50 protein-coding genes and 1 pseudogene (2 of these 51 cut by a window edge) are annotated in these 56,937 nt (G+C 61.8%); 30 read left to right on the forward strand and 21 right to left on the reverse strand.

Annotated features, from left to right (window positions below; all coding sequences use genetic code 11):
- Positions 1-28, forward strand: the 3' end of a protein-coding gene (gene bluB / locus ACPYOJ_RS03040; protein ID WP_481414931.1) for a 5,6-dimethylbenzimidazole synthase. 656 nt of this gene lie to the left of the window's left edge; the window shows 28 of its 684 coding nt (coding positions 657-684); its start codon lies off the left edge, out of view; its stop codon occupies positions 26-28.
- Between the two features lie 6 nt (positions 29-34).
- On the opposite strand, the gene ACPYOJ_RS03045 is transcribed toward bluB, so the two are convergent.
- Together ACPYOJ_RS03045 and ACPYOJ_RS03050 are read right to left on the reverse strand one after the other, a co-directional pair.
- Positions 35-1,099 carry a DUF2865 domain-containing protein gene (locus ACPYOJ_RS03045; RefSeq protein WP_481414932.1) on the reverse strand — a complete coding sequence of 355 codons (1,065 nt, stop codon included), beginning with the start codon at positions 1,097-1,099 and terminating at the stop codon, positions 35-37.
- Positions 1,100-1,223: 124 nt separating this feature from the next.
- Positions 1,224-3,536, reverse strand: coding sequence for an NADP-dependent malic enzyme (locus tag ACPYOJ_RS03050; RefSeq protein ID WP_481414933.1), 2,313 nt, complete (start codon positions 3,534-3,536; stop codon positions 1,224-1,226).
- Between the two features lie 170 nt (positions 3,537-3,706).
- On the opposite strand from ACPYOJ_RS03050, the gene ACPYOJ_RS03055 reads away from it, so the two are divergent.
- The gene (locus tag ACPYOJ_RS03055; RefSeq protein ID WP_481414934.1) at positions 3,707-4,564 is read left to right on the forward strand and encodes a UDP-2,3-diacylglucosamine diphosphatase; all 858 of its coding nucleotides are present in this window, start codon (positions 3,707-3,709) and stop codon (positions 4,562-4,564) included.
- 143 nt (positions 4,565-4,707) lie between these two features.
- On the forward strand, positions 4,708-5,928 hold the full coding sequence (locus ACPYOJ_RS03060; protein ID WP_481414935.1) for an MFS transporter: 1,221 nt from the start codon (positions 4,708-4,710) through the stop codon (positions 5,926-5,928).
- Here ACPYOJ_RS03060 and dgcA read toward each other — a convergent pair.
- A complete protein-coding gene (gene dgcA / locus ACPYOJ_RS03065; protein ID WP_481414936.1) occupies positions 5,880-6,863 on the reverse strand; it encodes an N-acetyl-D-Glu racemase DgcA in 984 nt (327 codons plus the stop codon). The genes ACPYOJ_RS03060 and dgcA overlap by 49 nt on opposite strands.
- A gap of 100 nt (positions 6,864-6,963) precedes the next feature.
- On the opposite strand from dgcA, the gene ACPYOJ_RS03070 reads away from it, so the two are divergent.
- From ACPYOJ_RS03070 to ACPYOJ_RS03085, 4 genes are read left to right on the forward strand one after another with little or no spacing between them, the layout of a single operon-like run.
- Positions 6,964-8,130: an MlaE family lipid ABC transporter permease subunit gene (locus ACPYOJ_RS03070; RefSeq protein WP_481415000.1), complete on the forward strand. Its 1,167-nt coding sequence runs from the start codon at positions 6,964-6,966 to the stop codon at positions 8,128-8,130.
- Between the two features lie 9 nt (positions 8,131-8,139).
- Positions 8,140-8,988, forward strand: coding sequence for an ABC transporter ATP-binding protein (locus tag ACPYOJ_RS03075; RefSeq protein WP_168831101.1), 849 nt, complete (start codon positions 8,140-8,142; stop codon positions 8,986-8,988).
- Between the two features lie 3 nt (positions 8,989-8,991).
- Positions 8,992-10,362 carry an MlaD family protein gene (locus tag ACPYOJ_RS03080; RefSeq protein WP_481414937.1) on the forward strand — a complete coding sequence of 457 codons (1,371 nt, stop codon included), beginning with the start codon at positions 8,992-8,994 and terminating at the stop codon, positions 10,360-10,362.
- 29 nt (positions 10,363-10,391) lie between these two features.
- Positions 10,392-11,006 (forward strand): ABC-type transport auxiliary lipoprotein family protein, encoded by a 615-nt coding sequence (locus tag ACPYOJ_RS03085; RefSeq protein WP_168831103.1) that lies wholly within the window; start codon positions 10,392-10,394, stop codon positions 11,004-11,006.
- A 128-nt stretch (positions 11,007-11,134) separates the two neighbouring features.
- Here the strand turns inward: ACPYOJ_RS03085 and ACPYOJ_RS03090 are convergent.
- Positions 11,135-11,955: pseudogene (locus tag ACPYOJ_RS03090) on the reverse strand (alpha/beta fold hydrolase).
- 141 nt (positions 11,956-12,096) lie between these two features.
- On the opposite strand from ACPYOJ_RS03090, the gene ACPYOJ_RS03095 reads away from it, so the two are divergent.
- On the forward strand, positions 12,097-13,089 hold the full coding sequence (locus tag ACPYOJ_RS03095; protein ID WP_481414938.1) for a L,D-transpeptidase family protein: 993 nt from the start codon (positions 12,097-12,099) through the stop codon (positions 13,087-13,089).
- On the opposite strand, the gene ACPYOJ_RS03100 is transcribed toward ACPYOJ_RS03095, so the two are convergent.
- On the reverse strand, positions 13,077-14,177 hold the full coding sequence (locus tag ACPYOJ_RS03100) for an AraC family transcriptional regulator (RefSeq protein ID WP_481414939.1): 1,101 nt from the start codon (positions 14,175-14,177) through the stop codon (positions 13,077-13,079). The genes ACPYOJ_RS03095 and ACPYOJ_RS03100 overlap by 13 nt on opposite strands.
- Before the next feature lie 75 nt (positions 14,178-14,252).
- Here ACPYOJ_RS03100 and ACPYOJ_RS03105 point away from each other — a divergent pair, with 75 nt between their 5' ends.
- Complete coding sequence (locus tag ACPYOJ_RS03105) at positions 14,253-15,047, forward strand: class I SAM-dependent methyltransferase (protein WP_481414940.1); 795 nt, start codon at positions 14,253-14,255, stop codon at positions 15,045-15,047.
- A gap of 110 nt (positions 15,048-15,157) precedes the next feature.
- Here ACPYOJ_RS03105 and ACPYOJ_RS03110 read toward each other — a convergent pair whose 3' ends face one another.
- Positions 15,158-21,352 (reverse strand): apolipoprotein A-IV repeat region-like domain-containing protein, encoded by a 6,195-nt coding sequence (locus tag ACPYOJ_RS03110; protein WP_481414941.1) that lies wholly within the window; start codon positions 21,350-21,352, stop codon positions 15,158-15,160.
- A gap of 464 nt (positions 21,353-21,816) precedes the next feature.
- Between ACPYOJ_RS03110 and ACPYOJ_RS03115 the strand changes: the two genes are divergently transcribed.
- Entirely contained in the window at positions 21,817-22,185 is a 369-nt protein-coding gene (locus ACPYOJ_RS03115) for an Hpt domain-containing protein (protein WP_481414942.1), read from the forward strand.
- Positions 22,186-22,399: 214 nt separating this feature from the next.
- Complete coding sequence (locus ACPYOJ_RS03120; RefSeq protein ID WP_168831108.1) at positions 22,400-22,720, forward strand: 2Fe-2S iron-sulfur cluster-binding protein; 321 nt, start codon at positions 22,400-22,402, stop codon at positions 22,718-22,720.
- Positions 22,721-23,003: 283 nt separating this feature from the next.
- Here the strand turns inward: ACPYOJ_RS03120 and ACPYOJ_RS03125 are convergent, their stop codons facing one another.
- A complete protein-coding gene (locus tag ACPYOJ_RS03125; RefSeq protein ID WP_481414943.1) occupies positions 23,004-23,630 on the reverse strand; it encodes a DUF922 domain-containing Zn-dependent protease in 627 nt (208 codons plus the stop codon).
- 99 nt (positions 23,631-23,729) lie between these two features.
- Here ACPYOJ_RS03125 and folP point away from each other — a divergent pair, with 99 nt between their 5' ends.
- From folP to folK, 3 genes are read left to right on the forward strand one after another with little or no spacing between them, the layout of a single operon-like run.
- A complete protein-coding gene (gene folP / locus ACPYOJ_RS03130; protein ID WP_481414944.1) occupies positions 23,730-24,593 on the forward strand; it encodes a dihydropteroate synthase in 864 nt (287 codons plus the stop codon).
- A complete protein-coding gene (gene folB / locus ACPYOJ_RS03135) occupies positions 24,594-24,968 on the forward strand; it encodes a dihydroneopterin aldolase (protein ID WP_168831111.1) in 375 nt (124 codons plus the stop codon).
- A 1-nt stretch (position 24,969) separates the two neighbouring features.
- Positions 24,970-25,473, forward strand: a complete 504-nt coding sequence (gene folK / locus ACPYOJ_RS03140) for a 2-amino-4-hydroxy-6-hydroxymethyldihydropteridine diphosphokinase (RefSeq protein WP_481414945.1) — start codon at positions 24,970-24,972, stop codon at positions 25,471-25,473.
- Between the two features lie 52 nt (positions 25,474-25,525).
- On the opposite strand, the gene ACPYOJ_RS03145 is transcribed toward folK, so the two are convergent.
- The 4 genes from ACPYOJ_RS03145 to ACPYOJ_RS03160 all read right to left on the reverse strand — a co-directional run bounded on the left by ACPYOJ_RS03145 (position 25,526) and on the right by ACPYOJ_RS03160 (position 29,404).
- A complete protein-coding gene (locus tag ACPYOJ_RS03145) occupies positions 25,526-26,077 on the reverse strand; it encodes a hypothetical protein (protein WP_481414946.1) in 552 nt (183 codons plus the stop codon).
- A gap of 211 nt (positions 26,078-26,288) precedes the next feature.
- Entirely contained in the window at positions 26,289-27,371 is a 1,083-nt protein-coding gene (locus ACPYOJ_RS03150; protein WP_168831113.1) for a YcjF family protein, read from the reverse strand.
- A complete protein-coding gene (locus ACPYOJ_RS03155; RefSeq protein ID WP_481414947.1) occupies positions 27,368-28,843 on the reverse strand; it encodes a YcjX family GTP-binding protein in 1,476 nt (491 codons plus the stop codon). The genes ACPYOJ_RS03150 and ACPYOJ_RS03155 overlap by 4 nt, the downstream gene beginning before the upstream one ends.
- Before the next feature lie 66 nt (positions 28,844-28,909).
- A complete protein-coding gene (locus ACPYOJ_RS03160) occupies positions 28,910-29,404 on the reverse strand; it encodes a SixA phosphatase family protein (RefSeq protein WP_168831115.1) in 495 nt (164 codons plus the stop codon).
- Between the two features lie 276 nt (positions 29,405-29,680).
- Here ACPYOJ_RS03160 and dksA point away from each other — a divergent pair, with 276 nt between their 5' ends.
- A complete protein-coding gene (dksA, locus tag ACPYOJ_RS03165; protein WP_168831116.1) occupies positions 29,681-30,100 on the forward strand; it encodes an RNA polymerase-binding protein DksA in 420 nt (139 codons plus the stop codon).
- A 68-nt stretch (positions 30,101-30,168) separates the two neighbouring features.
- Here the strand turns inward: dksA and ACPYOJ_RS03170 are convergent, their stop codons facing one another.
- Positions 30,169-31,200, reverse strand: a complete 1,032-nt coding sequence (locus ACPYOJ_RS03170) for a flagellar biosynthetic protein FliO (RefSeq protein WP_481414948.1) — start codon at positions 31,198-31,200, stop codon at positions 30,169-30,171.
- Between the two features lie 277 nt (positions 31,201-31,477).
- Between ACPYOJ_RS03170 and cckA the strand changes: the two genes are divergently transcribed.
- Positions 31,478-34,084: a cell cycle histidine kinase CckA gene (cckA, locus tag ACPYOJ_RS03175; RefSeq protein WP_481414949.1), complete on the forward strand. Its 2,607-nt coding sequence runs from the start codon at positions 31,478-31,480 to the stop codon at positions 34,082-34,084.
- A 27-nt stretch (positions 34,085-34,111) separates the two neighbouring features.
- Here the strand turns inward: cckA and ACPYOJ_RS03180 are convergent, their stop codons facing one another.
- Both ACPYOJ_RS03180 and ACPYOJ_RS03185 read right to left on the reverse strand, forming a co-directional pair.
- Positions 34,112-35,038, reverse strand: a complete 927-nt coding sequence (locus ACPYOJ_RS03180) for a pseudouridine-5'-phosphate glycosidase (protein ID WP_481414950.1) — start codon at positions 35,036-35,038, stop codon at positions 34,112-34,114.
- A gap of 30 nt (positions 35,039-35,068) precedes the next feature.
- Positions 35,069-36,013 carry a carbohydrate kinase family protein gene (locus ACPYOJ_RS03185; RefSeq protein ID WP_481414951.1) on the reverse strand — a complete coding sequence of 315 codons (945 nt, stop codon included), beginning with the start codon at positions 36,011-36,013 and terminating at the stop codon, positions 35,069-35,071.
- A gap of 232 nt (positions 36,014-36,245) precedes the next feature.
- Between ACPYOJ_RS03185 and recA the strand changes: the two genes are divergently transcribed.
- The 3 genes from recA (at position 36,246) to ACPYOJ_RS03200 (ending at position 40,663) form a co-directional block, all read left to right on the forward strand.
- Positions 36,246-37,334: a recombinase RecA gene (gene recA, locus ACPYOJ_RS03190; RefSeq protein ID WP_168831121.1), complete on the forward strand. Its 1,089-nt coding sequence runs from the start codon at positions 36,246-36,248 to the stop codon at positions 37,332-37,334.
- Positions 37,335-37,489: 155 nt separating this feature from the next.
- Complete coding sequence (gene alaS, locus ACPYOJ_RS03195; RefSeq protein WP_481414952.1) at positions 37,490-40,150, forward strand: alanine--tRNA ligase; 2,661 nt, start codon at positions 37,490-37,492, stop codon at positions 40,148-40,150.
- A 24-nt stretch (positions 40,151-40,174) separates the two neighbouring features.
- Positions 40,175-40,663, forward strand: coding sequence for an STM3941 family protein (locus tag ACPYOJ_RS03200; protein ID WP_481414953.1), 489 nt, complete (start codon positions 40,175-40,177; stop codon positions 40,661-40,663).
- Between the two features lie 41 nt (positions 40,664-40,704).
- Here ACPYOJ_RS03200 and ACPYOJ_RS03205 read toward each other — a convergent pair whose 3' ends face one another.
- From ACPYOJ_RS03205 to ACPYOJ_RS03215, 3 genes are all read right to left on the reverse strand, one after another.
- A complete protein-coding gene (locus ACPYOJ_RS03205; protein ID WP_481414954.1) occupies positions 40,705-41,331 on the reverse strand; it encodes a glutathione S-transferase family protein in 627 nt (208 codons plus the stop codon).
- Between the two features lie 88 nt (positions 41,332-41,419).
- Positions 41,420-41,863, reverse strand: coding sequence for an N-acetyltransferase family protein (locus ACPYOJ_RS03210; protein ID WP_481414955.1), 444 nt, complete (start codon positions 41,861-41,863; stop codon positions 41,420-41,422).
- Positions 41,864-41,939: 76 nt separating this feature from the next.
- Positions 41,940-43,151, reverse strand: coding sequence for an NADP-dependent isocitrate dehydrogenase (locus ACPYOJ_RS03215; RefSeq protein ID WP_481414956.1), 1,212 nt, complete (start codon positions 43,149-43,151; stop codon positions 41,940-41,942).
- Positions 43,152-43,341: 190 nt separating this feature from the next.
- Here ACPYOJ_RS03215 and ACPYOJ_RS03220 point away from each other — a divergent pair, with 190 nt between their 5' ends.
- From ACPYOJ_RS03220 to ACPYOJ_RS03265, 10 genes are all read left to right on the forward strand, one after another.
- Entirely contained in the window at positions 43,342-43,857 is a 516-nt protein-coding gene (locus tag ACPYOJ_RS03220; protein ID WP_481414957.1) for a hypothetical protein, read from the forward strand.
- Positions 43,858-43,945: 88 nt separating this feature from the next.
- Positions 43,946-45,922: an FUSC family protein gene (locus ACPYOJ_RS03225; protein ID WP_481414958.1), complete on the forward strand. Its 1,977-nt coding sequence runs from the start codon at positions 43,946-43,948 to the stop codon at positions 45,920-45,922.
- Between the two features lie 57 nt (positions 45,923-45,979).
- Complete coding sequence (locus ACPYOJ_RS03230; RefSeq protein ID WP_481414959.1) at positions 45,980-46,810, forward strand: RNA methyltransferase; 831 nt, start codon at positions 45,980-45,982, stop codon at positions 46,808-46,810.
- On the forward strand, positions 46,791-47,594 hold the full coding sequence (murI, locus tag ACPYOJ_RS03235; protein ID WP_481414960.1) for a glutamate racemase: 804 nt from the start codon (positions 46,791-46,793) through the stop codon (positions 47,592-47,594). Before ACPYOJ_RS03230 ends, murI begins: the two co-directional genes overlap by 20 nt.
- A 79-nt stretch (positions 47,595-47,673) precedes the next feature.
- Positions 47,674-48,000 (forward strand): MmcQ/YjbR family DNA-binding protein, encoded by a 327-nt coding sequence (locus tag ACPYOJ_RS03240; protein ID WP_481414961.1) that lies wholly within the window; start codon positions 47,674-47,676, stop codon positions 47,998-48,000.
- Positions 48,001-48,137: 137 nt separating this feature from the next.
- Entirely contained in the window at positions 48,138-49,652 is a 1,515-nt protein-coding gene (locus tag ACPYOJ_RS03245; RefSeq protein WP_481414962.1) for a helicase HerA domain-containing protein, read from the forward strand.
- A gap of 226 nt (positions 49,653-49,878) precedes the next feature.
- Positions 49,879-50,496: a 30S ribosomal protein S4 gene (gene rpsD / locus ACPYOJ_RS03250; protein ID WP_168831134.1), complete on the forward strand. Its 618-nt coding sequence runs from the start codon at positions 49,879-49,881 to the stop codon at positions 50,494-50,496.
- A gap of 69 nt (positions 50,497-50,565) precedes the next feature.
- Positions 50,566-51,495 (forward strand): glutaminase, encoded by a 930-nt coding sequence (locus ACPYOJ_RS03255; RefSeq protein WP_481414963.1) that lies wholly within the window; start codon positions 50,566-50,568, stop codon positions 51,493-51,495.
- Between the two features lie 59 nt (positions 51,496-51,554).
- On the forward strand, positions 51,555-52,436 hold the full coding sequence (gene ttcA, locus ACPYOJ_RS03260) for a tRNA 2-thiocytidine(32) synthetase TtcA (RefSeq protein ID WP_481414964.1): 882 nt from the start codon (positions 51,555-51,557) through the stop codon (positions 52,434-52,436).
- Positions 52,437-52,466: 30 nt separating this feature from the next.
- On the forward strand, positions 52,467-53,291 hold the full coding sequence (locus ACPYOJ_RS03265) for an inositol monophosphatase family protein (RefSeq protein ID WP_481414965.1): 825 nt from the start codon (positions 52,467-52,469) through the stop codon (positions 53,289-53,291).
- A gap of 32 nt (positions 53,292-53,323) precedes the next feature.
- Here ACPYOJ_RS03265 and ACPYOJ_RS03270 read toward each other — a convergent pair whose 3' ends face one another.
- The 4 genes from ACPYOJ_RS03270 to ACPYOJ_RS03285 form a co-directional block, all read right to left on the reverse strand.
- On the reverse strand, positions 53,324-54,604 hold the full coding sequence (locus ACPYOJ_RS03270) for a multidrug effflux MFS transporter (RefSeq protein ID WP_481414966.1): 1,281 nt from the start codon (positions 54,602-54,604) through the stop codon (positions 53,324-53,326).
- Positions 54,605-54,637: 33 nt separating this feature from the next.
- Positions 54,638-55,843, reverse strand: a complete 1,206-nt coding sequence (locus tag ACPYOJ_RS03275; RefSeq protein WP_481415001.1) for a multidrug effflux MFS transporter — start codon at positions 55,841-55,843, stop codon at positions 54,638-54,640.
- A 140-nt stretch (positions 55,844-55,983) separates the two neighbouring features.
- Positions 55,984-56,319, reverse strand: coding sequence for a Grx4 family monothiol glutaredoxin (gene grxD, locus ACPYOJ_RS03280; protein WP_481414967.1), 336 nt, complete (start codon positions 56,317-56,319; stop codon positions 55,984-55,986).
- Between the two features lie 147 nt (positions 56,320-56,466).
- Positions 56,467-56,691: a hypothetical protein gene (locus ACPYOJ_RS03285; protein WP_481414968.1), complete on the reverse strand. Its 225-nt coding sequence runs from the start codon at positions 56,689-56,691 to the stop codon at positions 56,467-56,469.
- A gap of 156 nt (positions 56,692-56,847) precedes the next feature.
- On the opposite strand from ACPYOJ_RS03285, the gene ACPYOJ_RS03290 reads away from it, so the two are divergent.
- Positions 56,848-56,937, forward strand: partial view of a hypothetical protein gene (locus tag ACPYOJ_RS03290; protein ID WP_481414969.1) — the beginning only. It continues 1,062 nt past the right edge of the window; 90 of the gene's 1,152 nt are visible here — the first part of the coding sequence; its start codon is at positions 56,848-56,850; the stop codon falls past the right edge of the window.

Consider the following 56,937-nt stretch of genomic DNA (forward strand, 5'->3'; position numbering starts at 1 on the left):
CTTCTCCGACCGGTGGGGCAACCGCTAGCGCCCGTCAGTTCTGTTGCGGCTGCGCGCCGGATGTTGCGGGCCTCTTGAGGTCGATCGCACCCTGATCGCCAGCCAGGAACTGCGGACCGACCTGACGGACCTTGTTGTTTGCGGGATCATAGGGGCGATCCGGCACCGAGGGTTGCGGCGCCGGTTCCGGGGTCGCGGCGGCGGTCGCCGGCGGCTTCGACCGGATAGTCGTGATCGAGCCTTTCTGCGGCGGCTCGCTGATCGCCTGGTTCTTGCGGATGTTGTCGTAGTAGGCTGACAGATTGCAAGAGCAGGTCGACTTTTCGCCGGGGGCGCGCTTCTTGTAGGCGAAGGCATTCGGCATGGCGCTGTAAGGCGCACCGGTCGACGCCGAGATCATGTTGGCGGCGTCGGGGTTCGCGATGTCCTGGTAGAAGAGTTCGGTTTCAATGCCCGGGCACATTTTCGAGCATGTCGCAGCGTCGCGTCCAAAATCGACCGAGGTTGCGTTCGTGGTGATCGGGAAAAAGCCGCCGTCGCAGGTGCGCACGCACATGGTGGTGACTTGCGCCATCGGCTCGCCGCGCGGCACGCCGAGCGGGATGAACGTGTCGCTGCGCATTGTCTGCTCTTCGGGGCTCGGCGCGGGGGCATAGGCTTGATCGTCGGGCCAATATTCCTCGACCTCATTGCAGCCATTGTCTTCAAGCGCCGCCATCAGCTCCCGGCGTCCGCGATCGTCCACGCCTTCCCGTTCGCGCAGGTCGTTGCTGCGGTCCTGCAGATACTGGATGTTGTCGACCATGCGCGCTTCGGATTGCTCCAATTCGCTGCAGTAGTCCGCATTCTCGCCGCCGATCACCACCATGCTGTCGACAGAGCAGCCGTACCTGCGCATGTCTTCGCGGACATCGCGCAGTTCGAGATTCTGCTCGGCAATTGCGCTGGCGTAGTGGTGGTTGAGCTCGGGGCTGTTGGTCGTGATTTCCGGCAGATTGGCGAGGCGGGCGCGCAGGTCCTGGCAGATCGCATTCGTCTGCGCGGCCGCGGGAGCTGCGAGGGTAAATAGAAGCGCAAGGGTCAGGTTTCGACGTTTCACGGTATCATCCCGCTAGCAAGCCAGGCCGGTACGCGGCGGAGCATTCGCCGCGTATGCCTTTCTAGCCTGTTTCCGTTAACAGGCTAGCGACGGATTCTAACGCATTTTCCCGTTTGGCAGCAACTTATGCGGGCTGCGAAGCCTCAACGACCGCAAGAGCCGCCATGTTCACGACGCCGCGCGAGGTGACCGAAGTCGACAGGATATGCGCAGGCTGCGCGGTTCCAAGCAGAATCGGGCCGACATGAAGCGCATCCATCATCGTGCGGACGATGCCGAGCGAAATGTTGGCGGCATCGAGATTCGGGAAGAGCAGGAGATTGGCTTCGCCGGTCAGGGCGCTATTCGGCATGGCGCGCTTGCGCAGTGTTTCCGATAGCGCCGAGCCGCCCTGCATTTCACCGTCGACCTCGAGTTCGGGGGCACGCTTGCGCACGAGCTGCAGGGCGTCGCGCATCTTTCGGGCGCTCTCGGAGTCGCGGGAGCCGAAATTCGAATGACAGATCAGCGCGGCCTTCGGCGTTATGCCGAAGCGGCGAACTTCCTCGGCCGCGAGAAGGGCGATCTCGGCGATCTCATCATGCGTCGGATTGTATTTCACGAAAGTATCGGCGAAGAAAACCGGTCCTTTCTGGGTGATCAGCAGGCTGAGGCCGGCAAAGGTGCAGACGCCCGGCCGCCTGCCGATGATCTGGCCTACGTCCTTGAGGTGGCGGTCGAACCGGCCTTCGACGCCGCAGATGAGGGCATCGGCCTCGCCGCGCTTCACCGACAAGGCGCCGATGACGGTGGTGTTGGTGCGCACGATGGTGCGGGCGGCCTCCGGATTGATGCCCGCACGACCGACGAGGGCGAAGTAGTCGTCGACGTAGTCGCGGTAACGGGGGTCGTCTTCGGGGTTTACCACGGCGAAATCGACATTCGGGCGAATGCGGATGCCGAAGCGCTTCAGGCGCGCCTCGATAACCGATGGACGGCCGATCAGGATCGGCTCGCCGATCTTTTCTTCCAGCAGTACCTGGGCCGCACGCAGGACGCGCTCGTCTTCGCCTTCCGCGAAAATGACGCGCTTCTTGTCGGCAGTCTTGGCGCTCGTGAAGATCGGCTTCATGACGAAGCCCGAGCGCCAGACGAAGCGGTTCAGCTGATCGAGATAGGCGTCGAAATCGGCGATCGGCCGCGATGCAACGCCGGTCTCGGCGGCCGCCTTGGCGACAGCCGGAGCGATGCGCAGGATGAGACGCGGATCGAAGGGCGAGGGGATGAGGTAATCAGGACCGAAGACCGGCGTCTCGCCGGAATAGGCGCGGGCGGCGACGTCCGATACTTCCTCGCGGGCAAGCCCGGCAATCGCCTTGACGGCGGCCATCTTCATCTGTTCGTTGATGGCCGTGGCGCCACAATCGAGCGCGCCGCGGAAGATGTAGGGGAAGCAGAGGACGTTGTTCACCTGGTTCGGGAAGTCGGACCGGCCGGTGCAGATCATCGCGTCGGGGCGGGCCGCACGCGCAAGCTCCGGCATGATCTCGGGCGTCGGGTTGGCGAGCGCCATGATGAGTGGCTTCTCGGCCATCTGCGCGAGCAGTTCCGGTTTCAAGACGCCGGCTGCAGAAAGGCCAAGGAAGACGTCGGCGCCGCCGATGCTGTCGGCGAGCACGCGCTTGTCGGTCTTTTGGGCATAGACCTCCTTCCACTCGTCCATCAGCACGTTGCGGCCGTCATAGACCAGTCCCTCGATGTCGTGGACCCAGATGTTCTTCTTCTTGGCACCGAGCTCGACGAGAAGATTGAGGCAGGCGAGCGCCGCGGCACCCGCGCCCGAGGTGACGATCTTGACATCCCCGATCTTCTTGCCGGCCAGTTCCAGACCGTTCAGGACCGCGGCCGCAACGATGATCGCGGTGCCGTGCTGGTCGTCATGGAAGACGGGAATATTCATCTTCTCGCGAAGCTGGCGCTCGACCTCGAAGCATTCCGGCGCCTTGATGTCCTCGAGGTTGATGCCGCCGAAGGTCGGTTCGAGCGAGGATACGGTGGAAACCATCTGGTCGACGGTGGACGCGTCGATTTCGATGTCGAACACGTCGATGCCGGCAAACTTCTTGAAGAGAACCGCCTTGCCTTCCATCACCGGCTTAGAAGCGAGCGGGCCGATATTCCCGAGGCCGAGAACGGCGGTGCCGTTAGAGATAACGGCAACCAGATTGGCGCGCGAGGTGTAATCGGCGGCGGTTTCCGGATTGTCGCGGATCGCAAGGCAGGGTGCTGCGACGCCCGGGGAATAGGCAAGCGCGAGGTCGCGCTGATTGCCGAGCGGCTTGGTCGCCTGAATTTCGAGTTTGCCGGGACGGGGATAACGGTGGAAGAAAAGCGCCTGTTCGTCGAGGTTTCCGCCCGTTTCATTTTTGTCCGTCTTGGATTTTTCCTGATGATCCATTGCCGTCTCCACTACCGCACTTACACTTTTCCGAGACTCCTCCATACAACAATCGGCTGAGCGGGCCAGTCAGAATTTCGGCATCGACGTGGAAATCGCGCAGGCGCGACAATGTGCCTTCCTGTCATCTTCCTGAAACACGAGTCTGATTTTGGAAGACCAGATGAACGATGGGGGCGGGCAGGACGCCTGTGAAAGACAATATGGATACCCGACACTTCCGTACTCTCTTCATTTCCGATGTGCATCTCGGCTCCAAGGCGGCGAAGGCAGACTTCCTCATCGATTTCCTTCGGTATCACGAAGCCGATACGATATTTCTCATCGGCGACATCGTCGACGGCTGGCGGCTGAAGCGGAGCTGGTACTGGCCGCAGGTCTGCAACGACGTGGTGCAGAAGCTGCTGCGCAAGGCGCGCAAGGGCACGCGAGTCGTCTATATTCCAGGCAATCACGACGAATTCCTGCGTGACTTCCCGGGCATGCATTTCGGCGGCATCGAAGTGGCTGAGCGCATGATGCACGATGGAGCCGACGGCAAGAAATATCTCATCCTTCACGGAGACGAATTCGACGTCGTCGTGCGCAACGCGCGGCTGCTCGCCTATCTCGGCGATTGGGCCTATGACATGGCGATCCGCATCAATATCGTGCTGGCCGCCATCCGGCGCCGGATGGGCATGCCCTATTGGTCATTCTCCGCCTGGGCGAAGCTGCAGGTAAAGCATGCCGTGAACTTCATCGGAGAGTTTCAGCGCGTGGTCGCCGAGGAAGCGCGCAAGAGCGGTGCTGACGGCGTCATCTGCGGCCATATCCATCATGCCGTAATCGAGGATTTGGACGGCGTGCGCTACATCAACACCGGCGACTGGGTGGAGAGCTGCACGGCGATCGCCGAGCATGAGGACGGCACGTTCGAACTCATTACCTGGCGCTCGATTATGGACTCCCAGGCCATTACGGACGCCCAAGCCATTCCTTTGGCAATCGAGCATCGCGACAGCAAGCTTGAGCCGCAGGCTGCCTGATTTTTTATTGGGAAGGCATCTAGCCGTTGCCTTCCGGCGACAGCCCTACTTATTTTCTAAAACGTTTCAGAGAGGCGATTTCTCGCCATAGTCGCGCTTAGGTTGATGTGCTAGGTGACGCACAGTTTCCTACAGGTCAACCAATGATTCCCGCCCAAAACGCCCCGACAGGTAAGGGGCCGCCGCCGCGCTTTCGGCTGCTCAGCGCCCTGTCTTACTGCGCCCCCCTGATTGTCAACGGCGTCGTTCTTCCCTTCTTTCCCGTCTGGCTCGCGGTCCACAAATTCACGGATCATGAAATTGGTGTCGTTCTGGCGGTGCCGATGGTCGTGCGCGTTCTCGTGGCGCCGATCGTTGCCATGTATGCCGACCGCATGAAGGAGCGTGCCGACGTGTTGCTCTGGTCCGGCGGACTGTCGTTGCTGACGGCGGTGGCGCTCTACTGGACGACAACGTTCTGGCCGGTGCTGATCGTCTTCACGATGCAGGGAGCGACCTTCGCGCCCTATGTGCCGGTCGTGGAGTCGATCGTCATTTCCGGCGTGCGCCGGTGGGGGCTCGACTATGGCTCGATGCGGGTCTGGGGTTCGATCGCCTTCATCGCATCGACGCTGATCGGCGGCGAAATGATCGGCCATTGGGGCGGCTCCATGGTGCTGCCGGTCATGATCTTCGGCTTCGTCGCGACGATGCTGATGGCGATCTACTGTCCGCGCATCGGGCCGACGCGACGGCGCGGCACGCCAGTCGACATACCGGCGGCGACTGGCAGTTCGCTCCGGCAGCCGCATCTTCTGGTGCTGCTTTGGGGCGTCGCGATACAGCAGTCGAGCCATGCGGTGCTCTACGCGTTTGCCTCGATCTACTGGCACCAGCTTGGTTTTTCGGGAACCGAGGTCGGCATTCTCTGGAGCGCCGGCGTCGCCTCCGAGGTTATGGTCTTCTTCGTTTCAAAGCACCTCAACCGCCGCTTCAGCGCCTGGACGCTCATCCGGATCGGCTGTGCCGTGTGCATCTGCCGCTGGATCCTGTTTCCGATGCATTGGGGCTTTGCCGGCTTCTTCTTCCTGCAGTGCTTCCACTCCTGCACGTATGCCTTTGTGCATACCGGTGTACAGCGCCGGATCGTCGCCACGGTTCAGGCAACGCAGGAATCATCCGCCCAAGGCGCCTACTTCTTCTACAACGGTATGTTGATGGGACTGATGACGCTTGCCTCGGGCTATATCTACAGCTGGCTCGGCCTCGCGAGCTACTATGTCATGGCGCTGGCCGCAGCCTTGGGCATGGCCCTCGTCTTCACGGCCTATTACCTTCAGCCCCAAAGCTCCTTCTCCGGCGGAAAGACCAGAGAGGCGGTGTAGCGCAACCCCGGCTCGCGGTCGCGGGCGAGAAGCAGCGGGCCGTCGAGATCGACGAATTCGACGTCCTGCGCCAACAGCACGGCAGGCGCCATGGCAAGCGATGTTCCGACCATGCACCCAAGCATGATCTGGAAGCCGAGGCGTTGTGCCTCGCGCTTCATCGCAAGGGCTTCCGTCAGGCCGCCGGTCTTGTCGAGCTTGATATTGATGGCGTCATAGCGGTCGCGGAGGCTGGCGAGATCGCCGGTATGATGAACGCTTTCGTCGGCGCAGACGAGAACCGGGCGCTCGATACAGGCGAGCATTTCGTCCTTGCCTGCGGGCAGCGGCTGCTCGACGAGGGCGATCTTCATTTCGGCGGAAATGCGCAGGTGATGCGTGAGCGTTTCCTCGGGCCAGCCCTCGTTGGCATCGAGCATGATGATGCTATCGGGTGCGGCGTCGCGCACGGCGCGGATCCGGCTTTCGTCGTCGCCAGTGCCGACCTTGACCTTCAGCAGCGTCCTTGCCGAATGTTCGCGCGCCTGCGCCGCCATGACCTCCGGCTCCCCGAGCGAGATCGTATAGGCGGTCGTGAGCGGCTGCAGAGAGCCGAGGCCAAGGCGTTCGGCGACGCTTTGCCCGCCAAGCTTGGCCTCCAGATCCCATATCGCGCAATCGACGGCATTTCTTGCCGCGCCAGGGGGCATGGCGCGCAGCAGGTCTTCAGTTGAAATGCCTTGCTCGATCAGCGGCCGGGCGGCTTCGATCTGTGCCGCCACGCTTTCCATCGTTTCGCCGTAGCGGCGGTAAGGGACGCATTCGCCCCAGCCACGCCTGCCGTTTTCGGTAAGAACGCAGGTAATCACCTCCGCCGAAGTCTTTGCACCGCGGGAGATCGTGAAGGTGCCTGCGATGGGAAATGAGTTCATCTCGATTTCGAGCGAGCGTGGCATAATTGCAATCCTACGAGCATGGAAATTCTAGGTGTTTTCGGTATATTAACGCGCCGGGCGCGAGCGATATGTTCGCGAGTCGGCAATGTCGCCCCAAGCCCTGAAAGACACAAGCGTTTTGAAGCCCGAGACCCGCAGCGCCGCCTCTCTGTATGTTGACGACCAAGCCAATGGTGGAGAGCGCCGCGTTCATCTCGAAGGCAATTGGCGCAGCGCCAACATCCATCTCGTCCTGCGCGACTTCGAAAAGATTTCCCACGGCAAAGGCGATCTGACGCTCGATCTGTCCCACGTCACGGATATCGATACCGCTGGCGTGTGGCTGCTGTGCCGCCTCAAGCAGCAGGGAGAGGAGGCCGGGCGGAAGGTTCGATTCGAGGGAACCAATCCACATATCGATGAGCTGATCGAAGAATTTTCCGAAAAGCCGGCGGAGCAGGAAGTCGAGGCTCCGAAGAAAACCGGCATTGCGGAGAAAATTTTCGCGCCGATCGGTGAGATGACTGTCGAGGTTTGGAATAACCTCACGGCTGCGATGTATATTCTCGGGTCCGCCGTGCGCGGCGCGCAGATGAAATTCGGGCGCGGCAGTGGCGTTTCTCCGGCTTCGATCGTCAATCAGATCGATCATATGGGTGTGCGGGCGGTGCCGATCATCCTGCTGATGTCGTATCTGATCGGCGCCATCATCGCCCAGCAGGGCGCTTTCCAGCTCCGGTATTTCGGGGCTGAGGTCTTCGTCGTTGACCTTGTCGGCATCCTCCAGCTTCGCGAAATCGGCGTGCTTTTGACGGCGATCATGATCGCCGGCCGTTCGGGCAGCGCGATCACGGCGGAAATCGGCTCCATGAAGATGCGCGAGGAAGTCGACGCGCTGAAGGTCATGGGCCTGAATCCCATAGGCGTGCTGATCTTCCCGCGGCTTGTGGCGCTGACGGTGGCGCTGCCGCTTCTGACGGTGCTTGCAAACTTCGCCTCGCTCTTCGGTGCGGCAACGGTGGCCTGGGCCTATTCCGGGATCACCTTCGCGACCTTCCTTTCGCGCCTGCACGAGGCGGTCACGTTGTCGACCGTGCTCTCCGGCATGATCAAGGCCCCGTTCATGGCGCTCGTCATCGGTATTGTCGCCGCCGTAGAAGGCCTTAAGGTCGGAGGCAGCGCCGAATCGCTCGGCCAGCACGTCACGGCTTCGGTCGTGAAGTCGATTTTTGTCGTCATCCTCATGGACGGGCTGTTTGCCATGTTCTATGCGGCCATCGATTTTTAAGGGTTCAGCGTGGACGGGCAGGTACCAGAGCCGGGCGGGAAGAAGGAGCGGGACATCGTGCTGTCAGCGCGCGACGTCACCGTTGGCTTTGGCTCGAAGATCGTGCTCGACAAGCTCAACCTCGACATCTACCGCGGTGAAATCCTAGGCTTCGTCGGTGCATCGGGCACCGGCAAATCCGTCCTCATGCGGACCATCCTCAGGCTATTGCCCCGCCAATCCGGTACGATCAAGATCCTTGGCCAGAACTTCGATGAGCTCGGCGAGGCCGAGCGGAATGCGCTGGACATGCGCCTCGGCGTACTCTTCCAGCAGGGCGCGTTGTTTTCCTCGCTGACGGTGAAGGAAAACATCCAGGTGCCGATGCGGGAATATCTGGATCTGCCGAAATCCCTGATGGACGAGCTGGCGCACCTGAAGATCCGGCTCGTCGGCCTTGCTGCGGATGCGGCGGACAAATATCCATCCGAGCTTTCCGGCGGCATGATCAAGCGCGCAGCACTGGCGCGCGCTCTGGCGCTCGACCCGGACCTGGTTTTCCTGGACGAGCCGACGTCCGGCCTCGATCCGATCGGCGCTACGGAATTCGACGAGCTGATTGCCCGCCTGCGCGATACGCTCGGACTGACCGTTTATATGGTAACCCACGACCTCGACAGCCTGTTTTCCGTCTGCGACCGTATTGCCGTGCTTGGACACAAGCGAGTAATGGTTGAGGGAACGATCGAAGATATGCTGGCCTATGACGATCCGTGGGTTCAGGCCTATTTCAAGGGTAAGCGCGCGCGCGCGATCGTACCGCAAGGAGAAAACGCAGCTGGCCGCGCCGAGAGCGCCGAACACGGCAGCGGGAAGTAAACGATGGAAACGAGAGCGAATTACACAATCGTCGGTTTTTTCACCGTTCTGGTGATCGCTGCCGCCTTCGGCTTCGTCTACTGGATGGCGGAGTATGGCCGGAGCGGTCCGATGGCGGAGCTCGTGGTTCGCATTCCGGGTTCCGCGAACGGCCTCAGCGTCGGCTCGCCGGTGCGTTTCAACGGTATTCAGGTGGGCTCCGTGACGTCGCTGTCGATCGACGCCGACGATCCGCAATATTCGCTTGCGTTCACGGAAGTGCGCGTCGACGCCCCCATCTATCCGTCCACCAAGGCAATCCTTGAAATCCAGGGCCTGACGGGAGCGGCCTATATCGAGCTCTCAGGCGGCAGGGTCGGCGAAGATAACATCCTGAAGAAGTCGCTGGAAACCGGCCAGCGCGCGGTGATCGTCGCAGACCAGTCTAGCGTGACGAACCTGCTGGCGACGGCCGACAAGATCCTCGACCGCGCAAATGACGCGATCGGCCAGATTCAGACTTTTGTCCAGGATGCCCGCCCGTCGCTCACGAAAACGCTCCAGAATGCGGAAACCTTCTCCGATGCACTGGCGAAGAATTCCGGCAATATCGATTCCTTCCTGCAGAGTGTCGGTCAGCTTTCGGAGACCGTGCGCAACGTCTCCGGCCGTGTCGATTCAACCCTTGTCGCGATCGAGGGGCTCGTGAAGGCCGTTGATGCCAAAAAGATCGATACGATCCTCACGAACGCCCAAAAGGTCAGCACCGACATCGCCAATGCGTCGGGCGATCTGAAGGGTGCTGTTCAGAGGTTCAACGAGACGGCGACGACCTTCAACGACTTCGGCAAGAAGGCGCAGACGACGCTCGACCGCGTCGATACGCTGATCGCGCAGATCGATCCCGCCAAGGTGAAGGGGTCGGTTGAGGATATCGCGCAAACGACCAAGGACGCGCGCGTTGCGGTCGCTTCCATCCGCGACGTTGCCAATACGGTGTCGGCGCACCAGAAAGATATCGACCAGACGATCCAGGACGTCTCGCAGATGGCGAACAAGCTGAACTCGGCTTCCACCCGCGTCGACGGCATCCTGATCAAGCTCGACGCGATGCTCGGCACCGACAATTCGCAGTCGCTCTTTGCGGAAGCGCGCACAACACTCGAATCCTTCAAGAAGGTGGCGGACAATCTGAATGCCCGCATCGGTCCGATCGCGGACAATCTGCAGAAATTCTCGGGCGGCGGGCTGGGCGACGTGCAGGCGCTCGTCAACGATGCCCGCCGGACGGTGCAGAATCTCAACGATGCGATCAGCAATTTCGACCGCTCTCCGCAGCGGCTCATTTTTGGCGGCGATACAGTGAAGCAATATGACGGCCGGACGCGCCGTTGACATGGATATTTAGGAAGCAGAGGTAGCATATGGGCGTATCGCATGTGTGGGCGTGCCGTGCCTTGCTGGCGAGGACCGCAATCCTTATGCCGTTGGTGGCGCTAGCAGTGACCGGCTGCGGTACAGCTGCCAAGAATGACACCTTTGATCTGTCAGCGCCTGTCAGCGGTGAGGGGCCGGCGGCCAGGCGAAGCCAAATTCTCGTGCAGGAGCCGACGGCGCTGAAGCCGCTGAACAGCGATCAGATCGTTGTCCGTGTCTCTCCTTCCGTGATCCAGTATTTGGCGCGCTCGCAGTGGAGCGACAGCCTGCCTCGCATGGTCCAGTCGAAGCTCGTCGAGGCCTACCAGAACTCGGGCAAACTCGGCGGCGTCGGCAAGCCGGGGCAGGGCCTTGCGATCGATTATCAGGTCGTCACCGAAATACGCTCCTTCGAGATCGACGCGGGCGCCGGCAACCAGGCAGTTGTTGAAATTTCGGCGATGATCCTCAATGACCGCAACGGCACCGTCCGCGCGCAGAGGGTCTTCCGTGCAGCAACGCCGGCGGGCGGCGGCTCGAGCGAAGGATATGTGAAGGCGCTCGACCGCGCATTCGCGGCGGTGACGGGGCAGATCGTTAATTGGACATTGACCTCGATCTGAGGCGGTGATGGCCTTTTTCTTTCGGCATATGCTTGAAGCCGTGCGAAATGCAGCGCTTCCGGTCATGAAAGATGGATACATTTCCGTACAGGAGCCGGTTTGACACGACGGCTTCGCGCCAGGCCCTGTCACGGATGCTCCAGAAATCCCCGGATCAAGCCGGCCACCTTTTCGGGGGCTTCCCAATGGAGGTTATGGCCGTGGCCGGGAAGGGAAACGAACTCCGCACCAACGATTGCATCTTTCATCCGGGCCTGATGCTCCTCAGTCGCGATCATGTCCTCTTCGCCCCATAGGATGAGCGTCGTCGCGGAAATATCCTGCAGAAGCGCTGACGGATCATAGGCAAGCTGCTCGTAGTAAATCGAATGCCAGATTCGTGACGGCAGTGCGGCACTCTCGCGTTTCATATGGGCGAGGAAACTCTCGTCGACCGTAACTGCCCGGAACACCATTCATGGATGAATGTGCTTTCGGGATCGATTGGATCGCGGAGCATCTGGATGTTTTCCCACAACCAGCCCCGACGTTCGCGCAACGCGGCGGAGGTCGATATCAGCACGATCTTGCGGACGAGATGGGGCCACCGCTCAGCGACCGCTTGGCCAAGCCGTCCGCCAAGCGAATGGCCGACCACGTGGGCGGGTGTGAGGCTCAAGGCCTCTATCAGCAACCGCACATTATTCGCCATCTCGGGAATCGTGTAGCAGCCCTCAGGCCGGTCGGAGTCTCCGTGGCCGCGCAGGTCCGGCGCAACGACGCGAAAGCCCGTCCCCATATACGGCGCCGTGAGGCTCCAACTTCGCGCGCTGTCCGTAAACCCGTGGAGCAGGAGGACGGGCACGGCGTTGGGGTCGCCCATCTCGAAATAGGCAAGCCGGAGCCCGCCGGGAAGCACGACGGTCCGCTTCAGTGCTGAAAAGTGCTCTTGGGAAATCAATTCAACCACACGTTCACCTTCAAGGCTGACCTGGTATTATTGACGCGACTGTGGCGATTGTTGGCGCCCGCTTTGGACATCTGCGGAGGTCAAGGTTGATCCGAATGCCCGAAGCCATCAGGCGGAACAAGTTCGGCCGCTGCGGCTTTGATGTTCATGATGAACAGGACTCTCATCGCAGCATCACTGACATTGGTCCTCTATGGCACCGCCAGTGCTCAGGAGCTTCAGCCGGACGCCATCAACAATGCTTCGATCGCCTCGATTTCGCCGGAGCGGCCGCCCAAGGCCGCGCCCCGACCAGATCCCGCCATCGTTCATCTCCAGGTTCTTCTGGACCGCGCCGGTTCATCTCCTGGGGTAATCGACGGTTTCTACGGCGAGAATGTCACCAAGGCGATTGCCGGATTTGAGGCCATGCAGAGTCTTCCGGTTGACGGAAAGCCGGACCCCGCGGTGATCGGTCGACTTTCAAACGATGGGCCTGTCATCCAGCCTTATGTCATCTCGGAAGACGATGCCAGGGGTCTCGTCGATCGCATTCCCGGAGACTACGCAAAGCAAGCCAAGATGAAGCGCCTCGGATATACAAGCGTCGCGGAGAAACTGTCCGAGCGGTTTCATATGGACATCGACCTTCTCAAGGCGCTCAATCCGGGCTCGGCATTTGCCGTCGGAGGGACTGTGCAGGTCGCGATGCCCGGCGTCGCGAGGGAGGGTAAGGTCAAGCGGATAGAAGCTCGCAGGCAAGCGGGGCAAGTCCTGGCCTTTGCTGAAGATGGCAAGCTGCTTGCCGTCTATCCCGCTACGATCGGCAGCGAAGAGACGCCTTCGCCCTCTGGCATGCACAAGGTCAAGGGCGTCGTTCGAATGCCCACCTACACCTACAACCCCAAAGTCAACTTCCAGCAAGGCAAAAACAGGAAGGTCCTAAAGCTGCCCGGTGGCCCCAACGGACCCGTCGGCAGCGTCTGGATCGATCTGACGGAGCCAACCTACGGGATCCACGGCACGCCGGAACCGTCCCTCATCGACAAGGCCGGATCGCACGGATGCGTTCGCCTGACAAACTGGGATGCGGAGGAATTGGCGGGGATGGTCAAGACCGGCGTGAAGGTCGAGTTCACCGATCACCCCATGTAAGGGCCCCGCCAAGCGGCGGGCGAGACGCCCACGGTCTTCCTGAACGCCCGGCTGAAGGCAGCCTCGGATTCGTATCCGATCTCACGGCCCACGGCGGCCACCTTCATGGAACTGTCGCCAAGAAGGCGCGCGGCAATCTGCATACGCCAGAGCGCTAGGTACTGCATCGGGGCGTGGCCGACGAGATGGGTGAAACGGGCCGCGAGGGCGGCGCGCGACATGCAGGCGCGGCTTGCCAGCTCGTTCAGCGTCCACGGATATGCGGGCTGCTCGTGGAGCATGATCAGGACCTTGCCGATTTGAGGGTCGCGCAGGCCCGAGAGCCAGCCGGTCTCATGAGCCGGAAGGTTCTCCAGATATCGGCGCATCACCTCGACGAAAATGAGTTCACTCAGTCTCATCCGGATGGAGCCGCCGCCAATCCGCGCCCGGCGCGCCTCGGCAAGAGTGAGGTCGATGAGGCTGCTCAAGAGACCTTCGCGCCCGTCGTGCGACCGCTTGATCCGCAGGAGGCGCGGCAGGGTCGAGAGCAGGGGATTGAAGGGCTGCATATCGCAGCCGAGAAAGCCGCAGACGAATTCGCAGCGCGGCTCGCCGCCGCCGCCTTCCCTGGCCACGAACGGCAGCCTGCCCGCCGCCATGGCCCGGAAAAAATCCATCGTCGCTTCGGCGTCGAATTCCGGCGGCTGGCCGGGTTCGCTGAGCATCGAATAGGGGTCGCCATGCGGCAGCACCAGCACGTCACCGGCCTCGAACGACGTGGAGGTGACGTCCGGAATGCCGGCCCAGCCGGAGCCTTTCAGGATGATGTGATAGGACACGATATGCTGGGCGCGCGGCGGGATGATGGAGGAAAACGCCCGCGCCGGCGGCACCGCCACGCCCCAGGGGAACGACCCGTCCACCAGGAAGAACAGCGCGCCCGTCAGCTTGACGGTACCCAGGACGTCCGAAAGCGGGTCGGCGCCGAACGGTCTGTCCCCGGCAGCCGGCTTCACCTCCGAAGAAGCGCCATCTGACCGCCCCGCATCGAGCATCTTGGACGATACGGCAAGCGACAAAGACGTCCGGTCATGGCCTTGGACCATGCTTAGAGAGTATCCTATCCCCGCCGGCATATCCACCGGATGTGCGGCTGCCTGAATTTCAAGGTGGAGGAAGCTATGACGACACTTGAGAAGGTGCGCGGTCCGGCCGAGATCTACGACGCCCATTTCGTGCCGGCGCTGTTTGCGCAATGGGGGCCGGTCGTCGCCGCGGAAGTCGGGGTGCGGAAAGGGGACCGCGTGCTGGACGTGGCTTGCGGTACAGGCGCCCTGACGCTGGCCTTAGCCGAGATCGCCGGCCCTTCGGGCTCGGTTGTCGGGCTCGACGCAAATCCGGAGATGCTGGCGGTTGCGCGCCGCAAGCCGGTGGCGATCGAATGGATCGAAGGAGTGGCCGAGGCACTGCCTTTGCCGGACAACAGCTTCGACGCCGTCGTCAGCCAGTTCGGCTTGATGTTCTTCGAGGACAAGCCGAAGGCGCTTGCCGAGATGATGCGGGTCCTGAAACCGGGGGGCCGTCTGGCCGTTGCGGTGTGCGATGCGGTCGAAAACTCGCCGGGATACGGCACCTTCGCGCCGTTGCTCGACAGGCTGTTCGGCAAGGAGGTGGGGGATGCGTTCCGCGCGCCCTTCAGCCTCGGCGACGCCGGGAGACTGCGTGAAATCTGCAATGGGGCGGGTATACCGGGCGCGGAGATCGTCCAGCGTAATGGAAAGGTCCGCTTCAGGTCGATTGATGCACTGGTGTCGACCGAACGCGCCTGCGTATGGACGCTCGGCGGCGTGCTGACCGACGAACAGTTCGAGCAGCTCCTCAAGGAGGCGAAAACGGCGCTCAGGCCTTTCGTGACCAGTGGCGGCACGATCGAATTCGACATGCCGTCGCTGATCATCAAGGTGCACAAATCTTAGCCTCGAACCTTGAGGACACAGCTCGCTAGGTGCGCGGCCACATGATCTCGCAAAGAGAAAGGGCCGCCTAGAGGCGGCCCTTTCTGCAGCAATCTTTCGCTTTGCTACCGTTAGCTCAGGCGGCCCGCGGCGTGGGCCAGCATCGTATAGACCTTGCCGGTATCCGAGGTCAGGTAGGACTGGGTGATGGTGCGGTCGCGATCGGTGCGGGCGACGTCGGAGAGCAGCTTCTCGAAATCGGCGATATAGCGATCGACGGCGGTCCGGAATTCCGGCTCGCGGTCGTACTTCCGCTTGATCTCATCAAAGGTCTGCTGGCCCTTCAGCGTGTAGAGGCGGCGCGTGAAGACGTCACGTTCGCCGCGCTGATAGCGGCGCCAGAGATCGACCGAGGCATCGTGATCGATGGCGCGGGCGATATCGACCGAGAGCGAATTCAACGATTCGACGACGTGCCGGGGATTACGGTTGTCGCTGGCACGCTGTGCCGGGGCGGGGGCTGGAGCAGCAGGACGGGCCGCAGGCGTTTCCTGAGCGGCTTCGTCACGCGAGGCGCCCCGCAAAAGATCGCTGATCCAGCCACCGGTTTCCTGGCGGGCAGGCGTGGCCGGCGCCGGTGCGGCGCGCTGCGGAGCGGGTGCGGCCGGGCTTGCCGGCGCGATCGTGCCGCGAAGCGTCAAGCCGTCCTCGATCGGCTGGCGGACCGGAGCCGGGGGTGGGGCCGGTTGTGGCGCCGCCGGTGCCAGACGCGGAGCGGGCTGGGCCTGGGCTGCCGCGCGTGCGACCGGCTCGGAGATTTCGAGCTGCTGCGTGGAGCGGCCAACGATCTGCGAGATGTCCTGCAGCGCCTTGATCTGCTCGGCAACGGCACGACGCATCGCGGCTGCGCTTTCCTTGGCTTCTTCCGGAAGGTCGAATGCACCGCGCTTCAGCTCGCTGCGCGTCATGTCGAGTTCCTTGCGGATCTCGCCGGCCGAGCGGCGAATTTCCTCGGTGGCGCCAGAGAAGCGGCCAATCGCCTCGTCGACGGCCTCGCGGAGCGATTCGCGGAGTTTCTGGGAGGCGCCATCTGAAGCGCGGCCCGCCTCGCCGAGCATCCGCTCGACCTCCGAGAGCGATGCCGTCAGGCCGCCGCGAAGGCGGTTCGACAACTCGTTCGAGCGGCGTTCAGCACCGCCGAAGGTTCCTTCGATAGCAGCGTTCGCCTCTTCGCCGGCCTTGGCGATGGTATTGCGCAGCGCGGCGGCGGCTTCCTCGGCCCGCTTTTCGGTCTCCGAGAGCACGCGGCCGACATCGGCGAAGGAAGATTGCACGCCCTGGCGCAGATTGCCGGCGACCTGGTTGGCGCGTTGTTCGGCGCGTTCGAAGGCGGTTTCGACCATGCCCGAGAGCGCATGCATCGTCTTCTCGATGTCTTCGGAACGCTGGACGAGGCTGACCGACAGGCTCTGGAGCGCGCCTTCGCGTTCTTCCAGTGTCGAGACCAGGTTCGACTGCGCAGCGCCGAGCAGGGTCGACGCCTGGGTGAGCACCTTCGAGTGCTCGTCGAAGCGGCTGACGATGCCGCCGACCTGCGCGAGCGTCTGACCCGATATGTTGGAGAGGCGGTCGACCTTGCCTTCGAGAAGGCGGGTGGAGGCTGATACCATTTCCGCAGCCTTGGACGCAGAGTCGGTGAAGCGCGCGGTGGTTTCACCAAGCCGTCCGTCGACGTTGGTCAGATCTTCTGCCGCGCGGTTCATCATATGCGCCATCGAGGCGCTGTTTTCGGACAGGCGCTCAATCAGCGTGTTGACGTTTGCAAGCAGGCTGCCTTCAATTGCGTTGACCGCCGTGGCCGCGCTCTCCGTACGTGCCACGATCGCATTCGCAAGTGCGGCGTTTTCGGCGCGCAGGCGCTCTGCGCTCTGCTCTGCGGCAGACGCGATGCGGGCCGCCGCTTCCTTGCCGGTTTCCGAATAGCGCTCGATGATCGGACGAGCGGTCTCGTCGATGAGGCGCGACAGCTCGGAGGAGCGGCCGGCAAGCATCGAGTTGAGTTCGCGAGTGCGTTCGTCGAGTGTCGAGCGGATGGTATTGCCACGGGCTTCCAGCGCCTTTTCGACATCCGTCAAAGTCGTGTCGATCTCGCGAGCGCGCTCTTCCAGGCCGGAGCGAATTGCGCTGCCGCGGGCTTCAAGGGCGCGATCGACTTCCGCCATCTTTGCAGCGATCTCGTCGCTGGCGGAGGAGATCGTCGTGCGGATCGCGGTACCGCGCGTTTCAAGCGACGACTGTGCGTCCGACAGGGCCTGCGAGATGGCGTTGACCTGGCCGCTGACGAGGCCCTCGGCCTCGGCGACCTTGTTGACGATCGCATTGCCCGCTTCGGAGAAAGTCTGGGCGACGGCGGCAGCCTGACTTGCAAGGCGGTTCTGTGCCTCGGAAACGCGGCTGACGATATGTTCGGAGCGCTCGTCCATGGCACGCGCGAACTCGCCGCTTCTCTGATCGAGGCCTTCGGTGAACTGCTGGCCGGTACGGGCCATCAGTTCTGCCGTGCGTGCGGCTTCGGCGTCCATGCCCTGGGCAGCGTCGGCGACGGCGGTGCGAAGCGTCGATGCGAGGCCAGCGGCCTTGCCCTCGATCGTCTGGTTCACCGCGTTGAGGCCCTGGGTCAGCGCGCGATCCATTGTGGACAGGCGTTCGTCCAGATGTTCGCCGCCGCGATGCATGGCCAGAGCAAGGTTTGCCGTCCGCTCGTCGAGCGAAGACGCGAGACTTTCGGCACGTTCGTCCATCCACGTCTTGAGGCCCGTCGTCCGATCGTCAAGTGCAGCGGTGAGATTGGCGGTGCGCTCGTCGAGCGAGGCCGTTAGATTTGCGGTGCGATCGGCAAGCGATCCGGTGAATTGTGCAGCCCGCTCGTCGAGCGATTGTGTGAGATTTGCCGCACGATCGTCCAGCGACGCCGTGAGATTTGCCGCGCGCTCGTCGACGGCGGTCGTCAGGGTTGTCGCGCTTTCGTCGATCGTTGTTGCCAGACGCGCTGTGCGCTCATCGATTGCGCTGGCGAGCGTATCGCTGGTGCTCTCCAGCACGGTGGTAACGCGCAGCGCGGCATCGTCGCCGAGTTCGCGCAACTGCGAAATGCTCTCCGTGAGCGTCCCGGACAGCCGCAGGCCTGCGGCGTCTACCTGTTCGGCGACACCACCGACGCCGTCGCGGATGCGGTTTTCGAGAGCCGTGAGCCCGGCTTCGACGCGCGAACCGGTTTCGGCAAAGCGGCTCGTCATGCCATCGATGGACTGATCGAGATGCGTGGAAAAGGTTTCTGCGGAACGCGAGATTTCGCCCGCCGCGTCCTGGAAGCGGCCGGCGATCTGGCCGACGCCTTCGCGCAGCCGCTCGTCCAGCGACTTGGCGCTGTTGTCGATTGTCTGGCGGAGCGAAGCTTCGTGATCTTCCAGCGACATTTCGAGCATGCTGGCGCTTGCCGCGACGGAGGCGCTGATGGTCATCGCCTGGTCGGACAGCGTGTCACGGATCTGAGCATGCGCTTCGTTGAGCGAAAGGTTGATCGCGTTCGAACGGTCATCGAGCGTTGCGCGGATGCGCTCGTGGGCGGAGGCAAGGCCGCCGTCGAGGCGGTCGGCTGCTTCGCTGGTCAGCGTTTCCATCCGCGCAGCCGCTTCGCCCGTCAACGTCTCCAGCCGGTCGCTGTTGCGCGTGAGCGTGAAGGAAAGCGCTTCCGCGTGCTGGCCGAGCGAACGTTCGAGCCTGTCCTGATTTTCCGTATACGCGCTGCGGATCGCGTCTGTCTTGTCGGTGAAGGCGCCGGCAACCCGTGCCTCGACGCCCGCAACCGTGTCGAGGATCGCGTTGGTGCGCGCCTCAAGCGCATTGTCGAAGCGGCTCTGGCTGTCGTCGAGCGAGATGGCAAGCGCCATCGTCTTTTCATCGAGGGCGTCGGTCAGGCGGTCGTGGTTGCTGGACAGGGCGTCGACGAGCGCATTGCTGCGCTCGACCATGACGCCATCGATGCGCTCATGGGCAGAATCCAGCGCCTGCGTAATCGCTGCGGCGCGCTGGGAGATCACGTCGTTGAGCTCGTCGGCGCGGCCGAATGCCGAGGTGATCTGCTCCGTGCCGGCGGATACCGCAGCGGTGAGATCGGACGTCGTCGAAAGGAGGGTTTCACGGAATTCCGTGGAACGTGCGGCGAGATTGTTGTGCAGTTCGGACGTGCCGGTGGCAAGCGTCAGCGAAATATCGCCGGTGGCGTTCTGCAGCGCGGAGGACAGTTCGCGGGTGCGGCTCGAAAGGTTCGCCTGTAGTTCGCCGGTGCCGGATGCGAGAGCCTCGGAGAGGTCTCCCTTGGCGTTTTGCAGCGCGGACGTCAGTTCGCTGGTACGGCTCGAGAGATTCGTCTGTAGTTCGGACGTGCCGGATGCCAGGGCTCCGGAAATTTCCTCTCTGGCGCTCTGCAGCGCAAAGGTCAGTTCGCTGGTGCGGCCCGAAAGGCTGCCATGCAGCTCGGAAACGCCGGAGGTCAGCGCCTCGGAGATATCGCCGGTCGCCGCCCGCAGGGCTGTGGTGATCTCGCCGGTGCGCGTGGAGAGCGCCTCGGAGATCTCGTTGACCCTGTTGCCGAGCGCGCCTTCGAGAACTTCCTGGCTGGTGCTCAGCGCCGTTGCCAAAGCGAAGGATTGATCGGTGATCGAAGCGCCAAGCCGCTCGATGCTGGAATTGAGGATGCCGTCGATCGACTCCGATCCGCCTGCGAGCGTCTCGTTGATACGGGCGAGGCTTTCCATCAGCTTGGCATCGAGAGAACCGGTGCGCTTATCGAAGGCGTTCGTAAATTCCGCCACCCGCTCGTCGAACGCCGTCGACATCTGGCCAACGGTTGCCTGCAGACGCTCGTCGAAGAAGCCGGAGCGCAGGTCGAGGTCCATGATCGCCTCATCGGCAGTGGACTGCAGGCTCTGACGGAAGCTTGCACCTTTTTCGTCGAGTGTGGCGTTGAGCTTGGCGAGCACGTCGTCAAGCGCCCCGGTGATGTCGCGTTCACCGCCGGTCAAGCTGTCGTTGATTTCGCGGGTGCGGGCAATCAGGATGTCGTTGAGTTGGCGGGCGCGCTCGTTCAAGGCCGCATTCAGCTTCTCGGCGGTGCTGTCCATCGTGGAGGCGCGGGTTTGGAACTGGCCAATCAGCTTTTCACCATGCGCGCTAAGGCTGGTTGTGAGCGATTCCAGGCGCGTGTCGAATTCATGAGCCAGCGCAAAACCGGACGAGGTCAGTGTCTGCAGCAGCGAATCGGTCTTGGCCGCGAGAAGCGTCCCGAGCGACTGGATCGCCGTTTCCGACTTCTCGGTCAGCGTTGCAGCGCGCGTGTCGATCATCGAGGCGAAGGCCTCGCCGGAGGTCGCCAGCCGGACGGCGATTTCCTCCGTGGCAAGCGAGAGGTCCTCCTTCAGTTGATCGTGGACGCCGACGATCGAGCTGCGAATGCGTTCCGCATGGTTGATGATGGATTCACGCTCGGAGCCGAGTTCGTGCACCAGGCCGCGCACGCGCAGCTCGTTATCGGCATAGCTGCGCTCAAGTGCGTTCACCTCGGAATGAACCAGCGTCTCGAGCTCGGAGGCGCGCGCGATCGTACGCTCGATGCCTTCGTTCATGGCGGAGACTTCGCGGCGAACGGCCTGGCCCACGGTCATGATGCGCTCGGAAGCGATGGTTTCCGGTTCGGAAAGGCGAAGAGCGACTTCCGCCATCGAGCGGGCCGCATTGCGCATGTCCTGGGCACGCGAAATCATGATCGCAAAAGCGTAGAACAGAAGGACCGGCACGACGATGCCGACGATCCCGGCAACGACGCCGGGCAACGCCACGAGATCGGAGAGCGAACGGACCTGCCAGATCTGCGGGGAGTAGAGCAGGGCGATCAGACCGAGACCGCCGACGATCCAAAGCAGCGAGACGAGCGTCGCGTTGCGGACGGCCGGACGCGTCGAGCCGCCGTCCAGCGATTTCAGGATGGTGGCGGCGGTCATGCGGTTGGCGTCGTTTGCCGGCTCCAACGCCGGCGAACGTGGCGCAGGCGGCTCGGGGGGCCGGGCGCCGCGGCCAGGGCGGCGCGGGCTCTGCTCGGACTGATCGCTGCGGGCAGATGGCGTGTCCGATGCTTTGGCTGCCGGAGGGTTGGGCGTTTTGCCGCCGCGAGGCGGTGCGCTTTGCTGGCTGAAGTCGATTTGGAGTGCTTCGTCCAGTGCCTGGAACGCCTTGTCCTCGATCGACTCGCTATATTTATTGTTCGCCATTCGGTTACGCCTCGTTACATCTCAGCCGGTTCAGCCGCATTTCCGGACAGCGCCGCGCCCGGATCTAACCTTTGCCTCTGACGCTTTCCACCCCCCACCGAGGCACGGATAAGCATGTCATTTCAGAGTAGATAGCCGCTTTTGCAAACGGACGGTATCAAAACATTACCACTATCCACTTAGGCCGCAAAGGCACGTACCAGAAACTTACTATACGAGTATCGTAGTGACACATCCGGCCTGCTGAGACAATTAACGAACCCTTGCCAAGCGCTACTCGTTAACATGTTGTTAACATCATTTAACGTTAGGAGAGGCGGAAAATCCGATAATTTCAGCATGTTTAACGGCCGTTAACCATAGCGCGAGAATTCCCTCCGAACTGTCCCGAAATTTAACGCGACTGCCATTCTCCCAACGCAGCATGGCTTTAAAGGCGGCGTCGGAAACAGGAGAATTTGCACATGGCAGCAGTCAGTATCGCGTTCGAGGCGCCGGATAATTCCACGGGGCCATGCCCTTCAAAAGGCCGTCCGATAGACCTTGTTCATCTGGCGAAGCAGACGATGGGCGACAAGGCCCTGGAAGCCGAGGTCCTGCAGATGTTTGCGCGGCAGGCTCGCGCTTGCCTGCAGAAGCTGTCTTCAGGCGACACGAAGAGCATGGCAGCCGTAGCCCATCGTTTGAAAGGCGCAGCGAGCTCGGTCGGTGCCTTCCGGGTGTCTGCTGCGGCGGACAAGCTCGAGGCCGATTGCAGCGATGCGGCCAACATGGCCGCGGTCGGGGCCGCCATCGTGGAGGCTGAAAACTTCATTCTGAAACTCAGCCGCTAGGTCCTGACCTATAGAGCTGAGAATTGTCGGGCGCTCTGTCCGCCGCTCCATGCCGGAGCGGCGGTCTTTTTGTGACCAGCTGCATGGCGCAAACGGAAAAGCCTGTCGTTTTTAAATGTGGAATTAAACCGTGAAGGCGGTCGATGTTGACTGCCTATCAGATTTGTTGGAAGAAAAATTCTGATCCTCCCCTCTACGTTTACCGGAAAACAACATGCCCAAACTGACTATCGTCGCCTTTGACGGCACGCGCTTCGAGCTGGATGCTGACCAAGGCTCCACCGTGATGGAAAATGCCGTGCGTAACTCGGTGCCGGGCATCGAAGCGGAATGCGGCGGCGCATGCGCCTGCGCGACCTGCCACGTTTACGTCGACGATGAGTGGACGGATCGCGTTGGCCCGCCGGAACCGATGGAAGAGGATATGCTCGACTTCGCCTTTGACGTCCGTCCGAGCTCGCGGCTTTCCTGTCAGATCCGGATGAAGGCGGCTCTCGACGGGCTGACCGTGCACGTGCCCGAGCGGCAGGCCTGATCGGCTTCAAAAAGAAGCCTCGCACGCCAGACGGACGAGCGAGGCGAGGCGGGCGCATAACCAATCGGACGAGGGAGGACCGCCCGCGGCTTACAACGCGCCAGGAGAACCAATACGAAAGATCAGGCGTACCCCGTCTAAACTTTCGTATGTGTTCATATTAGCGCGTGGCGGCTGAGTCGCATATCCCATTATGCCGAGAGGCTGTGGAGGACGTGGGCTTTTTTTACACAGGGTTGCTTGTATAGCACACAGTTCCGAGCGGCCCTTGCCCGAAATTTGGCTAATTCCTGCGCGCCGACGCATTGATTCGGTTGCTGAGCAGACGCATCATCCGGCGCTCAAAATTGACGGCCTCGACGCGGTCGAATTGCGCCTGCAACCTGTCGTGCTCTTCTATTCCGCGGCCGGATTCCTCCGAGACCAGCTCCTGCATGGCCTCGCAGCTGCGCTGGGCGGGCAGCGAACGGATCCTTTGCTCCATGCGGCGTGCCATCGTTCGGGCGATTTCCGCGTGACGCTCCTCGTGTCTCTTGATGTCGCTTGAGAGCGCATCCCAGACCATCGACAGTTCCTTGCTTGCGCCCCGGCGGTTTCGCCAGCGTGGCAGGATGATCTGCGTGTGAACGACGACTTTCGCGCTGGCGAGGCGGCAGCGGCCGTTCTTCTGGACGTAGCTTGCCTCGCCGCTGAAGCGGATTTTGGTGGCGCCTGGATGACGGGCCGACGAGCCGCTTGCGGTTGGTCCGCGCCGGCTCAGTTCGTCATCGAGCTGGCCTGCCGTTCTTCCACGGATATCGAAGTAGGAATAAGTCTTAGTCGCAATGACTTCGGCCGCGGCTTGGCTGCAGAGCGCAAGCGTCATGGAAAAAGCAAGCACGAGACGCATATAACGCGAAGCAGAAGGCATTCTTGACGCTACCCGTGTTGAAGTTTGACCGAGCTTGGGGCATAGGCACCCCAAGCGCAATACAGAGCTTAGGCTTTTTTGATCAGTGGGATAACCCCCGTGAGACAGCTTCAAAGCAGTTTCTGGCGGCTGGCACACGGCCGCGAAATAGAACTCGGACCGCGTGGCGTTATCATGGCGATCATCAACGTAACGCCGGATTCCTTTTCCGATGGCGGACGTTATGAAAGCGTCGATGCCGCCGTTGCGCATGCCCTCCAGGCTGTCGCAGACGGGGCGGAGATCATCGACGTCGGTGGGGAGTCGACGCGTCCGGGCGCTGCCTCGGTCAGCCCTTCGGAAGAGCAGGCGCGCGTGCTGCCGGTGATCGAGGCGCTGCGCGGCAGAAGCGACGCACTGATTTCGGTTGATACCTACCGGGCGGAGACGGCGCGGCTTGCGGTCGGGGTCGGCGCGCATATCATCAACGACGTCTTCGGATTGCAGAAGGATGCGGCGATCGCGAAGGTTTCGGCCGATACCGGCGCCGGGCTCTGCCTCATGCATACGGGCCGGGAACGCGAGAAGCTTCCCGACGTGATTGCCGACCAGCATCATTTTCTCGCTCGCTCTCTGGAGATCGCGGCGGAAGCCGGCGTTTCGCGTGAGCGGATCGTGCTCGATCCTGGGTTCGGCTTTGCCAAGGATGCCGATGAGAACCTGGAGCTGATGGCAAGATTTTCCGAGCTGCACCGTTTCGGATTGCCGCTCATCGCCGGGACCTCGCGCAAACGCTTCATAGGCACGGTGACAGGGCACGACGCGGCTGAGCGCGATGTTGCGACGGCAGCGACAAGTGCGCTTTTGCGGTTGCAGGGCGCAGCGGTTTTCCGGGTGCACAATGTCGCAATCAACAGGGACGCACTGGTCATGGCGGATGCTATGCTGGCTGCGCGCAGGAATTTCGAGCGGGGAGAAGGCTGAATGGGCATGCAATATACAATCACGCTGCAAAATTGCGCCTTCTTCGCGCGTCACGGCGTGCACGACGAAGAGGAGTTCCTCGGCCAGCGATTCTTCGTGGATGCCGAGCTCGATGTCATTGCGGGGGACGCTCTCGAAAGCGACTCGATCGACGATACCGTGAATTACGGAGTCGCCTTCGCAGTCATCGAGGAGATCGTGACAGGCAGGCGCCGTTATCTGATCGAATCGCTGGCACTCGATATCGCCAAGGGCCTTTGCGACAAGTTCCACCAGATCACGCGCGCCAAGATTACGGTGCGCAAGCCGAATGCGCCGGTGCCAGGCGTTCTCGATTTCGTACAGGTGAGCATTGAACACTTTGCCGGCCGTTGATGTGAGGTCCGCGACGCTTGGGCTGGGCGGCAATCTCGGCGATCCCGTGAAATCAATGGCTGCCGCGTTGCGGCTGCTCGACGCGCGTGATGATTGCCGCGTCGTCGCGGTTTCGCTGCTCTATCGCACGCCGCCCTGGGGCAAGACGGACCAATCCTTCTTCTTCAATGCATGCGCGGCGCTTGACACGCGGCTCGAACCGGAGGCGCTGCTCGACGTTTGTCTCGGTATCGAGCGAGACATGAAACGCGAGCGCATCGAGCGCTGGGGGCCGCGCACGCTCGACATCGATCTGCTGACTTTCGGCAATCTGGAGCAGGAGGCGCCGCGACTGGAGCTGCCGCATCCGCGCATGACCGACCGCGGGTTCGTTCTCACGCCGCTTGCCGATATAGCGCCGGGCCTCATCGTCAAGGGTCGGACGGTGGCAGACTGGCTTTCCGACGCGGATATCCAGGGCATCGAGGTTGCCGATGCCGACCGCGACTGGTGGCGCAGCAGCTGACAAAAAGAGCGGCGGAGAACCGCCGCTTCATGTTCCCGTATGACCGTATTTCTTACTGAACGGAGCCGACGGTCATTTCATCGACCTGGCGGGTCAGCGTGAGGCCGATGACCGGGATCATGCGGTCGTCGACCTTGACGGACACGGTCACGTTCATCGTCTTGTCGTCGCGGACGCGTGCGATCATCGCGCCGTTCAGCTTGGCGCGGTTCAAGCCGACGACGACCGTATCCTGTGTGACGGTTCCCGAGACCACGTCGAGACCCTTGCCGGCGGCACCATCGAGGAACTTGCCCTTATAGCTGCTACCCGCTTGCGCGATCACGGCTGTCATCGGCTGCTTGAATACGCCCACGCGGCAGGACCCATCCAGCTTGATGCCCGTCCCGCCGTCGTTCACGGCCGAGCCGATCAGATTGCAGCTGAATTTCGTGCCCTTGTATTTGCCGGCGACGATTTCGCCCGGACCCCGCCAAGTGCCCGCTACAGATTCGAAGAAAGCCTTGTCGCGTGTCGCGGCGCTGGCAGCCGTCGTACCATCTGCCATTGGAAACAAGGCCGCGGCGGCGAGCCCGCATACGAAGAGAAACTTGCGCGAATACATGGATTTTCCTTGGCAACCACCACCCGTTCGTAGCTCGGAGTTTTGCCGAATAATGGTTAATGCTTAGTTTCCAATGTGCCGAAATGCACTGGAAGTAAAGGAGTTTTGAAATACCGCAGGATTCAATTTCTGCCGCTAATACGCTGAACTTCCTATCGTTCGCGCATTCGTCCGTTACGGAAGGCGGGCGGGCAGAAAAACGACAGCGATGTCATTTGTTGCTCGTGCGCGCCGCCATCGACGGGGCGAGATCGCCGATGAAATCACCGATCCCGGGGCGCTTCAGCGCGCGAAAGGCAAGCGGACGGCAGAGATCCATCGCCGCTATGCCGATGCGGGCGGTCATCAGCCCGTTGATGACGCCTTCGCCGAGCCGGGCCGAGAGCTTGGAGGCGAGGCCATGACCGAGAACCTGCTGTACGAGGCTGTCGCCGACGGCGATGGAGCCGGTGACGGCGAGATGAGCAAGAACGTCCCGCATCAGGCGGATCATGCCGAGCGTGCCGGGCCTGCCGCCATAGAGCTCCGCCATGGCGCGGATCAGGCGCGAGGCTTCGTACAGGACATAGAGCAGATCGACGACGGCACGGGGGCTAACGGCAGTGACGATCGAAACACGTTTGGATGCATTGACGATCAGCGCTCTCGCCTGCCGGTCCAGAGGCGCCAGCAATTCACGTTCGGCGAGCGCGACGAGATGCGGTGCGTCGATGATGTCGCCTTCGGCGGCCGTCAGGGTCGCGCGGCCCTTGGCGGTCTCGGGCTTGCCAGCAAGCAGACTTGCAAGGTTCTTCACCAGGGCACGCGCCCTGGCGGGCTTCGTCTCAAGGATGGCGGCCTCCGCCTCCGCCTTGATGGTCTGAACCGCGGCAAGGCGCATGATGCCCGCGGTCTCGCGGATCACGATGGCGATGACTGCGAGGATGCCGATCGCGAGCGCCGCCAGCGCCGTGTAGCCCAGCCAGTCCGCACGGGAAAAGAGATCGCGGATCAGGCTGTCGGTCCAGAGACCGAAGGCGAGCGACAGGAGCACACCGAAGGCGCCAAGGGCGATCTTGGCGAAGGACGTACGCCTCTTGCGCGGCGCGGCGACGGGGAAGGGGGCGATATCCCCGTCCGGGTTGAGGAAGGGGTCCTCCTCGTCCGGGGTGAGCACCACTTCGCCGCCAAAGCTTGCGGGTTTGCGGCGTTCGGCCTTCTTTTCCGTCTCAACGGGGCGCGGATCGTCCTCGTAGGCGAAGGCGGCCGGGGCGCGGCGCGGCAGATCTGAATCTCCTGAGGCGGGTTTGCTCATGCGAGACGGTCTCCAAACAGAAACTGCATGGCCCGGTCGAGCCGGATATGCGGTACCGAGAGCTTTATGCCGGCACCGGTTTCCTCGAGCTGCGGCGGCCGGAAGCGAACGACATTCACGTCCGGCAATTGGGCATCTGGGCTTCCGGATTCAATGCTGTCGAACAGGCTCTCCGGGTTTTCCGGAAGATCCCCGGGAAAGATAGCCGTCTTCCTGAGGCCGTCAAAGCGTTCACCGGCGATCGTCTCGCCTTCGATCGGCGTGCCGACGATGACCGGCAATTCGTGACCGTCGCGCTTGACGGTCGCCTCGCGGGTGGCGCGCACGGAGGCAAGCGCCATGACGTCGATGCCAGCGCCAGCCATACCAATCCGCTGAATGGCGCGATCTACGAGACGGCGCGTCAGTGCATCCAGGCGGTCGTGGCTCTCGTGATGCAGATGATCGGCCTTTGTGGCGGCGACAAGAACACGATCGATGCGGCGGCCGAGAAGCGAGGAGAGGAGTGAGTTGGTGCCGGGGCGGAAACAGGCAAGAACGTCGGTCAGCGCCCGTTCCAGGTCCTGCATCGCCTCGGGGCCGCGGTTCAGGGCCTGCAGCGCATCGACAAGAACGATCTGGCGGTCGAGCCGCGCAAAATGTTCGCGGAAGAAAGGTTTGACGACGACGGCTTTATAGGACTCGTAGCGGCGCTCCATCATCGCCCAGAGCGATCCCTTGGCGGGCTTGCCTTTGGATGGAAATTCGAGAGGCGCGAAAGTGAGCGCGGGCGATCCCTCAAGATCGCCGGGCAATAGAAAGCGGCCCGGCGGCAATGTCGACAACGAGCGCTCGTCGGCCTTGCAGGCCTTCAGGTAGCCGGTGAAAGCGGCGGCGAGATCGCGTGCGCGCATCTCATCGGCCGGCGCGTCGACGTCGGCCGCCCCGGTGACTGCCAGCCAGTCGCGGGAGAGTTCCGCGCGGACACCCTTGCGGGCGAGCTCCAGCGTTTCCTCGCTGAATGTCCTGTAGTCCTTGGCAAGAAGCGGCAGATCGAGCAGCCATTCTCCGGGATAATCGACGATATCGATCGAGAGGCGGCCGGGCGAAAACAGACGGTTCCAGCCGCTGGCGCTCTGATACTCCAGCGTGATGCGCAGTTCGGAAATGGCGCGGGTCGAATCCGGCCATATCCGCTCTTTCACCAGAGCGCGGATGTGATCCTCATACTGGAATCGCGGCACCGCGTCGTCCGGTTGATGCTCCAGGCGGACGGCCGATACCCGGCCGGACTGTACGGGCTCGAAAAGCGGCAAGCGCCCGCCGTGCAGCAGGTTATGCACGAGCGACGAGATGAAGACGGTCTTGCCTGAGCGGGAGAGCCCGGTGACCCCGAGGCGGATGGCCGGATTCACGAGGCTTGAGGCGCGATCCGCGAGATTGTCGAGTGCGATGCGCGCGTCGTCGGCGAATGATGTCAGGCTTGGCGGCAAGGCGGGTTTCCGGTTGTCAGTGCTCAAGCATATAGGACGGGAAGCCGTCCACAAAAAGAAGCGGCTTTAATCGCGCAGGAAGTCGGTCAGCTTCCAGCTCGCGGAACCGTTGTCGAAATCGAGGACCGCAAGGCCGGCCGGGGGAAAGCCGCCCGGCAGTGCGCGGAGCAGGGCATCGTGGCCGATGAGCGCTTCCAGTGTTAGCTCGCCCGTCGGATTATGACCGACGAGCATGACGGAGCCGACCGTCTGGGAATCGATGATCTCGAAGTAGATCTGTGGGGTGGCGTTGTAGAGCTCATCGACGTAGCGGATATCCAGCGACAGCCCCATTGCACGATGCATGGCATCGGTGGTCTCGCGGCAACGCCTTGCGGTGGAGCTGATCAAAAGATCCGGCCGGTAGCCTTTGTCGGCTGCGCGGTCGGCGACGATTTCCGCCTCGTCATAACCCTTGTCGCTCAGCGGCCGGTCGAAATCCCGTTCGCCGGGCTGCGCCCAGGCGGCCTCGGCATGCCGCAACAGATAGATTCGTGAAGGCGGAGGCAAAATTGCGGCCATAGAAGAATCCACGAGCGAATGAACCTTTTCAGTAGCCTCCGCCGATCGCCGGCGTCAACCGCATCCGCGCCGCTTGCCGCACAAAACACGAACTACAACACGTCATCTTGAACAAGAAGCAAAATCCAGCAGTCCTAATAGTGCTTGGAAAATAGCCTGTTAGCGTAAAAATATGACAGATTTAAAAATCTGTTAACGTGTCGTATTTGGCTTGAATCGGCGACGGCGCTTGGGATATACACCCGGCCAGATGAGATGTTCTTCAGGAGAATCGCGTTGAGTGAGAAGATCGATCTTAGCAGTTACGTTCCCTCGGAGGACGAGGAATTTATGAACACAAACCAGCGGGCTTACTTCAGAGCTAAGCTGGTCGCATGGAAAAACGACATCCTTAGAGAAGCGCGCGAGACACTGGACCATCTCGCTGAGGAAAGCGCCAATCATCCGGACCTCGCAGACCGGGCTTCTTCCGAAACAGATCGGGCGATTGAACTACGGGCCCGCGACCGGCAGCGAAAGCTGATCTCCAAGATCGATGCAGCATTGCAGCGTATCGAAGACGGTACCTACGGCTATTGCGAGGAAACAGGCGAGCCGATCGGCATCAAGCGTCTCGACGCGCGGCCGATCGCAACGCTGTCGATCGAAGCGCAGGAGCGCCACGAGCGGCGCGAAAAGGTCTATCGGGACGAATAGGCCTTCAGGCGCTCCTCAAACAAAAAAAGCACCGCCGTCGCGGTGCCTTTTTTGTTCGCGCAGCGCGCTTATTTTTCGCGGTTGACGCTCATCTCGCCAAAGATACGCGCCACTTCCTTCTGTAGGTCGGAATCGGCGCCGGTGATCGGCGCCATTTCCGGATCGCGGCGCGGCAGGCTGCCGGACGGCGACGGAGCAGGCCGGGCAGGGGCGTTGGCAACAGGTACGACGCGCTGCGCAGCCAGCGTATTGTCCATCTCTTCTTGAAGGATCCGTTCGAAATCGCTGACTGAGCTCTTTGGAGCGGCGGCGGCTGCCTCGCCTCTGACCACCGGTATGCCTTGCTCGACGGTTGGCGGGCTTTGCGCCGGTCGGGTCGAGAGCTGCGGCTCCAATCGCTGCTGCGGCAGCACCCGCTGGCGCGCGGCATCGAGGACATCGGCGGCGCTGGCTGCCTCCACAACCGGGGCGACTGGGCGTTCCGGAGCCTTTTCGGGAGCCCTTGGAATGACGGGCGGCTGTGCAGCAGACGGGGCGGTCTCGGGTTCGATGTTTGCTGCCGGAACCGGTGGCGCCGCCATAGGCGGTATTGCGGGCGCCGGTGCAGGATGCGCCGCAACAACGCGTTCGGGGGGACCAGAACGTGGCTCGACGGCGGGCGCAGGAGTTCGGACCTCCGGCGCTTCAGCTTCACGCTCGACGGGTGCTGCCAGCTTCGGCTGCGGCACCACCGGCGGTTCTGGCGCTGCGATCACCGGGGTAGGCTGGGGCGCCGGTATGGGCTTGAAAGCGGGCTCGAATCGATCTTCGCTCTCCTGCCCAATCCGGCTTTCGATGACGATGTCGGTCGGGCCGCCGATCATGATGAGATGCTCGACATCGTCACGGCGCACGAGCACCAGCCGGCGGCGCGTATCGACAGCTGCCGCATCCAGAACCTGCAGACGGGGCTGACGATTCTTGCCGCCGCGCACGAAAGGCGAAGGCGCCCGGCTGCGGAGGATCCAGAAGATGCCGATCAAGACCAGCAGGGCGATGCCGACCCCGCCGGCTGCGAGGAGGAAACGGCTGCCATAAGCGCCCATTACATCGTCGAACATGATCCTTTACTCCCGTTGCGGCCTCATCATATGTGACGGCTTTTCAATTCCTTAGGCAATAGGTCGCATGCTTGTCCAGTCACGGCGGCGTCGCAAGCGCAGGTTTCATCCGGAAATACTTGGTTGCGAAACTGGCCCTGTTGCCTGTGAATTCAAGCTTTCTTGGCCACTCACAGTGTTTTTGCAAGCGCCGCAAATTGCTAATAATGAACGAACGCCTGATTCCTGCTTTGTCTTAAGATTATCACAAAGCCAGACAGGCTCATGCGAGGAATAGATGACGACACCACGTCAGGCTGACGACTACAACGCCCCGATCGTGGATCGCGGAGGGCGCTCCGGGACGGCTGTTCGCATCATTCTTCTGGCGCTGGTGCTTGTTGCTGCCGCGGCAGCATTTGTTTTCTTCAAAGAGTCACTCGATAACCAGATGGTGCTTGGTGTCCTTGGCGTGCTGGCAATGGTCGGCATCTTCTTCCTGGTTTCCTCGGTCATCGGCTTCATCGAAGTGATGCCGCAACGGCAATCGGACAGCCTCGCCCGGTCGTTTCTCAACAGCCACCCCGACGGTTCGCTGATTACCGACGAGAAGGGCCGCATCATCTACGCCAACGCTGCCTACGGGAAGCTCACCGGCGCGCGCAAGCCGACCGAGGTCCAGACGCTTGAAGCGCTGCTTTCCCGGCATCGGGAGTCGAACGAGGCGTTGTACCGGCTGACGAACGGGCTTCGAGAGGGCCGGGAGGGGCAGGAGGAATTCCGTCTGCTGCGGGCTCTTGGGCCGTCGTCGAACGGTTCGGGCGCTCATTGGTACCGCCTCAAGGCGCGAACGCTGAAAACCGAGGAGAGCCCCCGAAAGCCCCTGCATATCTGGCAGATCAGCGACATCACCTCCGAGCGGGACGACCAGGAGCGATTCTTCAAGGAACTGCAGAACGCGATCGACTATCTTGACCATGCGCCGGCCGGCTTCTTCTCAGCGGGGCGCAAGGGCGAGATCTTCTACGTGAATGCGACGCTTGCCGAATGGCTGGGAGTCGATCTCACCAAGTTTGTGCCAGGGTCGATGACGATCGGCGATCTCGTGGCGGGCGGCGGGCTGGCTCTCATCCAATCGGTGCAGGCCGAGCCCGGGCTCAAGAAGACGGACACGCTTGACCTCGACCTCAAGAAGGCGAACGGCCAGAGCCTGCCGGTTCAGATTGTCCACAGCGTGACGTCCACACGCGACGGCGCACCGGGCGAAAGCCGGACGATCGTGCTAAGGCGGCAGGCGGGCACCGAGAGCGAGCAGTCGGCTTCGGCTGCCGCGATGCGCTTTACACGCTTCTTCAACAACACGCCGATGGCGATCGCGTCGGTCGACGGGAACGGCCGTATCCTTCGCACGAATGCGCCGTTCCTCAAGCTCTTCTCCGGCATCGTGTCGCGCGACGATGTCGACAATGGCGCAGCCCTCGAAGTCATCGTTCAGGAAAGCGACCGCCAGAGGCTGACGGATGCGCTGGCCGCCGCGAAGGACCGCCAGGGCGATATTGCGCCGATCGATTCACGCATGCCGAACGACGAAGGGCGGCATTTCCGCTTCTACGTCAACGCCGTCATCGATCAAAGCGACGAGGCGCCGGAAGAAGCGGCCATCGTCTACGCCGTCGAGACGACGGAACAGAAGGCGCTGGAAGCCCAGATGGCCCAGACGCAGAAAATGAATGCAGTCGGCACGCTTGCGGGCGGCATAGCGCACGACTTCAACAACGTGCTGACGGCGATCCTTTTGTCTTCCGACCATCTGCTGCTGCAGGCGCGTCCCGCCGATGCAAGCTTTGCCGATCTGATGGAAATCAAGCGCAATGCCAACCGCGCGGCCGTTCTCGTGCGCCAGCTGCTGGCGTTCTCGCGCAAGCAGACGATGCGGCCGACCGTCTTGACCCTCACGGATGTCGTCGGCGATCTGCGCATGCTCGTCGACCGGTTGCTGTCCGGCACAAACGTCAAGCTCGATGTCGAATACGGCCGCGACCTCTGGCCGGTAAAGACCGACCTGTCGCAGTTCGAGCAGGTGCTGATCAATCTTTGCGTCAACGCGCGCGATGCCATGCCCGAGGGCGGCAAGCTGACGCTGCGCACCCGCAACGTGACGGCGGCCGAGGTGGCCGGGTTCAATTATTCCTACATGCCGCATGAGGATATGGTGCTGGTCGAGGTCGCCGACACGGGGACCGGGATCGCGCCCGAGATCATGGACAAGATCTTCGAGCCCTTCTTCACGACCAAGGAGGTGGGCAAGGGAACGGGTCTCGGGCTTGCGATGGTCTACGGCATCGTCAAGCAATCCGGCGGCTACATTCAGCCGGAATCCGAAGTCGGCAAGGGAACCACGTTCCGCATCTTCCTGCCTCGCCATATTGCCGATGCGGCTGTTGCCGCCGAGGCCGAAGCTCTCGAGGTGATGGAAGCCGGACAGTCCGAGCAGGCGGCCGCAGCTCAGCCGGAGCAGCCGGAAGACCTGACGGGCAATGCCGTCATCCTGCTCGTCGAGGACGAGGAGGCAGTGCGCCGGGGCGGCAAGCGAATGCTGGAGACCCGCGGCTATACGGTCCACGAGGCAGGTTCAGGCACCGAAGCACTCGACATCATGGACGAACTGGACGGCAAGGTGGACGTCGTCGTTTCGGATGTCGTCATGCCGGAAATGGACGGGCCGTCGCTGTTGCGCGAACTGCGCAAGAGATATCCGGACATGAAGTTCATCTTTGTTTCCGGCTATGCGGAAGACGCTTTTGCCCGCAATCTGCCGCCGGACGCCAAGTTCGGCTTCCTGCCGAAGCCCTTCTCGCTGAAGCAGCTTGCCGTCGTCGTCAAGGAAACTCTCGAAAGCGAATAGGGAGGCGGCAAGCGCCTCCCGCGGACTTCAATCGTCCAGTGCGACGGCGATCTCGGCTGCCAGACGTGCGTTGTTCTCGACCAGCGCGATATTGGTCTTAAGGCTGCGGCCTTCCGTCAGATCGAAGATGGTGCTGAGGAGATAGGGCGTAACGGCCTTGCCAAAGATTTCATCGCGCTCGGCACTGTCCAGCGCCCGCTCGATATAGATCTCCATCTCCTCGCGCGGGATCTCGTCGGCTTCCGGGACCGGATTGGCAACGAGCATGCCGCCGTCGATGCCGAGCTGCTCGCGGGTGGCCTGGAAATTGGCGATGGCGGCCGGGCTGTTCAGCGACAGGGGGCTTCTCAAGCCCGAGGAGCGCGACCAGAAGGCCGGAAACTCTTCGCTTTCGTAGGTGACGACCGGGACGCCGCTGGTTTCCAGCACTTCGAGTGTCTTCGGAATGTCGAGGATCGCCTTGGCGCCGGCGCAGACGACGATGACGCCGGTGCGGGCAAGTTCCGGCAGGTCAGCGGAGATATCGAAGCTTTCTTCGGCACCCCGATGTACGCCGCCGATACCGCCGGTGGCAAAGACCTTGATGCCGGCGCGGGCCGCCGCAATCATCGTTGCGGCAACCGTTGTGGCGCCCGTGCGGCGCTCGGCAACTGCGAAGGCGAGGTCGGCACGCGAGACCTTCATCACGTCTTTTTCCTGCGCGAGCTTCTCGAGCTCCTCCGGCTCCAACCCGACATGCAGAATGCCGTGAATGACGGCAATCGTTGCCGGCACTGCACCCTGCTCGCGGATGATCGCCTCGACGCTGCGGGCCATTTCGATATTGCCGGGGTAAGGCATGCCATGGGTGATGATGGTCGATTCGAGTGCCACCAGCGGCGCGCCGCGCTGCTTTGCAGCGGCAACCTCCTTGGAATAGGAGACCGGCAGGAGAGGGGAGATCGGTTTGGTCATTGTCTCTTCCGTTTCATCGGTGCTGCAGATTCAATGCAGAATTCTTGCGCTCTGAACAAGAGCCAGTGTGTCCGCAAGCAGGCTGGGTGTCAGCCTTTCATTGACGGCATGCGGCGACTGGACGGTCAGCGCGGCCGCCGCCGCGCCATGCCGGATGGCCTCCTCGAGCGGCGCCCCGTGCATCAAGGCGGAAAGGATGCCGGCTGCGAGCGAGTCGCCTGCACCGGTGACGTCGGCGACGGTCTCGACCGATGGAGGCTGCAGGCAGAAGGCGCCATCCGGGCCGAAAGCGATCAGCTCGCGCTGCCCGCGCGTGACGACGCCGCCTTTGAGGCCCATGTCGCCGAGCAGTGACAGCCAGTCTTCCGGCCTCTCCGGGCGCCGGCCGGTCAGGGCCGCGGCTTCCGCCTCGTTGAGGAAAAGATGGTCGATGCCACTAATGGAAGGCCTGAGCTTGACGACCTTTGCCGGGGATATGGCGATCGCGGCAACCGGTTTGCCGAGCGCATTGGCGCGGCTCACGAGCGCGGTGATCGTATCTTCCGGCAGGTTTGCGTCGAAAAGGATGAGGTCGGTGGCGGCGAAGGCTTCGCGCACCCAGCGGATCGCCAGCCGTCGCGGGACGAAGTAGCGGTAGAGTTCCATGTCGGCCAGCGCCACCACCAGATTGCCATCCCGCTCGATTATCGCGGTGTAACTTGGGGTCTTGCGGTCGAGAAAGACGAAGGGCCGGTCGTCGATACCGGCCGCGTAGGCTGCCTCCGTCACCAATTCGCCCGTCGGATCGCCGCCGCGCGGGGAAATCATCGTCACATCGAAGCCGAGCCGCGCGAGGTTCCTGGCGGCATTGAAGGCGCCGCCGCCCGGCTCCTCGAACCATTCGCCGGGGTTGCTGGCCCCCGGCGCCGTCTCGCCGGAGATACGCCCGCGCCGATCGATATGCGCGCCGCCGAGAACGAGAATCCTGTTCTTCATGTCTTCAGTTCCCGATGATCGAATCGACGGGGCCGCAGAGGAGCCCCCGCGTGCTTGCGCCGCAATCTAAGCCGTTGCTTTGCATCAATAAAACAAACGTAGAACACAGACCGTTTTGCCTTTTTCTTTCAACCATTTGGACCCCACTTGCGAAATGAGAACAAATGGCGTACAAACCCGATATCAACGGCGACATTGCTAGAGCGGCTTCAATAACCTAAAGGTGGATCGAATGTCACAGAATACATTGCGGCTTGTAGAGGACAAATCGGTGGACAAAAGCAAGGCACTTGAAGCGGCACTCTCACAGATCGAGCGGTCGTTCGGCAAGGGCTCGATCATGAAACTTGGCGCGAACGAGAGCGTCATCGAGGTCGAAACGGTATCGACCGGTTCCCTCAGCCTCGATATCGCGCTCGGCATCGGCGGTCTTCCGAAGGGCCGCATCATCGAAATCTACGGACCGGAAAGCTCGGGCAAGACGACGCTGGCACTGCAGACGATCGCCGAAGCGCAGAAGAAGGGCGGCATCTGCGCATTCGTGGATGCGGAACATGCGCTCGATCCGGTCTATGCCCGCAAGCTCGGCGTCGATCTCCAGAACCTTTTGATCTCCCAGCCGGATACCGGCGAGCAGGCACTCGAAATCACCGATACGCTGGTACGCTCGGGAGCGGTCGACGTTCTCGTTGTCGACTCGGTTGCGGCGCTGACGCCGCGTGCCGAAATCGAGGGCGAGATGGGCGACAGTCTTCCAGGCCTTCAGGCGCGCCTGATGAGCCAGGCGCTGCGCAAGTTGACGGCGTCGATCTCCAAGTCGAACACCATGGTCATCTTCATCAACCAGATCCGCATGAAGATCGGCGTCATGTTCGGCTCGCCGGAAACGACGACGGGCGGAAACGCGCTGAAGTTCTACGCCTCTGTCCGCCTCGACATCCGCCGCATCGGCGCGGTCAAGGAGCGCGAAGAGGTGATCGGCAACCAGACCCGCGTCAAAGTCGTCAAGAACAAGATGGCGCCTCCGTTCAAGCAGGTCGAATTCGACATCATGTATGGTGAAGGCGTATCGAAGACCGGCGAGCTGGTCGATCTCGGCGTCAAGGCCGGCATCGTCGAGAAGTCCGGTGCCTGGTTCTCCTACAACAGCCAGCGTCTCGGCCAGGGCCGCGAGAACGCCAAGCTCTTCCTGCGTGACAATCCGGATCTCGCCCGCGAGATCGAGATGGCCCTTCGTCAGAATGCGGGTCTTATCGCCGACCGGTTCCTGCAGAATGGTGGACCGGACGCCAACGATGGCGACACCGACACGGATATGTAGTTTTTACAGCTGCCACTCCGGCATATCGAAACCGGCCGCATTCCTGACCAGAATGCGGCCGGTTTTGTTTGTCTGCTGGACAGTGGCAAGGGTGAACGTTAAAAGCCACTGGATTTGAGTTTTGACCTGCCTCGGGCAGCATTGAAGGGCATAGCATGAGCGGTGTGAATGATATCCGGTCGAGCTTTCTCGACTATTTCAAGAAGAACGGCCACGAGATCGTGCCGTCGAGCCCGCTCGTGCCGCGTAACGACCCGACGCTGATGTTCACCAATGCCGGGATGGTGCAGTTCAAGAACGTCTTCACCGGTCTGGAACAGCGCCCCTACAAGACCGCATCGACGGCGCAGAAATGCGTTCGCGCCGGCGGCAAGCACAACGACCTCGACAATGTCGGATATACCGCGCGCCACCACACCTTCTTCGAAATGCTCGGCAACTTCTCGTTCGGCGATTATTTCAAGGAGCGCGCGATCGAGCTTGCCTGGAACCTGATCACCAAGGAATTCGGTCTCGACGCCAAGCGCCTGCTGGTCACCGTCTATCACACCGACGACGACGCCTTTAACCTCTGGAAGAAGATCGCCGGCCTTCCGGATGACAAGATCATCCGCATTCCGACCAGCGACAATTTCTGGGCGATGGGAGATACCGGCCCTTGCGGCCCCTGTTCGGAAATCTTCTACGATCATGGCGAGCAGATCTGGGGCGGCCCGCCGGGTTCGCCCGAGGAGGATGGCGACCGCTTCATCGAGATCTGGAACCTCGTCTTCATGCAGTACGAGCAGGTGACGAAGGAAGAGCGTGTCGACCTGCCGCGTCCCTCCATCGACACCGGCATGGGGCTGGAACGCGTTGCCGCCGTGCTGCAGGGCAAGCACGACAACTACGACATCGACCTGTTCCGGGCGCTGATCGAAGCTTCGGAAGAGGCGACCGGCGTGAAGGCCGAGGGCGAGCGCCGCGCGAGCCACCGGGTCATCGCCGACCATCTGCGTTCCTCGGCGTTTCTGATCGCTGATGGTGTTCTACCGTCGAACGAAGGCCGCGGCTACGTGTTGCGCCGCATCATGCGCCGCGCCATGCGCCATGCCCAGCTGCTGGGTGCCAAGGAACCGCTGATCTGGAAGCTGCTGCCGGCGTTGGTCCAGCAGATGGGCCGCGCCTATCCCGAGCTGGTACGCGCCGAAGCGCTGATCTCCGAGACGCTGAAGCTTGAGGAAACCCGTTTCCGCAAGACGCTGGAACGTGGCCTGTCGCTGCTTTCGGATGCCACGACGACGCTTGGCAAGGGCGACATGCTCGATGGCGAGACGGCATTCAAGCTCTATGACACCTACGGTTTCCCGCTCGACCTGACGCAGGATGCGCTGCGTGCCCGCGAGATCGGCGTGGATCTGGCCGGCTTTACCGATGCAATGGGGCGCCAGAAGGCGGAAGCCCGGTCGCACTGGGCGGGTTCCGGCGACAAAGCGACCGAGACCATCTGGTTCGAGCTCAAGGAACAGCACGGCGCAACCGAATTCCTGGGCTATGATACCGAGACGGCCGAAGGTGTCGTTCAGGCGATCGTCAAGGATGGCGCTGCCGTCGAATCCGCTACCGCCGGCGACAAGGTGCAGATCGTCGTCAACCAGACGCCATTCTACGGCGAATCCGGCGGTCAGGTGGGCGATACCGGCATCATCAGCTCGGATCACGCGAAGGTCGAGATCACCGACACGCAGAAGAAGGGCGAAGGCCTCTTCGTGCATTCCGGTATCGTCGCCGAAGGTTCGATCAAGGCGGGCGACGCCGTCGCGCTGACCGTCGACCATGCACGCCGGTCGCGGCTGCGGGCGAACCACTCGGCAACGCACTTGCTGCACGAGGCGCTCCGCGAAGTGCTCGGCACGCATGTGGCGCAGAAGGGCTCGCTGGTCGCACCCGAGCGCCTGCGCTTCGACGTCTCGCATCCGAAGCCGATGTCCGCCGAGGAGCTCAAGGTCGTCGAGGACATGGCCAACGAGATCGTGCTGCAGAACGCGCCGGTCACGACGCGCCTAATGAGCGTCGATGACGCGATTGCCGAGGGTGCCATGGCGCTTTTCGGCGAGAAGTACGGCGATGAAGTGCGCGTCGTTGCGATGGGTGAGGGCGTGCGCGGCACGAAGGCCGGCAAGCCTTACTCGATCGAGCTTTGTGGCGGCACGCATGTCTCGGCGACGGGCCAGATCGGCCTGGTTCGCATCCTCGGTGAGAGCGCGGTCGGGGCCGGCGTTCGCCGCCTCGAGGCGGTGACCGGTGAAACCGCCCGCGAATATCTGACCGAACAGGACGAACGCGTGAAATCGCTTGCTTCGTCGCTGAAGGTTCAGCCTTCCGAAGTGCTCTCGCGCGTCGAAGCGCTTGTGGACGAGCGCCGCAAGCTGGAGCGCGAACTGGCGGATGCCAAGCGCAAGCTTGCCATGGGCGGCGGACAGGGTGGATCGGCCGATGCCGCACGCGAAGTTGCCGGTGTGAAGTTTCTGGGCAAGGCAGTCACAGGTGTCGACCCGAAAGATCTGAAGGGGCTCGCCGACGACGGCAAGTCCAGCATCGGCTCGGGAGTCGTGACGCTGATCGGTGTTTCCGAAGACGGCAAGGCGAGCGCAGTCGTCGCCGTGACGCCGGACCTGACGGGACGGTTCAGCGCCGTCGATCTGGTGCGCGTCGCATCGGCCGCTCTTGGCGGCAAGGGCGGCGGCGGGCGACCGGATATGGCGCAGGCCGGTGGGCCCGACGGATCCAAGGCCGAAGACGCGATCGAGGCTGTCGCGGCAGCGCTTGCTGGCTGAGTATCGCAATAGGTTGGGGCTTCGATGAAGGTTTATCGCTCGCAGGCAAAGATGGTCGGGCTGACGCTGCTTGCCCTGGTGATGGCGGTGCTGCTTGGCTTTGTCGGCTTCGGCGGCTACCAGCGGGAAGGGGCAGGCAATCTGCCCCTTTTGATCGGCATCATCGGCGGCGGCTTCTTCTTCATCAGCTTCATCCTCCTGCTTATCAAGGCTTTGGACCGCCGACCGGCACTCGATTTTTCTGCCGAGGGTCTAATGATTCCTGATGCGGCCAAAGAGCGGATCAAGTGGGATGATCTGCTTGCCGCCCGCCTCTTCCAGGTTCATCGGCAGAAATTCATCGAGCTGCAAATCAAGCCGCAGGCTGTGGCCGCGCTCTCGCTTCGGCGCATGACCAAGCTCAACAACAAGGCGATGGGCAAGTCCGAAGACTTCATCACCGTCGCCATGAGCGGGCTTACTATGCCCGCAGATCGCGTACTCGAGCTGGTCGGCAAGCGCGGCGAGGAATAGCGCGGCCGATTTTCGGCCGTAGCCTCTGCCGCTATGTTATTTCATGCGGCCTGCATCGCCTTCATGGCTTCGTCGTCCAGCATGGTGGCTCGCCGGTAGCCTTCGCGATTGGCCACGCGGGCGGCATAATCCACGAAACCCTGCCGCTTCTCGATCGTGCCGATGCCCAGACCCCAGCCGATGTGGGAGCCGACGTAAACGTCGGCGGCGGTAAAGCGATCGCCGGCGATATAGGGGTTCTCGATTACAGCCTTTTCGAGCGTGTCCATCACATCGGCAAAACTGCCGTAGCCGGCCATGCGAGCCTTTTCTGCAGGGGTTACAAAGCCGAGCGCACTATTGGTAGCTGCTGCTTCGAGCGGTCCGGCGACGAAGAACATCCAGCGATAATAGCTGCCGCGCTCTTCCGGCTTCGGAGCGAGCTCTCTTTCCGGGAAGGTCTCGGCGAGATAGGCGCAGATCGCGGCACATTCCGTGACTATCGTCTTGCCATGCTTGATGGCAGGCACTTTACCCATCGGGTTCACGGCCAGGTATTCAGGCGACTTGATGGTGTCGCCGAATCTCATGATTTCCGTGCGGTAGGGAGCGCCTGTCTCCTCAAGCATCCAGCGGGCGATACGGCCGCGCGACATCGGATTGGTGTAGAACACCAGCTCTTCGCTCATGATAATCTCCTCCTCGGTGCCTGATATCTGGCGCAGGCGAACGATGCGGCAATGCCTAACAGAGGCGACGGTCAATTCGTGGCAACAATCACAGCTGTTTGCGGTATTGAATGAAGCCGGAGCGCTGTGCAATCTGGTCGTAGAGCCGCTGTGCCCGCTCGTTCGTCTCGTGCGTCATCCAGTAGAGGCGCCCGGCTCCGTGCTCGCGGGCGAGATCGGCAACCCTGTCGATGAGTGCTGCGCCGGTTCCGAGACCGCGCTGGTCCGCCTCGACGTATAAGTCCTGCAGGTAGCAGGTCCATTGCGGAAGCCATGTGGATCGATGAAAAATTGCATGCACGATGCCAACGAGGCGGCCGGTCTCGTCGAAGGCGCCGAAGGCGTGCATTGGTTCCGCCGGATCATGGAACCGCGACCAAGTCAGCTCGGTCGTCGCGGCCGGAATGGCGACTTCATAGAAGCGCTGGTAGCCCTGCCAGAGCGGCTCCCAGGCGGCACGATCGGATGGTTGAAGCAGGCGGATTGTCGTCATTTTCTGTTCCCTTATTGCCGTTGAAACGAAAACGGCGGGGAAATCCCCGCCGCTCGTTTTGCTTCTTTCTGATGGCTTATGCCATGGCCTTCTGAAGGTTCTCGTCGATCTTGTCGAGGAACGCCGTCGTGGAGAGCCAGGGCTGATCGGGGCCGATCAAGAGCGCCAGGTCCTTGGTCATGAAGCCGGCTTCGACGGTGTCGACGCAGACCTTTTCGAGGGTCGAAGCGAACTTGGCGAGTTCTGCGTTGTCGTCGAGCTTGGCGCGGTGTGCGAGGCCGCGGGTCCAGGCGAAGATCGAGGCGATCGAGTTCGTCGACGTTTCCTGACCCTTCTGGTGCTGGCGGTAGTGGCGGGTAACCGTGCCGTGAGCGGCTTCGGCTTCAACCGTCTTGCCGTCCGGCGTCAGCAGAACCGAGGTCATGAGGCCGAGGGAACCGAAGCCCTGCGCGACAGTGTCGGACTGAACGTCGCCGTCGTAGTTCTTGCAGGCCCAGACATAACCACCGGACCACTTGAGGGCCGAGGCGACCATGTCGTCGATCAGACGGTGCTCGTAAGTGATGCCGGCTTCCTTGAACTGATCCTTGAATTCGGTCTCGTAGATTTCCTCGAAGATGTCCTTGAAGCGGCCGTCATAGGCCTTGAGGATGGTGTTCTTCGTGGAGAGGTAAACCGGCCACTTGCGCATCAGACCGTACATCATCGAGGCGCGGGCGAATTCGCGGATCGATTCATCGAGGTTGTACATAGCCATGGCGACGCCGGAGCCCGGCGCGTTGAAGACTTCCTTCTCGATGACCTGGCCGTCTTCGCCGACGAACTTGATGGTCAGCTTGCCCTTGCCCGGGAACTTGAAGTCGGTCGCGCGGTACTGGTCGCCGAAAGCGTGACGGCCGACGACGATCGGCTGCGTCCAGCCCGGAACGAGGCGCGGAACGTTCTTGCAGATGATCGGCTCGCGGAAGATGACGCCGCCCAGGATGTTGCGGATCGTGCCGTTGGGGCTCTTCCACATTTCCTTGAGGTTGAATTCCTTCACGCGCGCTTCATCCGGCGTGATCGTCGCGCACTTGATGCCGACGCCGTACTTCTTGATGGCGTTGGCCGCATCAACGGTAACCTGGTCGTTGGTGGCGTCGCGGTTCTGAACCGAGAGGTCGTAGTAGTCGATGTTGAGGTCGAGATACGGATGGATCAGCTTGTCCTTGATAAGCTGCCAAATGATGCGCGTCATTTCATCGCCGTCGAGATCGGCGACGGGATTGGCGACCTTGATCTTCTTCATGTATCTGCCTCGTTCAAGCTAGCATGGGAACAGGTGTCCCGGTGGGTGATAGGGTCCGGAGCGCTATAGCATTGTGAACCGGGAACGCAAAGCCGCAAGCGGCCCGCGGCGTGGTTTTTGCGCGGCCATTGCCAAGCGCACGGATTCGGCTAGTGTCCCGCCACCGCTTGTTGCCCGATGGATATTTTTGATGAAGACGATAGCCTTGCTGTGTCTCCTTGCCGCACCTGGCGCTCTGCACGCCGCCGACGTTGCCGATCCCGTGAAGGAGATCATGGACGCGACGGTGAGCAACTGGTCGGGCGCCGATACCGAGTGGATCGACATCTTCGATGCTGCGAAAATCGATCAGCGTTTCAGCAGCGACTTCGTCGCGAAGTATCATGAGGCCGAAAAGCATCCGGCGATGGAAGACGGCATTTCGCCCTTCGATTACGATGTGATCGTCAACGGCGAGGATGCGTGCCCGCTGAAGGATATTTCGATCACGCCGCCGCCGGCCAATGGAAAGACGGAGGTCGTCGTGCGCTTTCGAAAGATGGATTGCGCGGATGGACCGGAGGCGCAAGTGGTTTCAACGGTTCGCTTCGAACTGATCGATGAAGGCGGCAAGCCGGTGGTTGACGATATCGTCAACGAGGACAGCGAGACGAAGGAGTCTACCTCGCTGAAAGCGATCATGACGGATATCATCGACGGCAATTGACGTCGTTCGGATTTGAGTTGCTTCCGGTGGCGCGGCAGTATCTCGCAGAAAGGGCATCTCATGATCTGCCGCATGAAAGGTGTCCACATTGTTTTCCGGCTTTGACTTTCGCGATTGGCTTCTTGCCAATGATCCGGCGCTTTCTCGGCTTCGCATGGCATCGCGGGTAACGCTGACGGTCGTCTTTTCCACCGTCATCCTGATTGCCTTCCATTTCCTGGTCACACCGCTGCCGCAGGTCGCTTATGGTCTCGGGATCGTGCTTTCGGTCGAAGGGGGCGTCGCCGTGCGCGACAAGGGCTATTCGCGCCAGCTCGTCACCCGGCTGCTCGGCTGCATCGCCAGTCTCGTGGCGCTCGGCATTGCGGCAGGCCTTGAAGAGCACCGCTACCTGTCGGACGCCGTCTTTCTTGTAGTGATCCTGCTTGCAACATCGAGCCGGGTGTTCGGGCCGCGCGGTCATGCGATCGGCATGTTTGCGTTTTTTTCCTATTTCATGGGGTCTTATTTCCACCCGAAGCTCGACGAGTTGCCGCTGATTGCAATCGGGCCCGTCGTTTCGGCCGCCATCGGACAGGTCGTGTCCGTTCTGATGTTGCCCGACAACTGGCGGAGCGACCTCCTGAGGTCGCTGGAAAGCGTGCAGGGAAGGGTCAATCAGATCCTCTTCAAGCTTGCAGCGCTCGCCTCGGAGGGCTTTGTTCAAGAGAGCGACCGGCAGGAGCTGCGGCAGCTCGAGGAGCGGCTGAAGGAAGTGGTTCTGATGGCGGAAAGCTTCATTCCGCGACCGCCCGGCGGCGTGTTCGACGGCGGAGCGGATCCCGCTGAAGAACTGGCCGTGCGGTTGTTCGACCTGCATCTCGCTGCCGAGAGCACCATCGTTCTCACCCTGCAGAAGCCGCCCGATTTTGCGCTCGTCCACGCGGTGATCGAAGGCAGTGAGAGCACGCTGACGGACGGGTTGGCAGACGGGGACGACAAGGCGGCAGTGGAAACGTGCCGCGCGCTCTTGTGGCTCGGGCAGGCCAAACATCAGCTGGCGAAGACAATCGAGGAAGGCCGAATTTCAGGATTTGCAACGATCGATGCAGCCAGCGGAAAGCCGGCTGCCCCGGCGATCGATTTTTCGGTCCGGAATCCGCTGATCAAAGCGTCGTTGCAGATCACGCTTGCTTCGGCGCTGGCGATGGCATTCGGGCTCCTGCTGTCGCGCGAACGCTGGTTCTGGGCGGTGCTTGCGTCCTTCCTGGTCTTCATCAACACGAATTCGCGCGGCGACACGGCCATGAAAGCGCTGCAGCGGTCGCTGGGGACGCTGTTCGGCATTGCCATCGGGCTCGCACTTGCGACGTTGCTTTCCGGTCATCAGGCGATTGCCGTTCCGGTCGCTGTCCTCTGCATTTTCCTCGGGTTCTATTTCCTGTCGGTCTCCTACGCGACGATGACGTTCTTCGTATCGATTGTGCTTTGTCTGGTTTACGGGTTGACCGGCGCACTGACGCTCGATCTGCTGCGGTTGCGTATCGGGGAAACGCTGATCGGCGTGCTCGCAGGAACGGCCGTCGCATTTCTGGTGTTTCCCGCGCGAACGCGCGGAGCGCTGGATGCGGCCCTCAAGAAATGGTACTCGGCGCTCGATGTGCTGCTTGCCGCAGCGCTTGATGGCAAGTCCCGTTTCGAGCTGATCCCGTTTTCGCAAGAACTCGATGCGGCTTATCGCGACCTGACCGTTGCGGCGCGCCCGCTCGGTTCGTCCTGGTCCTTGGTGACGCGGCCCGGCCGGATCAGGCGGACGCTGGCGACTTTTCTGGCCACGACCTATTGGGCTCGCCTCATGGCCGGGACTTTCGGGGCGGACATTTCGGAAGACGAGGACATGAGGGCATCGATTGCCGATGCAAGATCGAGGCTCGGTACGATTTCCGCACGCCGCTCCGAATGCTTCTTCGTCGAGCGGACGACACCGGCTTCGGCGGGGCGGCATTTACCGCTTTCACGCGGCGGCGCCCGGCTTGCCGCGGAAATGATCGGCGGCATGCTCGACCGGCTTTACCCGCAAGCATAGGCCTTGCCGTTTGCGCTGAGCAAAGCTATTCCGCATTGAAAGCAAGGACGGCGTTTCATGGCAGGCACGAACAGCGAGCGTAAACTTCTGGCCGAGGGGCCGGTCATCATTCTGGTGGAGCCCCAGATGGGCGAGAACATCGGCATGGTGGCGCGCGCAATGGCGAATTTCGGCCTTGCGGAGTTGCGCCTAGTCAATCCGCGCGACGGCTGGCCGAACGAGAAGGCGCAGGCCGCGGCCTCCAAGGCCGATCACGTCATCGAAGCCACGAAGGTTTATGACACATTGGAGCAGGCGGTTGCCGACCTGAATTTCGTCTATGCGACGACAGCGCGCGAGCGGGATGGATTCAAGCCCGTCCGGTCGCCGGTGGTTGCGGCCGAGACGCTGCGCGCGAAGTTTCGCGCAGGCGAGGGGACCGGCATCCTGTTTGGACGTGAACGCTGGGGGCTGACCAACGAGGAAGTGGCGCTTGCCGACGAGATCGTCACCTTCCCCGTCAACCCTGCCTTTGCCTCGTTGAACATCGCGCAGGCGGTTCTCCTGATGTCCTATGAATGGATGAAATCCGGCATGGAAGACGCCGGAGCGGTGCCGTTTCAGGCGATGTCGCAGACGCAGTCGACCAAGGAACAGCTCTTCGGCCTGTTCGATCAGCTGGAAGAGGCGCTGGATGCGCGCGGTTATTTCCATCCTGCCGGGAAAAAGCCCAAAATGGTGGACAACCTGCGCGCAGTTCTCTCGCGGCGCGCCTTCACGGAACAGGAAATTAGCGTGTTGCGCGGTGTGATCTCCTCCCTCGACCGCTTCTCGCGCAAGTCACCGCGCGGTGGCCGGTTCCCTGCAGACATCAAGGAACAGCAGAAAGATGACAGCAGCGGCGAATGAGCTGAAACCGGTTCTGGTATTCGATTCCGGCATCGGGGGGCTCACCGTGCTCCGCGAAGCCCGCGTGCTCATGCCCGAACGCAGTTTCCTCTACGTCGCCGACGATGCCGGATTTCCCTATGGCGGCTGGGAGGAGCAGGCGCTCAAGGAGCGCGTCATCGATCTCTTTGCCAAGCTGCTTGCGGAATACGATCCGGAAGTCTGCATCATTGCCTGCAACACGGCTTTTACGCTGGTCGGCGCCGATCTTCGCGCGGCCTTCCCGCAGATGACGTTCGTCGGCACCGTGCCGGCGATCAAGCCTGCGGCGGAGCGGACACGCTCGGGCCTCGTATCGGTGCTCGCGACCCCCGGAACCGTGAAGCGCGCCTATACGCGCGATCTCATCCAGTCCTTCGCGCAGCAGTGCCATGTGCGGCTCGTCGGCTCGGAAAACCTGGCGCGGATGGTGGAAGCCTACATTCGCGGAGATGCCGTTTCCGACGACGCAGTCTATGCCGAGATCGACCAATGCTTCGTCGAGAAGGACGGCCGCAAGACCGATATCATCGTGCTGGCCTGCACGCATTACCCGTTCATGGCCAATGTCTTTCGCCGCCTGGCGCCCTGGCCGGTGGACTGGCTCGACCCCGCGGAAGCCATTGCAAGGCGCGCCCGCAGCCTCGTGCCGCACGTGGCCGGGGCGGTTCATCCCGATGGCTTCGACTTCGCAGTGTTCACCTCTGGCAATCCCGACTTCGCCACGCGGCGGCTGATACAGGGCTTCGGGCTGAAGGTCGGCTGAGGGCGGATGCTCGACGCTTCCGGGAAGCAATCGTGCTAGAAATAACGCTCACAGTCGGATCAGCGTCGGAGATAGTGCAATGGCGACGGGCGAGGACTTGCGGCGTATCGCACTCTCTCTGGAGGGTACGGTCGAGGCCCCGCATTTCGACCGCATGGCATTCAAGGTCGCGCGGAACTACGTCACGCTCGCCGCCGACAGCCGGACGGCGAATTTCAAGTTCACGCCCGACGAACAGCAGTTCAAATGCATGATGCTGCCGGAGGCCTTCTCGCCGGTGCCGAATGCCTGGGGCAGGCAGGGCTGGACGACTGCCGATCTGTCGCGGCTGGGCGAGGAGGATCTCGAGAATGCATTGCGCATGGCCTGGGAGCGTGCTCAGCCCAGAAAACCAGCGCGGCGATGAAGTCCGGACGGCGCATTCGCTGTGGGTTTTAGAAATGTAAGGGCGAAATGCTGGGAAATCTTTGATAGACGGGAGCGCGCCGTTTCAGGACAATGGCGCTCCGCATTATTGAGTCTCATCTGAATAGGATCGTTGCATTGCAGGTTGGTATCGATATGGGAATGGCGTCCGGCAACAGCCCGGCGACGCTCGATATCGAGGAGCTGCTGGCGACCCGCCTTCTCGTGCAGGGCAATTCCGGTTCCGGCAAGTCGCATCTGCTGCGGCGGCTGCTCGAACAGTCGGCGCCATGGGTGCAGCAGGTCGTCATCGATCCGGAAGGCGATTTCGTCACACTTAGCGACCGGTTCGGCCATGTGGTCGTCGACGGCGAGCGGACCGAGGCGGAGCTTGCGGGCATCGCCAACCGCATCCGTCAGCACCGCGTCTCCTGCGTGCTGACGCTCGAAGGCCTTGATCTCGAAGAGCAGATGCGAGCGGCGGCGGCCTTTCTCAACGGCATGTTCGATGCCGATCGCGAATATTGGTATCCAGTTCTGGTCGTGGTCGACGAAGCGCAGATGTTTGCGCCATCGGTCGGTGGCGATGTCGCGGAAGATGCGCGCAAGATGTCGCTTGGCGCGATGACCAACCTGATGTGTCGCGGTCGTAAGCGGGGGCTTGCCGGCGTGATCGCTACCCAGCGTCTGGCCAAGCTTGCCAAGAACGTTGCGGCGGAGGCTTCGAACTTCCTGATGGGCCGCACCTTTCTCGATATCGACATGGCGCGCGCCGCCGACCTTCTCGGCATGGACCGGCGTCAGGCCGAGATGTTCCGCGATCTGAAGCGCGGGAATTTCGTAGCGCTTGGTCCGGCGCTGTCGCGGCGTCCGCTGCCGATTGAGATCGGCGCGGTCGAGACCTCGGCCCGTTCCAACAGCCCGAAGCTGATGCCGCTGCCGGACGCGCCGCAGGATGTGGAAGACCTGATCTTCACGCCGGACCCGGAGGAATTTCAGCGGCCGCTCGTTCGGCGTGCACCGCCAGCGCCACGTCCGACGACCGACATTCTGGCCGAGCTTTCTCGCTCGGCGCCTGCAGCGACCGCTGCGCCGGCCGAGCCGCGCGCCAGCCAGCCGGAGCTTTCCGCCGAAGAGCGCGAGGAACGCTTGTCGGCCGTGCTGGCTGAAATCCTCGATGATCCCGCGTCGGGTTTCCGGACGGATTCGGTGCTCTACCAGGAATTCCTGGTGCGCCTGCGCATGCGTCGCGTGCCCGGGCCGCCGATCTCCTTGCCGGATTTCCGCCGGCGTGTTGCGATCTCGCGTTCCGGCGTCGATGCTGCGACTGCCGCAACCGATGCCTGGGCGACAGCTCTGTCGCTGTCGGCGACGGTGACCGACGATCTGCAGGGCGTGTTCCTGATGCTCGCCAAGGCCGCGGTCTGCGGCGAGCCATGCCCGTCGGACGCCCGCATCGCCCGTGCCTACGGGACGCACTCGGCGCGTCGGGCGCGCCGTCTTCTCGGTTATTTCGAGGAACAGGGGACGATCGTCGTGCACACGGATTTCTCCGGCAAACGCATCGTGGCTTTCCCGGACATGAACTGCCAGACGGCGCCGGGTGACGCGAATGCACCGGATAGCAGCGATCAACCGCAAGCGGCGGAATAGCTTGGCTTTTCGGGCAAGTCGCTGTTGACATTTTCACGACGAACCCATAAACACCGCGCCAGCACCGGGCAGAGATGTCCGGTGTTTCATTTGACATGTCCCGTGGATTTGTCCTGTTCGCGTAACCGGATGATCCTGTCGGGCTTTCGAGAGAAAGCCAAAGGAGGGCGTGTTTCCTTCACGCGGTTTGGCAACGAACCGTCCTAACACTCTGAAAGGAAATACGATGAGCAAGCGCGAATCGTCCAAGTACAAGATTGACCGCCGTATGGGCGAAAACATCTGGGGCCGTCCGAAGTCCCCGGTGAACCGCCGCGAATACGGCCCGGGCCAGCATGGTCAGCGCCGCAAGGGCAAGCTTTCGGACTTCGGTGTGCAGCTGCGCGCCAAGCAGAAGCTGAAGGGTTACTATGGTGACCTGCGCGAAAAGCAGTTCCGTGCGATCTACGACGAAGCTAACCGCGTCAAGGGCAATACGGCTGAAAAGCTGATTGGCCTTCTGGAGTCGCGTCTCGACGCGATCGTCTATCGCGCCAAGTTCGTTCCGACCGTTTTCGCTGCCCGCCAGTTCGTCAACCACGGCCACGTGACCGTGAATGGCGTACGCGTCAACATCGGCTCTTACCGTTGCAAGGCCGGCGACGTTATCGAAGTTCGCCAGAAGTCGAAGCAGCTCGTTACGGTTCTGGAATCCGTTAGCCTCGCTGAGCGCGACGTTCCGGACTACATCGAAGTTGATCACAACAAGATGGTTGCGACCTTCGCCCGCGTTCCTACGCTCTCCGACGTACCCTATCCGGTCGTCATGGAGCCGCATCTGGTGGTCGAATTCTATTCGCGTTAATCAGCGCGAGACGTTCGCATACGGAAAAGCCGCCTTCAGGGGCGGCTTTTTTGTCTCTGGAGAGAAGCCATGGTGGATTTGCAGGCAGTCCTCGACAGCATCTACAAGGATCTGACGCCCCGCATCGGCGAAGGCGCGGTCGCCGATTACATTCCGGAACTGGCCAAGGTCGATCCGAAGCAGTTCGGCATGGCGATCGTCACGGTTAACGGGAACATTTATCGCGTCGGCGACGCGGCTGTGCCGTTCTCCATCCAGAGCATTTCCAAGGTCTTCATGCTGACGCTGGCGCTCGGCAAGGTGGGCGAGGGGCTCTGGAAGCGTGTCGGCCGCGAGCCGTCGGGTTCGTCCTTCAACTCCATCGTGCAGCTCGAGCACGAGCACGGGATCCCGCGCAACCCATTCATCAATGCCGGCGCGATTGCCGTCACCGACGTCGTCATGGCTGGCCACGCGCCGCGCGAGGCAATCGGCGAATTGCTGCGTTTTGTGCGCTACCTTGCCGACGACGAGTCGGTGACGATCGATGACAAAGTGGCGAAGTCCGAAACGCAGACCGGCTACCGCAACTTTGCGCTCGCCAATTTCATGCGTGCCTACAAGAATATCGATCATCCGGTCGATCACGTCCTCGGCGTCTATTTCCACCAGTGTGCTCTGGCGATGACATGCGAGCAGCTTGCGAAAGCGGGACTGTTTCTCGCGGCACGCGGGAGCAATCCGACGACCGGGCATTCGGTCGTTTCGCCGAAGCGGGCGCGGCGCATCAATGCGCTGATGCTGATGTGCGGGCACTATGACGGTTCAGGCGACTTTGCCTATCATGTCGGCCTGCCCGGCAAGAGCGGCGTCGGCGGCGGCATCTTTGCGGTGGCGCCGGGGATTGCGTCGATCGCGGTCTGGTCGCCCGGTTTGAACAAGGTTGGCAACTCGCAGCTTGGCTCGCTGGCGCTCGAAATGCTGGCGGCGCGCACCGGCTGGTCGGTTTTCGGCGATTGACGCTGTGTTGCCGCCGCGCTTTCTGCTAAGGCAGGGCCGTAGCCGATTTGGATGGGACCATGAACATCGCAGCGAATATTGCGGACGATTTTGACACGCGCGAGGATGGCACGATCGGCCATGCGCTCTTTGCAGATGCGCCGCGTTCCGTCTCGTTCAACAAATTGCGCAAGCGCCTGCTCCGCCAGGTGCGTCAGGCCTTCGACGATTTCGACATGCTGAAGGGCCAGAAGCGTTGGCTGATCGGCCTTTCCGGCGGCAAGGATTCCTACGGGCTGCTGGCGCTGCTTCTCGAACTGCAATGGCGCGGCCTTTTGCCGGTGGAGCTGATCGCCTGCAATCTGGATCAGGGCCAGCCGAATTTTCCGAAGCATGTGTTGCCGGATTATTTGGCCAAAATCGGCGTCAAGCACCGCATCGAATACCGTGACACCTATTCGATCGTGAAGGAGAAGGTGCCTGAAGGCGCCACCTATTGCTCGCTCTGTTCGCGTCTTCGCCGTGGCAATCTCTACCGCATTGCCAAGGAAGAGGGTTGCGATGCACTGGTTCTCGGGCATCACCGCGAGGATATCCTCGAAACCTTCTTCATGAACTTCTTTCACGGAGGGCGGCTTGCCTCGATGCCGGCAAAGCTGCTCAACGATGAGGGTAACCTCATGGTGCTGAGGCCGCTCGCCTATTGCGCCGAAGACGACATGGCGAAATTCGCGGCGGCGATGGAGTTTCCGATCATACCATGCGATCTCTGCGGCTCGCAGGACGGCCTGCAGCGCAACGCGATGAAGGACATGCTTGCCGATATCGAGCGGCGCATGCCGGGCCGCAAGGACACGATGCTGCGAGCGCTCGCGCATGTGAACCCCTCGCACCTGCTCGATCCGAAGCTTTTCGATTTTTCGAGCCTGACGGTCACAGAAGTGTCGCCAAAGGGCGAGTAACTGGACGCTCCTCCCAATCAAGGAAATGCCATGACTTCGACAGTTGATGTGACGACGCTAGCCGATCTCCTGCGGCGGGCGGCGAAGGCCGAGATATTGCCGCGCTTCCGGCGGCTCGGAAGCGGCGATGTTCGCGTCAAGACCGAGGCGACCGATCTCGTGACGGAAGCCGACGAGCAGGCCGAGCGGATGATGAAGGCGGAGGCCGCGCGGCTCTGGCCGCAAGCGGTGTTCATCGGCGAGGAGTCGGTCGCGGCCGACCCGGCGCTGCTCGAAAAGCTGCAGGGAGCCGAGCTTGCGATCGTCGTCGATCCGGTTGATGGCACGTTCAATTTCGCCTCCGGGATTCCCGCCTTCGGGGTCATGGCGTCCGTGGTGTCGCGGGGCGAAACCGTTGCCGGCATCATCTATGACCCGATGGGCGACGATTGGGTGATGGCGGAGAAGGGCGGCGGTGCCTGGCTGCGGCGGCCGGAAGGCGAGGCGGAGCGGCTTTCCGTGACGGCTCCGGTTCCGCTGGAACAAATGGTCGGCATGGCATCGGTCGGCTATCTGCCAAAGGGGCGGCGTGCGGAAATCCTAGCAAACCTCGCGAAGGTTCGCTTCCTTGCGAACTACCGCTGTGCAGCGCATGAATACCGGACATTTGCATCCGGCCACGTGCACTACCTCATGTACAACAAGCTGATGCCCTGGGACCATCTGGCGGGCACGCTGATCTGCCAGGAGGCGGGTGCCTATGCCGCCCGCTTCGATGGAACGCCCTACCTGCCGCACCATGTCGACGGCGGATTGCTGATCGCACCGGACAGGGCGTCCTGGGAGCTGCTGCGGCGCGAGGTCTTCACCATCTAAAAAGAAAGCCCGCCAGATCGGCGGGCTTTTCATTAGAAGTGTGCGGCGCCCGGCTCGAGCTGCGGGCTGTCGCCGGGGTGGGTGAAGAGCTTGCCCTTCTCAGCCCAGAGTGTCGCCAAAATGCTGATCGCGCCGAAGACAGCGAAGCCGCCGAAAAGCGGCTGAACCGTCCCGTTGAAAAGCTGGCCGACGGTGCCGCCGAGCAATGCGCCGACGGTCGTCGAGACGAAACCGGTAATGGAGGTTGCCGTGCCCGCAAGGTTGCCCATCGGCTCCAGGCTGATCGCCGTGAAGTTGGTGGCGATGACCGCAAACATCATCAGCAGGACCGAAAACAGAGCGTAGTCCAGCGCGAAATTGACGCTGGTATCGAGCGCCATGACATAGCCGAAGGCCGAAACGATCGTGAAGAGAACCATCGCGGTGTGCGAGATGCGGCGCATGCCGAAGAGGCGGACAAAGAAGCCGTTGGCGAAGTTCGCGACCGCGATGCCGCCCGCCGTTGCCGCGAAGGCAATCGGCAGCCAGTCGCCGAGGCCATAGACCTCGCCGAAGACCTGCTGGACAGAGATCACATAGGCACTGATGACGCCCGTGAACATCGTCAGGCCGATCATGTAGCCGCAGGTGACGCGGTTGGTGAGGACGGTTCTGAAACCGTCGACGACCGAGCCGACGGAGAGCGGAATGCGCTCGTTCTCAGGCAGCGACTCCTTGAGACGCAGCAGTGCCCAGGTAAAGAGGATCGAGCCGACGATGCCGAGCAGAATGAAGATCCAGTGCCAGTCGGCGTAGGTGATGATCAGCTGGCCAACAGACGGCGCGACGATCGGTACGATCATGAAAACGATCATCACAAAGGACATGACGCGCGCCATCTCGCGGCCGCCGAAGCAATCCCGCACGATAGACATCGTGGTGATGCGGACCGCCGCGCCGCCGATGCCCTGGATGAAGCGCATGACGAGCAGCATGTGGAAGCTGCTGGTCCAGGCAGCGGCGAACATGGCAACGACATAGACGGCCATGCCACCAAGCAGGATCTTGCGGCGGCCGAAAGTATCGGAGAGCGTGCCGAAGGCGATCTGCGAGATGCCGAAGCCGAAGAAGAAGACGCCGATGACCAGCTGCGCGTCATTGGTGCTCATCACGCCCAGCGAATGGCCGATGGCAGGCAGCGCCGGCAGCATGCTGTCGATCGCCATGGCGATGCTGGCAGTCATGATGGCGATCGTGATCACAAATTCCGCAAAGCCCATGCCGATCCGGCTGGAGCCCTGATTTTCAATATGCGGCTTATGCTGCGGCGTCATTTCTGAAATCCTGTCATTGTAAAAATGGCCCGCTCAGGCAGGCGAGTTTTGCGGCTGAAACAGAAAGCCTTTTTCCGCGATGAGGACGAATACGAGCCCGATAATCGACACGGTGAAATAGCCGGCAACCATCGGCAGGGCGGTGCCGTCGTAGGCCTGGCCAATACCTGCTCCGATGATTGCCCCGCCGACCGTGCTCATGAAACCGAGAACGGAGGAGGCGGTGCCTGCCACATGACCCAGCGGTTCCATTGCCAGCGAGTTGAAGTTCGAGCCGATCCAGCCGAAATGGAACATCGCAAGGCCGAAGAAGGTGATGAAGAGGAAGAAGGGCATCGGTTCAGAGCTCGACACCTGCACGATCATCCAGATGGTGTTGACGGTGAGGAAGCCGAGCAACGATGCATGCGACAGGCGCCGCATGCCGAATTTGCCGACGAAGCGCGAGTTCAGGAAGGACGATATCGACATGAAGGCTGCAACACCGGCGAAGGCGAAGGGAAAATAGACGCCAAGATCGTAGATGCCGACGTAGATCTGCTGGGCGGAATTGATGAAGCCGAACAGCGAGCCGAAAATGAAGGTGGTGGCGAGCGTGTAGCAGAGCGCGATGCGGTTCATCAGGACAAGCTTGAAGCCGCCCAGCACGGAGCGGGCGGTAAAGGGCCGGACGTTGCGCGGATCGAGTGTTTCCGGCAGGCGTAGATAGGCCCAGACGCCGATCATGGCCGCCAACGCGGCGATGAACACGAAGATCATGTGCCAGCTAGCAAAGAGCATGATGACCTGGCCGCTACCCGGCGCGATGACCGGGACGATCATGAAAACCATCATGATCAGCGACATGACCTCTGCCATCTGCCGGCCGCCGTAGATGTCGCGGACGATCGAAATGGTAATGACGCGCGTTGCGGCTGACCCGATGCCCTGGATGAGGCGCAACGCAAGCAAGCCGGTGAAAGAAGGAATGAAAGCGATTCCAATCGCCGAGGCGATATAGATCACCAAACCGATGAGAAGCGGCAGGCGGCGGCCGAAACGGTCGGAAAGCGGCCCGAAAAAAAGCTGGGCGCCGCCGAAACCGAGAAGATAGGCAGAGACGACGAATTGGCGGTGGTTTTCGCTCTCGACGCCTAGATTGGCGCCGATTTGCTGCAGAGCCGGTAGCATGATGTCGATCGCCAGCGAATTGGTCGCCATCAGGAAGGCCGCAAGCGCGATAAATTCACGCCTGCCCATGGGCTTCTGGCCCGCGGACACGGCTTGTGATGAATGTGTCACAATGCAATTCCCATAAACAGGTTAAGGCGCTGTTCAGCACAGCGCCTCGGACTCAAATTAGAACAAATATGGAAACCGGACGGACGCCCGGTGACCTGTCAGGCGGCGCCGCGAAGCGCGACGCCTTTTTCCTGGAAGTGCTGCTGCAATTCACCGGCCTGGAACATTTCCCGCACGATGTCGCAGCCGCCGATGAACTCGCCCTTCACATAAAGCTGTGGGATCGTCGGCCAATTCGAATAATCCTTGATGCCCTGGCGGATTTCCGAATCGGCGAGCACATTGATGCCCTTATAATCGACGCCGAGATAGTCGAGAATCTGGACGAGCTGGCCGGAGAAACCGCACTGCGGAAACTGCGGCGTGCCCTTCATGAAAAGGACGACGTCGTTCGTCTTGACTTCGTTGTCGATGAATTCGTTGATACCGCTCATGAGACCTAATCCTTTCAACAGGCGAGTTAAAGGCCCGCCGTTTCAATCGCTAGCCTTAAATAGCATGCGCTGGCTCAAATTCCACCCGCCCCGACCAAAAAAGAACGTGTCTTTTGCGGGAATGCGGCGGCGATAGGAGCTGGAAAACTAGCGGCTGCGCTGCCTGCTGCGGCCGGCGGCGGTGCGGCGCTTGCTGACCTGCTTCCTCGCGGGTTTTGCGGTTGCGGCCTTGCGCGTGAAACGGCCGGTCGTGGGTGAGCGCGTTTGGCGCTTCTTCCGCTTCGTTGCGGTGCGGCCCGTCGTTTTCTTGAGGATCTCCTTTAGCACGCTTTCCACCACGCCACTCACCAGTTCCTTTACGATATCGGCCATGAACCCTCCCGCACCAAAAGCGTTGTCTGGCTATTGAATTCCTGATGCTTTCCGTTAGCAAGCGGCCTTCAGCGCTTCGGCGCTTTTTCCGCCGTATTTCAGATGCATGCGCTATTTGCGAATTGGCGAGGCCCGAGCCTGCCGGAAAGATATTTTGTGGAATTGATCAAGAAGAGGGTCGTGCTTCACTTCCCCGGTTTCGAGCCCCTGGATGGCAACGCCCATCGGATGCGTTACGAACGAGCG

The sequence above is a fragment of the Rhizobium sp. SVR5-9E genome, from assembly GCF_056755095.1.

What these genes read in the sequence shown, in the direction of transcription:
- ACPYOJ_RS03050 (WP_481414933.1), bottom strand. Translation starts at nt 3,536, where the DNA reads ATGGATCATCAGGAAAAATCCAAGACGGACAAAAATGAAACGGGCGGA.
- ACPYOJ_RS03055 (WP_481414934.1), top strand. Translation starts at nt 3,707, where the DNA reads ATGGGGGCGGGCAGGACGCCTGTGAAAGACAATATGGATACCCGACAC.
- ACPYOJ_RS03060 (WP_481414935.1), top strand. Translation starts at nt 4,708, where the DNA reads ATGATTCCCGCCCAAAACGCCCCGACAGGTAAGGGGCCGCCGCCGCGC.
- dgcA (WP_481414936.1), bottom strand. Translation starts at nt 6,863, where the DNA reads ATGCCACGCTCGCTCGAAATCGAGATGAACTCATTTCCCATCGCAGGC.
- ACPYOJ_RS03080 (WP_481414937.1), top strand. Translation starts at nt 8,992, where the DNA reads ATGGAAACGAGAGCGAATTACACAATCGTCGGTTTTTTCACCGTTCTG.
- ACPYOJ_RS03085 (WP_168831103.1), top strand. Translation starts at nt 10,392, where the DNA reads ATGGGCGTATCGCATGTGTGGGCGTGCCGTGCCTTGCTGGCGAGGACC.
- ACPYOJ_RS03095 (WP_481414938.1), top strand. Translation starts at nt 12,097, where the DNA reads ATGTTCATGATGAACAGGACTCTCATCGCAGCATCACTGACATTGGTC.
- ACPYOJ_RS03100 (WP_481414939.1), bottom strand. Translation starts at nt 14,177, where the DNA reads ATGGTCCAAGGCCATGACCGGACGTCTTTGTCGCTTGCCGTATCGTCC.
- ACPYOJ_RS03105 (WP_481414940.1), top strand. Translation starts at nt 14,253, where the DNA reads ATGACGACACTTGAGAAGGTGCGCGGTCCGGCCGAGATCTACGACGCC.
- ACPYOJ_RS03110 (WP_481414941.1), bottom strand. Translation starts at nt 21,352, where the DNA reads ATGGCGAACAATAAATATAGCGAGTCGATCGAGGACAAGGCGTTCCAG.
- ACPYOJ_RS03115 (WP_481414942.1), top strand. Translation starts at nt 21,817, where the DNA reads ATGGCAGCAGTCAGTATCGCGTTCGAGGCGCCGGATAATTCCACGGGG.
- ACPYOJ_RS03120 (WP_168831108.1), top strand. Translation starts at nt 22,400, where the DNA reads ATGCCCAAACTGACTATCGTCGCCTTTGACGGCACGCGCTTCGAGCTG.
- ACPYOJ_RS03125 (WP_481414943.1), bottom strand. Translation starts at nt 23,630, where the DNA reads ATGCCTTCTGCTTCGCGTTATATGCGTCTCGTGCTTGCTTTTTCCATG.
- folB (WP_168831111.1), top strand. Translation starts at nt 24,594, where the DNA reads ATGGGCATGCAATATACAATCACGCTGCAAAATTGCGCCTTCTTCGCG.
- ACPYOJ_RS03145 (WP_481414946.1), bottom strand. Translation starts at nt 26,077, where the DNA reads ATGTATTCGCGCAAGTTTCTCTTCGTATGCGGGCTCGCCGCCGCGGCC.
- ACPYOJ_RS03150 (WP_168831113.1), bottom strand. Translation starts at nt 27,371, where the DNA reads ATGAGCAAACCCGCCTCAGGAGATTCAGATCTGCCGCGCCGCGCCCCG.
- ACPYOJ_RS03160 (WP_168831115.1), bottom strand. Translation starts at nt 29,404, where the DNA reads ATGGCCGCAATTTTGCCTCCGCCTTCACGAATCTATCTGTTGCGGCAT.
- ACPYOJ_RS03170 (WP_481414948.1), bottom strand. Translation starts at nt 31,200, where the DNA reads ATGTTCGACGATGTAATGGGCGCTTATGGCAGCCGTTTCCTCCTCGCA.
- cckA (WP_481414949.1), top strand. Translation starts at nt 31,478, where the DNA reads ATGACGACACCACGTCAGGCTGACGACTACAACGCCCCGATCGTGGAT.
- ACPYOJ_RS03180 (WP_481414950.1), bottom strand. Translation starts at nt 35,038, where the DNA reads ATGACCAAACCGATCTCCCCTCTCCTGCCGGTCTCCTATTCCAAGGAG.
- ACPYOJ_RS03185 (WP_481414951.1), bottom strand. Translation starts at nt 36,013, where the DNA reads ATGAAGAACAGGATTCTCGTTCTCGGCGGCGCGCATATCGATCGGCGC.
- recA (WP_168831121.1), top strand. Translation starts at nt 36,246, where the DNA reads ATGTCACAGAATACATTGCGGCTTGTAGAGGACAAATCGGTGGACAAA.
- alaS (WP_481414952.1), top strand. Translation starts at nt 37,490, where the DNA reads ATGAGCGGTGTGAATGATATCCGGTCGAGCTTTCTCGACTATTTCAAG.
- ACPYOJ_RS03200 (WP_481414953.1), top strand. Translation starts at nt 40,175, where the DNA reads ATGAAGGTTTATCGCTCGCAGGCAAAGATGGTCGGGCTGACGCTGCTT.
- ACPYOJ_RS03205 (WP_481414954.1), bottom strand. Translation starts at nt 41,331, where the DNA reads ATGAGCGAAGAGCTGGTGTTCTACACCAATCCGATGTCGCGCGGCCGT.
- ACPYOJ_RS03210 (WP_481414955.1), bottom strand. Translation starts at nt 41,863, where the DNA reads ATGACGACAATCCGCCTGCTTCAACCATCCGATCGTGCCGCCTGGGAG.
- ACPYOJ_RS03215 (WP_481414956.1), bottom strand. Translation starts at nt 43,151, where the DNA reads ATGAAGAAGATCAAGGTCGCCAATCCCGTCGCCGATCTCGACGGCGAT.
- ACPYOJ_RS03220 (WP_481414957.1), top strand. Translation starts at nt 43,342, where the DNA reads ATGAAGACGATAGCCTTGCTGTGTCTCCTTGCCGCACCTGGCGCTCTG.
- ACPYOJ_RS03230 (WP_481414959.1), top strand. Translation starts at nt 45,980, where the DNA reads ATGGCAGGCACGAACAGCGAGCGTAAACTTCTGGCCGAGGGGCCGGTC.
- murI (WP_481414960.1), top strand. Translation starts at nt 46,791, where the DNA reads ATGACAGCAGCGGCGAATGAGCTGAAACCGGTTCTGGTATTCGATTCC.
- ACPYOJ_RS03240 (WP_481414961.1), top strand. Translation starts at nt 47,674, where the DNA reads ATGGCGACGGGCGAGGACTTGCGGCGTATCGCACTCTCTCTGGAGGGT.
- rpsD (WP_168831134.1), top strand. Translation starts at nt 49,879, where the DNA reads ATGAGCAAGCGCGAATCGTCCAAGTACAAGATTGACCGCCGTATGGGC.
- ACPYOJ_RS03255 (WP_481414963.1), top strand. Translation starts at nt 50,566, where the DNA reads ATGGTGGATTTGCAGGCAGTCCTCGACAGCATCTACAAGGATCTGACG.
- ttcA (WP_481414964.1), top strand. Translation starts at nt 51,555, where the DNA reads ATGAACATCGCAGCGAATATTGCGGACGATTTTGACACGCGCGAGGAT.
- ACPYOJ_RS03265 (WP_481414965.1), top strand. Translation starts at nt 52,467, where the DNA reads ATGACTTCGACAGTTGATGTGACGACGCTAGCCGATCTCCTGCGGCGG.
- ACPYOJ_RS03270 (WP_481414966.1), bottom strand. Translation starts at nt 54,604, where the DNA reads ATGACGCCGCAGCATAAGCCGCATATTGAAAATCAGGGCTCCAGCCGG.
- ACPYOJ_RS03275 (WP_481415001.1), bottom strand. Translation starts at nt 55,843, where the DNA reads ATGGGCAGGCGTGAATTTATCGCGCTTGCGGCCTTCCTGATGGCGACC.
- grxD (WP_481414967.1), bottom strand. Translation starts at nt 56,319, where the DNA reads ATGAGCGGTATCAACGAATTCATCGACAACGAAGTCAAGACGAACGAC.
- ACPYOJ_RS03285 (WP_481414968.1), bottom strand. Translation starts at nt 56,691, where the DNA reads ATGGCCGATATCGTAAAGGAACTGGTGAGTGGCGTGGTGGAAAGCGTG.